Below are 56,932 nucleotides of genomic sequence, written 5' to 3'. Positions count from 1 at the left end.
GGGCACCCGTGTTTTCCGCTCCGGCGGTCCGCACCGGGACCCGGGCACGCTGTTTCCCACGATGACGAGAGTGTCGAATGTCTGTAACCGCATTGGCGGATCCGGCGTTGTACGCCGGGACCATTGATTTCAACATTTCCGGGGTGGTCGACCAGTTCTGGCAGCTGACCGTCGACGGGCTGAGCTACGGCGCGATCTACGCGCTGGTGGCCGTCGGCTACACCCTGGTCTACGGCGTCCTGAGGCTGATCAACTTCGCCCATTCCGAGGTCTTCATGCTCGGCATGTTCGGACAGTATGTCGGACTGGAGTTGCTGGGATTCACCGCCAGTGGGAACGCCTACTCCCAGGGCGTGCTGCTGACGGTCGTCTACCTGCTGGTGGCGATGCTGATCGGCATGGCGGTGTCCGGTGCGACCGCCGTCGGCCTGGAGCGCGTCGCCTACCGGCCGCTGCGCAAGCGCGGCGCGAAACCCCTGATCTTCCTGATCACCGCGATCGGCATGTCGTTCGTGCTGCAGGAGTTCGTGCACTACGTGCTGCCGAAATTCGTGACCGGGCTGGGCGGCACCAATCCGCAGCAGCCGATCAAACTGGTCGAGCCCAAACAGGAGTTCTCCCTGTTCGGAGCCTCGGTGACGAATGTGGCGATCGTGATCGTGCTGGCCGCGGTCGCGTTGGCCGCGCTCACCGAGATCCTGATCAACCGCACGAAGTTCGGCCGTGCCATTCGCGCGGTCGCGCAGGATCCCGACACCGCGACGCTGATGGGCGTCTCGCGGGAGCGGGTCATCATGCTGACCTTCCTCATCGGCGGCCTGCTCGCCGGCGCCGCCGCGACGCTCTACACCTTGAAGGTGCCGCAGGGCATCGTCTTCAACGGCGGATTCATCCTGGGCGTCAAGGCATTCAGCGCCGCGGTGCTCGGTGGTATCGGCAACCTGCGCGGTGCGCTGCTGGGTGGTCTGCTGCTGGGCCTGGCCGAGGATTACGGCCAGATCCTGTTCGGTACCCAGTGGCGTGACGTGGTCGCGTTCGTGGTGCTGGTGGCGGTGCTGATGCTGCGTCCCACGGGCATTCTGGGTGAGAGTCTCGGAAAGGCCCGAGTATGAGTGAGGCTACGAAGGTTCCGGTGACGTCCACTGCGCCGCAACCGCGTCCGCGCGGTGTGGGTGATGCGATTCGCGGCTGGTGGGGCGGATTGTCCCGGCCCGCGCAATGGGCGGTCGGGGTGCCCGCGGTCATCGTGCTCGGGCTGATCGCACTGTTCCCGCCGCCGGGGATCGACACTCCCGGAACGAGTTTCGGCGGGGTGATGGCGCAGTTCGCGATGTACGCGCTGATCGCCATCGGCCTGAACGTGGTGGTCGGGCAGACCGGTCTGCTGGACCTGGGCTACGTCGGCTTCTACGCGGTCGGCGCGTATACGGTCGGCATCCTGACCAGTCCGAACAGCCCGTTCCATTCGAATTCCGGTGTCTTCGATTCGAAATGGGCGTGGCTGGTCTGCGTGCCGCTGGCGATCCTGGCGACCGCGGCCTCGGGCCTGATCCTGGGCACCCCGACGCTGCGGCTGCGCGGTGACTACCTGGCGATCGTGACCCTCGGATTCGGTGAGATCGTGCGTCTGCTCGCCGACAACCTGGGCGGGGTCACCAACGGCAGTCTCGGCCTGGCGGGTATCGCGTATCCGCATCTGGGCGAGTCGAAAACCCATACCGGCGGCTACTTCTCGTCGGGCAACCTCGGCGATCGGAATTCCGGGAATCTGCTGGACCGCGCGAATTCCGGGGTCTGGTGGTTCTGGATCGGCATGCTGCTGGTGGTCGTGGTGCTGATCCTGGTCGGCAACCTGGAGCGCAGCCGCGTCGGCCGTGCCTGGGTCGCGATCCGCGAGGACGAGGACGCCGCGGAGATCATGGGCGTGCCCACCTTCAAGTTCAAGCTGTGGGCGTTCACCATCGGCGCGGCGGTCGGCGGGCTGTCCGGCGCGCTGTACGCCGGTCAGGTGCAGTTCATCAACCCGACCGGATTCAACGTCATCAACTCGATGCTGTTCCTGTGCGCGGTGGTGCTGGGTGGTCAGGGCAACAAGCTCGGCGTGATCGTCGGCGCGTTCCTGATCGTGTACCTGCCGAACCGGTTCATGTCGGTGAACGTCGGCGGACAGTCGTTGGGCGACTTCAAATATCTGTTCTTCGGTCTCACGCTGGTGGTGGTGATGATCTTCCGTCCGCAGGGGCTGTTCCCCGCGCGGCAGAAATTGCTCACCTACTCCCGGCAGGTGTATCGAGCGGTGCGGCGGCCTGGGCAGGCCACCGAGGCGACGGGAGCTGGCGCATGAGTGTTCAGGCGCGGAGGAGGCAGCGGAGCGTAACCACGCAGCGCCCCGCTCATGCGCGAAAGGACATGGCATGAGCGGGCCGGGCGAGGGTGGCGCGCTGTTCGACAACGAGGACATGCGGGCCGGATACGCGCGCGAACCGGAGGTCGGGCAGGCCGGTGTGGTCGACATCGGTGCGGTGATTCCGGACCTGGCCGATACCGAGACCGTCGCGGAAGTCGTTGCGCCGCACCGGGACATCCAGACCGCGGTCGGTGAGCCACTGCTGCGCACCGACGGGTTGACGATGCGGTTCGGTGGTCTGACGGCGCTGGACGCGGTGAGTTTCGAGATCCGTCGCGGCGAGATCCTCGGCCTCATCGGGCCCAACGGCGCGGGCAAGACGACCTGCTTCAACGCCATCACCGGCGTGTACCGGCCCACGGCGGGCACGGTGTACTTCGACGGCAAACCGCTGACCAAGACCAAGCGCAATCAGATCACTCGCCTGGGCATCGCCCGGACCTTCCAGAACATCCGGTTGTTCGGGGAGATGACGGCGCTGGAGAACGTGGTCGTCGGCACCGACGCCCGGCACCACACCTCGGTGCCCGGTGCGGTGTTCCGTTCCCCTCGGCATCGTCGCGAGGAGCGGGACGCGGTCGAACGCGGTATGGCGCTGCTGGAGTTCGTCGGCATCGCGCCGCGCGCGGTGGAGAAGGCGCGCAATCTGTCCTACGGCGATCAGCGTCGGCTGGAGATCGCCCGCGCGCTGGCGACCGAGCCGAAGCTGCTGTGCCTGGACGAGCCTGCCGCGGGATTCAATCCGAGCGAGAAGTCCGCGCTGATGGATCTGATCCGCAAGATCCGCGACGACGGGTTCACCGTGCTGCTGATCGAGCACGATATGCGGCTGGTCATGGGTGTGACCGACCGGATCGTGGTGCTGGAGTTCGGGCGCAAGATCGCCGACGCGCTGCCCGAGCAGATCCGCGAGGATCCGGCCGTGATCGCGGCCTATCTGGGTGTGCCGGACGAGGACGAGGCGGCGGAGATCATCGCCGACGCCGCGGACGAATCCGCGCCGTCGGTGTTCGTGAATCCGGACGCGGCGGCCGATACCGCGGTACTGCCGGTCTACCGGGACGGCGATCCCTACCCGGTCACCGACGACCAGGGGCCCGATGTGGCGTTCCGGCGGCCGGAGACCGCCGCGGTGTCACCGAGCGCGCTCACCACCGAGCACACCGGATTCGGCGGCTCCGAACCGCTGCTGGCGGTCGAGGACATGGTCGTCGGCTACGGCAGAATCCAAGCGCTGCACGGGATTTCGCTCCAGGTCGCACAGGGTGAGCTGGTGACCCTGCTGGGTGCGAACGGCGCCGGTAAGACCACCACCATGCGGGCGCTGTCCGGACTGCTGCCGCTGAGCCGCGGGCGGATCACGTTCGAGGGCAGGGACGTCAGCAGGATGCGGGCGCACGAACGGGTCAACGCGGGACTGATCCAGGCCCCCGAGGGCCGCGGTGTGTTCCCGGGGATGACCGTGCAGGAGAACCTCGACATGGGTTGTCACGCACGGCCGTTCAAGCAGAAGGCGGAATACGCGCAGACGCTCGATCGGGTCTTCGAACTGTTCCCGCGTCTGGCCGAACGCCGCAAGCAGGTGGGCGGCACCATGTCCGGTGGTGAGCAGCAGATGCTCGCGATCGGGCGCGCGCTGATGGCCCGGCCCAAGCTGCTGCTGCTGGACGAGCCGTCGATGGGTCTGGCGCCCATGGTGATCCAGCAGATCTTCCGGATCATCAGCGAGATCAATGCCAACGGCACGACGGTGCTGCTGGTCGAGCAGAACGCGCAGCAGGCGCTGACCCGCTCGCATCGCGCGTACATCCTGGAGACCGGGGAGATCACCATGACCGGTGGCGGCCGCGCGCTGCTGACCGATCCGGCGGTCAAATCGGCGTATCTGGGCGTCGCATAGCTGTATCTTCGGCCTCCGCTCCGCTCCGGCGGGTTCGCGGCCCCCTGAGCCTCGCCGTTCGGCCCCGTGTCGGGTACTCGTTCCTCGCACCCGCCACGCGTCCGAACGGCGAGCCGGGCCGCGAACGCTGTTGTCGGCCCGCTTCGATGCGGTGGGTTCGCGCCGGAGCGCAGCGGAGCCGGAGATGTGGAGGTCCGGCAACTCTTGTCGGTGGCTGTCCCTAGACTCTGTGCCGTGACTTCAGCCACCAGCGATCAGCGCCCGAGCACCGTGCCCGCAGCCTCCGACGGCGAGCGGCCGACCCTGTTGTTGCTGGACGGGCATTCGCTGGCCTATCGCGCGTTCTTCGCCCTGCCCGCGGACAACTTCAAGACGGTCACCGGGCAGACCACCAACGCGGTGTACGGCTTCACCGCCATGCTCATCAACCTGCTGCGCGACGAGAAGCCCACCCATGTCGCGGCCGCGTTCGACGTCAGCCGCAAGACCTTCCGCACCGAGGCGTATCCGGAGTACAAGGCCAACCGCTCGCAGACGCCCGACGAGTTCCGCGGTCAGGTGGAGATCACCAAGGAGGTGCTGGGCGCGCTGGGTATCCCGGTGATGGCGATCGACGGTTACGAGGCCGACGATGTGCTCGCCACCCTGACCACTCAGGCTGTGCCGCAGGGCTTCCGGGTGCTGATCGTCACGGGTGACCGGGATTCGCTGCAACTGGTGAACGACGACGTCACGGTCCTCTACCCGAAGAAGGGCGTCTCCGAGCTCACCCGCTTCACCCCCGAGGCGGTGCAGGAGAAATACGGCCTGACCCCGACCCAGTACCCGGATTTCGCGGCCCTGCGCGGCGACCCGAGCGACAACCTGCCCGGCATCCCGGGCGTGGGGGAGAAGACCGCGGCCAAGTGGGTGCGCGAATACGGCGATCTGAACACGCTGGTGGAGCGCGTCGATCAGGTGAAGGGCAAGGTCGGAGATGCGTTGCGCGCCAACCTGTCCAGTGTGGTGCTCAACCGGCAGCTGACCGAGATGGTCAAGGATGTCGCGCTGCCCTACACCCCCGATCAGCTCGCGCAGCAGCCGTGGGACCGGGACAAGATCCATCAGCTGTTCGACGATCTGGAATTCCGGGTGCTGCGCGACCGGTTGTTCGACACCCTCGCCGCACCCGAGCCCGAGGCCGACGGTGGATTCGAGATCAGCGGTGGAGCGATCGAGCCCGGCGCCGTCACCGACTGGCTGGCCGAGCACGCCGAAACCGGTGTGCGCCACGGTATTTCGGTGGTCGGCACCGGAACCCCGGTGCACGGTGACGTCACCGCGATCGCGATCTCCGCGGCCGACGGTGAGGGCGGCTATTTCGACGCGGTGGCCCTGACCCCCGAGGACGAGGCGGCGCTGGGCGCGTGGCTGGCCGATCCCGCGGTCCCCAAGGTCGTGCACGAGGCCAAGGCGGCCATGCACGCACTGCGCGGGCGGGGCTGGCGGCTGGCCGGGCTGGTCAGCGATACGGCGCTGGCCGCCTATCTGGTCCGTCCGGGCCAGCGCACCTTCAATCTGGACGATCTGTCGCTGCGCTACCTGTCCCGCGAGCTGCGCGTGGAGTCCGACGAGCAACCGCAGCTGTCCCTGCTCGACGAGGAGGGTTCGGTCGACGCCGAACTGGCCCAGACCGAGATCCTGCGCGCCCGCGCGGTGGCCGATCTGGCCGAGGCGCTGGGAGCGGAGCTGGAGCGCATCGAGTCCACCCGGCTGCTCACCGAGATGGAGCTGCCGCTGCTGGGTGTGCTGGCCGAACTCGAGGAGGCGGGTATCGCCGTCGACGTGGCCGAACTCGAGCAACTGCAATCCGAATTCGCCGACCGGGTCGCCGATGCCGCGAGCGCGGCCTACGGGGTGATCGGCAAACAGATCAACCTCGGCTCGCCCAAGCAGTTGCAGGTGGTGCTGTTCGACGAGCTCGAGATGCCCAAGACCAAGCGCACCAAGACCGGCTACACCACCGATGCCGACGCGCTCGAGTCGCTGTTCGAGAAGACCCAGCATCCGTTCCTGGAGCATCTGCTCGCGCACCGCGACGCGACCCGGCTGAAGGTCACCGTCGACGGCCTGCTCAAATCCGTCGCCGACGACGGCCGCATCCACACCACGTTCAATCAGACCGTCGCCGCGACGGGCCGGTTGTCCTCGACCGAGCCCAACCTGCAGAACATCCCGATCCGCACCGACACCGGCCGCCGCATTCGCGACACCTTCGTCGTCGGGCCCGGCTGCGAATCGCTGATGACCGCGGACTACAGCCAGATCGAGATGCGGATCATGGCGCATCTGTCCAAGGACGAGGGTCTGATCGAGGCGTTCAACTCGGGCGAAGATCTGCACAATTTCGTCGCCTCCAAGGCCTTCGACATCCCGATCACCGAGGTGAATCCGGAGCTGCGCCGCCGGATCAAGGCGATGTCCTACGGCCTGGCCTACGGTCTGTCCGCCTACGGCCTGTCCCAGCAGCTGAAGATCAGCGCCGAGGAGGCCAAGGCACAGATGGATGTCTACTTCTCCCGGTTCGGCGCGATTCGCGACTATCTGCACGAGGCGGTCGAACAGGCCCGCAAGGTCGGCTACACCGAGACGCTGTTCGGGCGTCGCCGCTATCTGCCCGATCTGGATTCGAGCAACCGCCAGCGTCGCGAGGCCGCCGAGCGGATGGCCCTGAACGCGCCCATCCAGGGCACCGCGGCCGACATCATCAAGGTCGCCATGATCAATGTGCAGGCCGCGATCAAGGACGCCGGACTGGCCTCGCGCACCCTGTTGCAGATTCACGACGAACTGCTCTTCGAGGTGGCCCCGGGCGAACGCGAACAGCTGGAAGCCCTTGCGCGCGAACATATGTCGAAGGCGATCGAGCTGTCGGTACCGCTCGAGGTCTCGGTGGGTGTCGGGCACAGCTGGGATGCCGCCGCGCACTAGCGCCGGGGGAGAGCGCAAAGAAAAACCGTGGCCGCCGGTCGGATGAGGGGGACGCCCGGCGGCCACGGAGTCGGTTGGCGCATGCTCGCGCCGTGTCCGGATGGGCCCGGTGGGCCCGCCCCGATGTGGTCTTACGAGATCTATCGTGCGTCGCCAGCCTTATGGCCGGATGATAGCGACCTTCGAGAACGCTGAGAACGTCATCGGCGCATCGGCGGCGACGTCGGAACCCGGTGACACAGTGGATCGGATCGGCCCGTCGACTCCCGGAAAATCCCGGCGAACCGGACACGCAAACGAGATTGCCTGATGATTGCCGCCGACCCGTCTCGGATGCTCACGCGCCGATTTTGCCACGTCGATCGGGTTGCTGGGACCATCGTCGAGCGTTGGTACGCCGTTCACGGACGATTGTGACGAAGTTACCCATCGGTTCCGCCCCCATGTAGTTGCTATCGGCGGTAACAGTCCATATTCTCGAAGCCGTGCCGAATCCCGCCGCTAGCCACAGCGCCGCTCGCAATGTCGCCGACCGCGACCGTGCGGCGCTAATGCCGCTGACCGCGGTGGTGGCTGCCGACCTCACCGGTCGGGCTCTAGTGGAGCTCGTAGTTCTCCGCCGTAGCGGGGTCTGATTCGGACCGGCCCCTCGCTGCGGGCCGTAGAACCTTTTTTGTTGCGCTGGTCCCCTCTGTCAATCGGACACGACACGCCTCGGGAAGACCTAGTCACATGACACTGACCATCGACACTGCCTTCATCACCGCTGCCCCTCGCGCCCTGCGCGCCGAGAGCGACGGTCTGACTCCCGCCGAGTTCCACGAGCGGTACTGCGATCTCGCGGGCCCGGTCAAGCTCGGCGACTGGATACCCGCCGGGCATCGACATGCCTCGGCAACCTACACCGCCACACTGGAATTCAACGATCACCTGCGGACCGTGGTGTCCGCGGGCAACCCGGTGGCCGCGCTCACCTCGGCCCTCTACGACGAGGGCTATCCGGTCGAGATCCTGCAGTTCCACCAGCGGCAAACCGCTTCGGGCATAGCGACTTTCGTCCGGTGCGAGTTCAACGGCCGCCGCGGCTGGGGCGCCGCCCTTGCCGACGACAGCGCGGAATCCTCTGTGCGAGCGATGCTTTCGGGCGTCAACTCGTTCACCAACTGATACCGATACGACTCGCCCCCGTCGCGTATTCGCGGCGGGGGCGAGCAGTGTGTAGCGACCGGTGCGGGCCTACTTGCCCTCTTGGGCCGGCTGCTCGGCGATCTGCTTGCGCACCTCGTCCATATCCAGCGCCTTCACCTGGGTGACCAGATCCTCGAGGGCGGCCGGGGGCAGCGCGCCGGGCTGTGCGAACACCAGCACACCCTCGCGGAACGCCATGATCGTCGGGATCGAGCTGATGTTGGCCGCGGCGGCCAGGCTCTGCTCGGCCTCGGTGTCGACCTTGCCGTGCACCACGTCGGGGTGCTTGTCCGAGGACTTGTCGAAGGTGGGTGCGAACTGCTTACACGGTCCGCACCAGTCGGCCCAGAAATCGACGAGTACGACGTCGTTTCCGGTGACGATCTCATCGAAGTTCTGAGCGGTCAATGTCTGGGTGGCCATGGGGTCCTCTCGTGGTTGGTAGCGCCCTGTACAACGCAGAACGCCACGTTAATCTTCCGGGCCCCCGCCTCTCCGGGCCTCAGCGTGTAGTTGGGTGCCTCGGGGTTTCGTGTCGGGGCGGCGGTCGGGAGTGTGGCTGGGCTTTGGGCGTTCCCGGGAAGTTACCCATGTCCTTGCCTGATCAACCCTTGCGAAGCGGCTTACGCCGCAAAGAACTCTGGCGGCGGTAAGACGACTTTTCGTGGATGGTGGCGGGTGCGCTGCGAAGTTGCCTGGACGGCCGAGCGCTGACCCGGATGTGGGGTGGGGTGGCGTGCGGTCGAGGATGGGGTGGTGACTGCGCAGACGGTTCGGTTGGGGTTGATCGACGGGGACGGTATCGGGCCGGAGGTGGTGCGGGCGGCTCGTGAGGTGGCCGACGAGGCGTTGGCGGCGGTGGGAGCGCCGACGGTGGAGTGGGTGCGGCTGCCGATGGGGCAGCGGGCGATCGACGAATTCAACGATCCGCTGCCGCTGGTGACGCTCGACGCGCTGGCGAAACTGGACGGGTGGATTCTCGGTCCGCACGACAATGCTTCGTACGCACCGGAATTCCGCGCGTCCGCGCCGCCGGGCGGGGCGATCCGCAAACGTTTCGAGCTGTTCGCGAACATCCGTCCGGCGCGCGCCTTCCGCGGGGTGCGGGCGGTGACACCGGAGATGGATCTGGTGATCGTCCGGGAGAACACCGAGGGGTTCTACGCCGACCGCAATATGTTCGCCGGTTCGGGGGAGTTCCGCCCGACGCCCGAGGTGGCGATGTCGGTCGGGGTGATCACCCGCGCCGCCTGCGAGCGGATCGCGCACGAGGCCTGCGCGTTGGCCGCGACGCGCGGTAAACATCTGACCATCGTGCACAAGGCCAATGTGCTGCCCATGACGATGGGCCTGTTCCGCGACGTCTGCTACGAGGCGGCCGCGGGCTATCCGGACCTGCGGGTGGACGACGAGCACGTCGACGCGGCCGCCGCCCACCTGGTTCGCGCGCCCGGCGACTACGACGTCCTGGTCACCGAGAACCTGTTCGGCGACATCCTCTCCGACCTGGCCGCCGAGCTCGGCGCCTCACTGGGCACCGCGGCCTCGCTGAACTGTTCACGCACCCAGGCGATGGCCCAGGCCGTGCACGGCGCGGCGCCGGTGCTGGCCGGGCACAATCGCGCGAATCCGGCTGCGCTGCAACTGTCCACGGCAATGTTGTTGCGCTGGTTGGGATCTCATCGCTCGGAACCGACGCTGACGCGGGCGGGCGACCGCATCGACCATGCCGTGGCCGCGACCTTCGAGGCCGGTATCGCCACGGCCGACCTGGGCGGGCTCGCCTCCACCGGAGAATTCACCGAACAGGTTCGCGCGCGCGTACATCGGCGCTGACAAGGTTCGGATTCGGCGTGTATGGGAACTCGTCGGCCGCCGCGAGGATTAACCTTCGGTAACCGACCGGCACAGTCGGTCCGAATCGCATACATTTCGAACGGCGAGCGATGTCGTGTTATCGCTCACCCAAACATGGAGGGCTGCTGTGTCTGTTCGATCCGGAGCTCGCGGGTACATCCTGCGGGCCGCATGTGTTGTCGCCGGTGGTGCGTTGCTGCTGACGGGTTGTACCAAGAACTCCGAGAGCACCACCCCCGCGGTGGCCAAGGTGAAGGTCAGCAAGGTCGACGCCCTGGCCGCGCAGGTGCCGGCGCAGGTGAAGCAGGCGGGCAAGCTCGTGGTCGGGGTCAATATTCCCTACTCGCCCAACGAGTTCCGCGATCCGTCCTCGGACAAGATCGTCGGCTTCGATGTGGATCTGATGGACGCGGTGGCCGCGACCCTCGGGCTGACGGCGGATTATCAGCAGGCCGATTTCGAGAAGATCATTCCCAGCATCCAGGCCGGCACCTACAACGTCGGCATGTCGTCGTTCACCGACAACACCGACCGTGAGAAGTCGGTCGATTTCGTGGACTACTTCTCCGCGGGCAGTCAGTGGGCGCAGCAGAAGGGCGCGTCCATCGACCCGAACAACGCGTGCGGTAAGAAGGTCGCGGTCGAGCGCACCACCGTGCAGCAGACCGACGAACTTCCGGCCAAGAGCAAGGCGTGCACCGACGCGAAGAAGCCCGCGATCAATATCGTCGCCTTCGACGATCAGGCCGCCGCGGCGAACGCGCTGGTCCTGGGCCAGGTCGACGCCTTCTCGGCCGATTCGCCGGTCACCGCCTACGCGGTCAAGCAGAACCAGGACAAGATCGAGACCGACGGCCAGATCTTCTCCTCCGCGCCGTATGGCTGGCCGGTCGCCAAGGGCTCCGCGCTGGGACCGGTCCTGCAGGCCGCGGTGCAGCACCTGATGGACGACGGCGACTACCGCAAGATCTGCGAGAACTGGGGCGTCGAGCAGGGCGCGATCACCAAGTCGGTCATCAACGGGGCCAAGGGCTGATCCGGTGAGTTCACCGGACCCCGACAACGCGCGCACCGCCGGGGCGACCGACGCAGCCACCGAACCCGCGCCGATCAAGGCGGTGCCGCTGCGGCGGCCGGGCCGGTGGGTGGCCGCGATCGTCATCGCGATCCTGTTCGCGCTGTTCGTCTACGGCGCGGCCACCAACGAGGGTTATCAGTGGGGCACCTACCTGTCCTATCTGTTCGACGTGCGGATCACCGAGGGCGCGCTGGTCACCCTGGAGTTGACCGTGCTGGCGATGGTGATCGGCGTGGTGCTGGGCGTCACGCTGGCGGTGATGCGGTTGTCGCCCAATCCCGTCCTGCGCTCGGTGTCGTGGGGGTACCTGTGGATCTTCCGCGGGACGCCGGTCTATGTGCAGTTGCTGTTCTGGGGCCTGTTCCCGTCGCTGTACAAGGTGATCGAGCTCGGAATCCCGTTCGGCGGACCGCATTTCACGCACTGGAACGTGCAGCAGTGGCAGGCGCCCTTCCTGTTCGCGATGATCGGCCTGGGGCTGAACGAATCGGCGTACATGGCCGAGATCGTCCGCGCCGGAATCAATTCCGTGGACGAGGGGCAGCGGGAGGCGTCGTACGCGCTGGGCATGTCGTGGTCGCGGACGATGTGGCGCACCGTGCTGCCGCAGGCGATGCGGGTGATCATCCCGCCGACCGGTAACGAGCTGATCAGCATGCTCAAGACCACCTCGCTGGTGACCGCCATTCCGCTGACCATCGATCTGTACGGCCGGGCGCACGACATCTCGAGCGTCAACTTCAAGCCGGTGCCGCTGCTGCTGGTGGCCGCGACCTGGTATCTGGTGATCACCAGTGTGCTGATGGTCGGGCAGTACTACCTCGAGCGGTACTACTCGCGGGGTGCTTCGCGCCGCTTGACCGGTCGTCAGCTGCGTGCGCTGGCCGCGACGACCAATCTGGGAGAGGTGGCGAAATGAGCTCCGCCGCAACCGATTCCGCCCCCATCGCGGGCGAATCGATGATCAGTGCGCAGCAGGTGTGCAAGAACTTCGGTGCGCTGCAAGTGCTCAAGGGCATTTCGCTGGAGGTCTCGCGCGGGGAGGTGATGTGCCTGATCGGCCCGTCCGGTTCGGGTAAGTCCACCTTCCTGCGCTGCATCAACCACCTCGAACAGGTCAATGCCGGACGGCTCTACGTAGACGGCGAACTGGTCGGCTACCGCGAGAAGGGTGGGCGGCTCTACGAACTGCATCCGCGCGAGGCCGCCCGGCAGCGTCGCGATATCGGCATGGTGTTCCAGCATTTCAACCTGTTTCCGCACCGCACGGCGTTGGAGAACGTCATCGAGGCGCCGACCCAGGTGAAGAAGATCCGCAAGGCCGAGGCCGTCACCCGCGCCGAGGAACTGCTGGATCGAGTCGGCCTGGCGGACAAGGCCGGTTCCTATCCGGCCCAGCTCTCCGGCGGGCAGCAGCAGCGGGTCGCGATCGCGCGGGCGCTGGCGATGGATCCCAAGCTGATGCTGTTCGACGAGCCGACCTCGGCGCTGGATCCCGAACTGGTCGGCGAGGTGCTGGGCGTCATGCGCGAGCTGGCCGCGTCGGGCATGACCATGGTGGTGGTCACCCACGAGATGGGGTTCGCGCGGGAGGTCGCCGATCAGCTGGTGTTCATGGACGGTGGCGTCGTGGTCGAGTCGGGTGAGCCGCGCGGCCTGCTGAGCGATCCGCAGCACGAGCGGACCAAGGCGTTCCTGTCGCGGATTCTGTAGCCGCGCGGCGGACTCAATCCGTGCCTTGATGCCGGGTTGCCAACGCGATACGCAGTTGTCCCAGTAGCACTTTCGCGGCGGGGGCGGCCGGGCGGTCCGCGCGCCAGGTGAGGGCGAGGCGGCCGCGCAGCTCGGGTTCGATCTCGACCATGCGGACGCCCGCGGCCGCCGCCTGCGCGGGGGAGAGGTCGGGCACCACGGCCACGCCCAGACCGCCCGCGGCGAGGCGGAGCAACAGCGGCGGTGCGGCGGCCTCGAATTCGACGCGCGGTTCGAAACCGGCGGCGGCGCAGGCGCGTTCGAGGACGCCGCGAATGCCCGTGCCGCGCGACAGGCAGATCAGCGGCCGCTCGCGCAGCTCCGAAAGGGTTGTCCGGCTGCCGAATTCGTGGTCGTCGGCGGCGACCGCGGCATTGATCCGGGTGTCGAACACGATATCCGCACCCACGCCGGGATCCGGTTCGGCGCCGGTCAGGGCGACCAGCGCGATATCGAGATCGCCGCGCCCGACCGCGGCCATCATGCGTTCGGAGGTGTCCTCGGTCAGGCTGATGCCGACCTGCGGATGATCCCGGTGGAAGGTGGTGAGCACCGCGGCGATATCCACCTCGCCGAGCGCCGCGCCGGAGATCAGCCCGATCCGGACCTGCCCGCGCAGCAGGCCGCTGAACTCGTCCACGGTATGCGAAATCTGCTGTGCCGCTTGCAATGCCGCGCGGGCATGGGGGAGCACCGCGGTGCCGGTCGCGGTCGGGGTGACCGATCGGCCGGAGCGATCCAGCAGTGGCTGACCGACTTCCTTCTCCAACTGCCGGATCTGCGCGGACAGGCCGGGCTGGGTCAGGTGCAAGCGCGCGGCGGCCCGGGTGAAGTTGGCCTCCTCGACCACGGTGACGAAGTAGCGCAGCTGCCGCAGTTCCATAACTGATTATTATGGCTTCGAGAAAAACTATCTGTTGTACTTCTGATTCGGGCGCGGGCAGAGTTCGAGACATGACGACGACGCTTCCCGAAATCACCGGCCCGCTGTTCCGGCCCGGCATGTCCGGATACGACGAGGAGGTCGCGGGCTTCCAGACCGCCTACACCCACCGGCCCGCCCTGGTGGTCGGCGCACTGCACGCCGAGGATGTGCGCAGCGCGGTGGAATTCGCTGCGCGGCACGGATTTCCGGTGGCGGTGCAGGCGACCGGACACGGGCTGTCGGTGGCCGCCGACGGCGGGGTGCTGATCAGTACGCGGCGCATGCGAGAGGTCACCGTCGACGCCGCTGCCCGCACCGCGCGGGTGGGTGCGGGCGTGCAGGCCGAGGCCTTGATCGAGGCGGCTGCGAAGCACGGTCTGGCACCGCTGAACGGTTCCTCCCCTTCGGTCGGGGTAGTCGGCTATCACCTCGGCGGCGGCCTCGGCATTCTGGCCCGGACCTTCGGTTATGCCGCCGACCATGTCCGAGCGATCGAGCTGGTGACCGCGGACGGACGACTGCGTCGGCTCACTCCCGGCGACGAACTGTTCGGCGCGGTCCTGGGCACCGGCGGCAACTTCGGTGTGGTCACCGCGCTCGAACTCGACCTCTTCCCGATCACCACGGTCTACGGCGGCCGATTGATCTTCGACACCGGACTCGTGGAACCGGCCCTCGAGGCGTGGCGGCAGTGGACCTGGGAGTTGCCCGAGGAGCTGACCTCGGCGATCACCATGATGACCATGCCCGACCTCCCGGTGATCCCGGAACCGTTGCGCGGCAGGTACATCGCCACCGTGAACATCGCCTACACCGGATCCGGGCGGGACGGCGAACGTCTCGTCGCGCCGCTGCGCGCGATCGGTCCCCGCCTGACCGACGACCTGCGAATGATGCCCTACACCGACACCCACGCGATCTACAGCGACCCGCCCTTCCCACACGCCTACGCCGCGACCAACGCACTGCTGACGGAGCTGAGTGCCGATGCGGCGCAAGCGTTTCTGGATGCCACGGGTCCGGACAGCGCCGTACCGGTGGTGGCCGGAATCCGGCATCTCGGTGGCGCGCTATGTCGTCCGGGCCCGGCGAACGTCTCCATCGATCACCGCGACGCGGAATATCTCGCCCGCTTCATCACCGGCCCCGAAACCGACGGCACCGCGATCGGCGACCAGCACGACCTGATCGCGAAAGCGTTGTCCCCCTGGAGCATCGGCCACAGCCCCACCTTCCTCTACGGTGCGGGCGACCGCGCCGGCGAAGCCCAGACCCGAGCCGGATACACACCCGCCACCTACGCCCGGCTGGCCGCGCTGAAGTCCGATCTCGACCCGGCCAACCTGTTCCGCTGCAACCGCAATATCCGCCCGGCCTGAATTCTCCTGGACATCCCTGACATCACGGAGCTATCGTAGTGATATCACTTCAATATTGGGAGGATGTCATGGAGTTGCGGCGGGCCTTTCGGCTCAACGGGTTCTTGATGCTGTTGGTGTTGCTGGTCGTGGGGATCGCCGGGCTACTCGGCGGGGTCGCGGCGTCGAGTTCGGCGTCGGAGGGCGGTGGCGCCGGGGCGGGCCTCGGAGCCGTGGTCGGGTACGTCGTCTTCGGCATCGCGGTGCTCGCCCTGACCGGGCTGACGACCGTCGGCCCGAACGAGGCGAAGGTGTTGCAGTTCTTCGGCAAGTACATCGGTTCGGTGAGTGACGCGGGCTTCTTCTGGCTGGTGCCGCTCACGGCCAAACGGCGAATCTCATTGCGGGTGCGCAACTTCGAGACCCAGAAGCTGAAGGTCAACGATTCGGACGGCAATCCGGTCGAGATCGCGGCCGTGGTCGTCTACCGCGTGGTGGACAGTTTCAAGGCCGCCTTCTCGGTCGACGACTACGAGGAATACGTGCGCACCCAGTCCGAAACCGCCGTCCGGCACCTGGCCACCACCCACCCCTACGATGCTGCGCCCGATGCGGTGTCCGCGGGGCTCTCCGTGGTTACGCAGGCTGCCGCCTCCGAGCCCGACGCTCCCACCGGCGACCAGTCCCGCACCAGCCTGCGCAACGGCGCCGAGGTCGCCGAGGAGATGACCGCCGAACTGCGCGAGCGCACCGAGATGGCCGGTATCGAAATCCTCGAGGCCCGGATCACGCACCTGGCCTACGCGCCGGAGATCGCCCAGGCGATGCTGGTGCGTCAGCAGGCCAGTCAGGTGGTCGCGGCGCGCAGCCGCATCGTCGACGGCGCGGTGGGCATGGTCGGCATGGCGTTGCAGCGTCTGTCCGACGAGGGCATGGTCGATCTCGACGAGGAGCGCAAGGCGTCGATGGTGTCGAACCTGCTGGTGGTGCTGTGTGGTGATCGCGCCGCACAGCCCGTGGTCAACACCGGGACCCTGTACTCCTGATGGTCGCGCGCGAGCCCAAGAAGGTGCTGCTGCGGCTCGATCCGGCCGTCCACGAGGCGATCGCCAAGTGGGCGGCCGACGATCTGCGCAGCGTGAACGCCCAGATCGAATACGCGTTGCGCAAGGCCCTCGAACAGGCGGGCCGATCGCCGAAACCACGAGCCGCGCCCGGCCCGGACTGAGCGGGCACGGGTGCCGGAGACGAGGATGGGCCGCGGTCATCGATCGCGGCCCATCGTCCGGTCTGCTCGGAGTTTGCCCTGCCCGGGAGCGAAACAAACTAAACGTAGGTTTTGTCCAGGATTGGTTAAAAACGCGTCACGTATTGAGTACAAAACGCCCCAGGACATGCGTAGACATCACGTGTAGGTAGCGTGGTCGCGTGCCAATCTCGTTCGAAACCGGGGGACTGCAACAGCTCGACCAGAACACCTGGGGGGATCCGAAGACTCGTGACATCATCACGCTGACCTATATCGACGCGACGCCGGACCTGCCCGCGCCACTCGAGGACGAGGACACGCTGCGCCGTCGGCTCACCGAGTTGCAGGCCGAGTTCGGCTGTCTGCTCGAGGCGCACTCCATCACGGTGAACGGTCAGCCCGCGCTGTTGCGGCTGGAGAAGTTTCCGCTGCCGGATCGGGAGTCCGGTCTCGGCTTCACCGCCGGGATCGTGGTGCCCAAGGCCAATTGCAGCGCGATCCTGAAGATCATGTGCCCGGAGAACGGGCGGCCGGGTGCCCGCGAAGCCGCGGTCGTGCCCAAGGTCGGCTTCCCGAACATGTTCCCGCCGCATCCGTACGCGCCCGACGTGCGCGGCAAGCTGCCGTACAACGCCGCCGACGACATGCGCTGGGATTCGATGTTCCCCGGCCATGCCCTCACCCGTGCCCGCGCCTGGATCGTCAATGCCAGCCGCACCGCCAAGATCGACCCCCGCTACGCCGCCCTGCCCGCCTTCACCGGCCCGGCACCGGTCAGCGCGAAGGTCGGCGCCGGAGAGACGAGCGGCAGCGCGAGTTCCAGTTCCAGCACGAGCGTCACCCCGACCACCACGCCCAGCGACAGCGCCGCCACCGAAGCGATGCCCATCGCCTCGGCCCCGGCCTCCCCGGAGACCATGCCGATCCCCAAGGCGTGAAACGGTCGAACCCGTTTTCCCCGGCCGCGATCGCTACTTCTCGGTGACGAAAATTGCTGTGCCGGGGAAGATTTCGCCGCGCAGGGGGCTCCACTGGCCCCACTCGCGGTCGAGCCACTCCGGCCAGTCGGGTTCGATCAGGTCGACCAGCACGAGTCCGGCGGCGACGATCTCGCGGACGCGGTCGCCGACGGTGCGATGGTGTTCGACGTAGGTGGCGTTGTCCTCGTCGTCCACCTCGACGTACGGGGTGCGGTCGAAGTACGGCATGGTGGCGCGCAGGCCGTCCGGGCCCGGATCGTCGGGGAAGATCCAGCGCATCGGGTGATTCACCGAGAACACCCAGCGGCCGCCCGGACGCAGCACCCGGGCCACCTCCCGCATGACGCGGGCGGAGTCGGCGACGAACGGCACCGCGCCGAAGGCCGAACAGGCCAGATCGAACGATTCGTCGGCGAACGGCAACTCCTCGGCGCCGGCCTGCACGAGCGGCACCCGCGGACCCCCGCGCGCCATCGCGGCCAGTCCGCGTTCGAGCATGCCGCGCGAGAGGTCCAGCCCGACCGGATCCGCGCCGTGCGCGGCCAGCCAGCGCGAGCACGGGGCCGAACCGCAGCCGATCTCCAGGATCCGTTTACCGGCGATATCGCCGAGCAGATGCCAGTCGCCCTCGTGCAGACCCTCGGGACACCAGACGAACTCGCCGTCGGGGGAGTCCACGCCGAGGAACTCCGCGTGCGTGTCGTGATACTGCGCGGCATCGGCGTCCCACCAGGCGCGGCTCGCGCGGGCACTGGCCGCGGAGTCGATGCCGGTGCGGCTCACCCCGGTTGTACCGAGCAATGCGTTGGCCTGCGCGTGCCGTTCCTCGGGGGTCTGCGGGCGCGGCGGTTCGGGTTGTTCCCGTTGTGGGTGAGGCTCTTCGGGCGAGAAATCGGGGTGGTCTCGAGGCATGATGGAAGGGTATCGACATACCGGGGGACCCTTGTTTGCTTGGTACAACGCACGTCGCGTACGCTGTTTCCCGCGAGTGTCTTCAGTGCTCGCGTACCGAGTACGTGATCGCTGATGTCACTCGTGAGCTGTGAGTCCAGGTAATGAGTACAGCGTTGTGCTGTGTCGCGGCGATGTGCTGTGCAGGTCCAACGTAGTCCCGTGGCTGTGAGTCAACAGCAAAACCGAAAGTTCCAATGTCCACTACCGACCACAATCCGTCCGGAGCAACCCAACATATGCCCACCACCGTCACCTCGCCGCAGGTAGCCGTCAACGACATCGGCTCCGCCGAGGACTTCCTCGCCGCCATCGACAAGACGATCAAGTACTTCAACGATGGCGACATCGTCGAAGGCACCATCGTCAAGGTCGATCGCGACGAGGTTCTGCTCGACATCGGTTACAAGACCGAAGGCGTCATCCCTTCCCGCGAACTGTCCATCAAACACGATGTCGACCCGAATGAGGTCGTTTCCGTGGGTGATGAGGTCGAGGCCCTCGTTCTCACCAAGGAGGACAAGGAAGGCCGCCTGATCCTGTCGAAGAAGCGCGCGCAGTACGAGCGGGCGTGGGGCACGATCGAGGAGCTCAAGGAGAAGGACGAGGCCGTCAAGGGCACCGTCATCGAGGTCGTGAAGGGCGGTCTGATCCTGGACATCGGCCTGCGCGGCTTCCTGCCGGCGTCGCTGGTCGAGATGCGCCGGGTCCGCGATCTGCAGCCGTACGTCGGCAAGGAGATCGAGGCGAAGATCATCGAGCTGGACAAGAACCGTAACAACGTCGTTCTGTCGCGTCGCGCCTGGCTGGAGCAGACCCAGTCCGAGGTCCGCAGCGAGTTCCTGCACCAGCTGCAGAAGGGCCAGGTCCGCAAGGGCGTCGTGTCCTCGATCGTCAACTTCGGTGCGTTCGTCGATCTCGGCGGCGTCGACGGTCTGGTGCACGTCTCCGAGCTGTCCTGGAAGCACATCGACCACCCGTCCGAGGTTGTCGAGGTCGGCATGGAGGTCACCGTCGAGGTGCTCGACGTCGACCTGGACCGCGAGCGGGTTTCGCTGTCGCTCAAGGCGACTCAGGAAGACCCGTGGCGTCAGTTCGCCCGCACCCACGCCATCGGCCAGATCGTGCCCGGCAAGGTCACCAAGCTGGTTCCGTTCGGTGCGTTCGTGCGCGTCGAAGAGGGCATCGAGGGCCTGGTGCACATCTCCGAGCTGGCCGAGCGCCACGTCGAGGTGCCGGACCAGGTTGTCGCCGTCGGCGACGACGCGATGGTCAAGGTCATCGACATCGACCTGGAGCGTCGCCGGATCTCGCTGTCGCTGAAGCAGGCGAACGAGGACTACCACGCCGAGTTCGACCCGTCGAAGTACGGCATGGCCGACAGCTACGACGAGCAGGGCAACTACATCTTCCCCGAAGGCTTCGACCCCGACACCAACGAGTGGCTCGAGGGCTTCGAGAAGCAGCGCGAGGAGTGGGAGGGTCGCTACGCCGAGGCGGAGCGTCGCCACAAGATGCACACCACGCAGATGGAGAAGATGGCCGCCGACGCCGCCGCCGAGGCCGCGAACGGTGGTTCGTCGAACTACTCCTCCGAGAGCGGTGCGCAGGCGACCACTTCCTCGTCGTCGTCCTCCGCTTCGGAGTCGGCCGGTGGTTCGCTCGCCAGCGACGCGCAGCTCGCCGCGCTGCGCGAGAAGCTGTCCGGCAACGCGTAATTCGCACATCCGACGAAGGCCCCGGTCACTCGACCGGGGCCTTCGCCCGTTTCCGGGGGTGCCCCGGTATTCTCGGCGATGACATGTTCGAGTCCACTCCGGAATCCGCGCCGATCCTGTGGGAGCGCCGGAAGTACGAGGCGATGGCCCGTATCCAGCAGGTCGCGCTGGATCTGTTCGACGAGAACGGTTATCGCGAGGTGACGGTGGAGCGGGTCGCCGCGGCGGCGGACGTCTCACCGAGTTCGATCTACCGGTATTTCGGCACCAAGGAGATGCTGGTCCTCTACGACGAGGCCGATCCGAAACTGCTCGACGCGGTGCGCACGGCGGGCGGGGGCGAGGTGTTCGAGGTTCCATGGCCACGCCGATCGCCTGCCCGATGGTCGCCCCGCCGGAGTGTGCCGTAGGTGCCAGGATGGGGTATCCGGCGACGGGATACGTTGTCCGATAGTGTGATCGACGAGTATTAAAACTGATTCATTTCACAATCCGGAAGGATTCGGGGCGGCATGGGTCTCTTCGACGGCATCAATCGGCGTGACTTCCTGGCCAAGGCGATGGCCGCGGGCGGGGTCGCGGCGCTGGCCTCGCTGGCGAATCCGATCATCGAGCGCGCGTACGCGGCCGATCCGGCCGGGATGGGCGGGCTCGGCGATATCGAGCACTTCGTGCTGCTGATGCAGGAGAACCGCTCGTTCGACCACTACTTCGGCACCATGTCCGGCGTGCGGGGCTTCGGCGACAAGTCCGCGGCCTGGCGGCAGTACGGCTACGCGCCGGGTATCGGCCCGACCGCGGACGGATACATCCTGCCCTTCCGCCTGGACACCAACCGGGGCCCGAGCCTGGACGGCGAGTGCATCAACGATCCGGACCACAGCTGGCCGGGTATGCACGCCTCCTGGAACGGCGGGCGCAACGACCGCTGGATGCCGATGTCGATCGCCAGCGTCGGAGCCGGAAACGGCCCTGCCGCAATGGGGTACCACACCCGCGAGGACATTCCGATCCACCACGAACTGGCCGACGCGTTCACGATCTGCGACCACTACCACTGCTCGGTCCTGGGCCCGACCGACCCGAACCGGCTGTACTGGATGTCCGCGCACATCGACCCCGAGGGCGTCGCCGGTGGGCCGCTCGTCGAGACGCCGACCATCCTGCCGCAGAACGCCTACAGCTGGCGCACCATGCCGGAGAACCTGTCCGCGGCCGGGGTCAGCTGGAAGATGTACAACAACCGCGATATCGGCCCGGTCTCCTCGGTCTTCCTGGACGGCATGCTGAGCTGTTTCAAACAGGCCGCCGACCCGAATTCCGAACTCGCGCGGCGCGGTAAGGCCCCGGTCTATCCGAGCGATTTCGCCGCCGACGTGGCCGCGGACAAACTGCCCTCGGTGTCCTGGGTGATCCCGGCGCTGATGAACTGCGAACATCCCGCGCTGCCACCGGCATTCGGCGCGGTGGGCATCATGCAGGTGCTGGATATCCTCACCTCGAATCCGAAGGTGTGGGAGAAGACCGCGCTGATCGTGAGTTACGACGAGAACGGCGGATTCTTCGATCACGTGACCCCGCCGACCGCACCGCACGGCACACCGGGCGAGTATCTGTCCGTCGATTTGAAGCGAGTCCCGGCGGCCAAGGGCGTCGCGGGTCCGATCGGATTGGGTTACCGCGTACCGTGTCTGGTCATCTCGCCGTACTCGCGCGGCGGGCTGGTCGCCTCGGAGACCTTCGACCACACCTCGCAATTGCGTTTGCTGGAGCGGCGTTTCGGCGTCGACGTACCGAATCTGACGGCCTGGCGTCGCCGCACCGTCGGCGATATGACCTCGGCCTTCGACTTCGCCGCGCGACCGAATTCCACCCGCCCGCGGATCACCGATCCGAATTCCCGGACGGCGGCGGCGATCGCGCAGTGCGGACCGAATATGGCACTCGGCACGACCGATAAGGGCATTCCCTATCCGGTGCCGCCCAATGCGATGCCGACCCAGCAGCCCGGCACCCGGCGACGGCCGAGCGGAGTGGTGTAGTTCGTCAGCCCATGGCAGTCGCAGGCACCCAGCGCACCGCGGCAAAGGCGGTCCGGCGACGCATGGCGGCCCAGCTGTGCCGAGCCGGATTGATCAGCGCGGTGACCCCGGTGCGGCGGTATGCGGCCAATGCGGTCGCGACGGCGGGGATTTCGAGGCAGTGCACCCCGCCGGGCTTGCCCAGTCGGTGGCGACCCGTCTGGATGTTTCGGATGCCCAATGCTTTTCCTTCGCTTGCTCGGCTGCGGCCTGGATCGCCTGCGGCGAAACATTAGCGGAACGAAAGTGTGTGATCGGCGAATTTGATCGACTTGTGTCCTTACGTGTCGGAAATTCTCGGACCACAGGTCGGTATCGGCCGGAAAAAGTCGCGGATTGATATCGCTGCCGTCACGGATTGGAATATCTGCTCGCGGCGATGTGGAATACGTTGCGGATGTGGGTATTCGGCTCGTTTGCGCGGATGTCGCCGCCGAGGGAGCCGGGGCCGGGCGGGTCGGCCCGCGCTCGGAGATGCGAGACTTGTCCGATGTTGCGTATCGGTCTCACCGGAGGCATGGGAGCGGGTAAGTCGACGGTGGCGCGGCTGCTCGTCGAGCGGGGCGCGGTCCTGGTCGACAGCGACGCGATCGCCCGCGAGGTGGTGGCCCCCGGGACCCCGGGCCTGGCCGCGCTGGTCGAGGCGTTCGGAGCCGATATCCTCGCCGCCGACGGCAGTCTGGATCGTCCGGCGTTGGCGGCCAAGGCATTCGCCACCGACGAGGCCCGCGGCACGCTGAATTCGATCACCCATCCGCTGGTCGGGGCCCGCACCACCGAGATCATCGCCGCCGCGCCCGCGGACGGCATCGTGGTGCAGGATGTTCCGCTGCTGGTCGAGAACGGGCTCGGGGCGATGACCAATCTGGTCGTGGTGGTCGAGGCCGCGCTGGAGACCCGCGTGCACCGGCTCGAGGAGTTCCGGGGTATCGCCCGCGAGGACGCGCTCGCACGGATCTCGGCGCAGGCGACCGATGAGCAGCGGCGGGCGGCCGCCGATGTGCTGCTGGACAATTCGGGTGCTCCGGAGGACCTGGCACCGCAGGTGCACGCGCTGTGGGACGAGCGGTTGGTGCCGTTCGAACACAATCTGCGCACCCGGACTCGGGCCGAACGCGGCGCGGTGCGACTGGTCGAGGCGGATCCGTCCTGGCCCGCCCAGGCGCAGCGGATCATCGCGCGGCTCGCGCTGGCCTGCGGTGCGGCCGCGTTGCGCATCGATCACATCGGTTCGACGGCCGTGCCCGGATTTCCCGCGAAGGATGTCATCGATGTCCAGATCACCGTCGCGGACCTGGAGACCGCAGACGGCCTGCGAGATGCGTTGCAGGACGCGGGATTTCCGCGCGGTCCCTATCTGACCGACGATCCGAAGGCCGGGACGGATCCGGCGTCGTGGGCCAAGCGAATTCACCTCAACGCCGATCCGGGCCGCGCCGCCAACATCCACGTGCGGGTCGAGGGCTGGCCCGGTCAGCGGTTCGCACTGATCTTCCGGGACTGGCTGCGTGCCGAACCCGCCGCCCGCGAGGAGTACCTGGCGGTCAAGCGCAAGGCCGAGGCGAACGCGGCCGGTCTGACCGGAACCGCGGCGATCGACGCGTATCTGGAAGTGAAGACCCCGTGGTTCGACGAGATCTATGCCCGCGTCCTGGCCTGGGCCGAGCAGGCGGGCTGAGCGCTACGGCCGCAGCGGCCGCTGCCAGGTCAGCGTGACGCCCTGGGACTGTTCGATCCACTTGTCGAAGTCGTATCCGTGTCGGGCGATCCCGTCGATCGCGGCCGTGGCGACCTCGATCGCCCGCTGCGCGACGGTCGCGTCGAGATAGCCGGCGGCGTGCGCGGCGAGCAGTTCGTCCACGTCGAGCAGTTTCACATCGCGTCCGACGCGCAGCGTCAGATCCAGATAGTGGTCGATCGACCGCCACCGGCCCGGTTCGATCTCGCCGAACTCACCGATATCGACGTACAGATCCTGATCCCGGGTGTTCGTGGGGGTGAAGTGGAAGACGGTGGCGCGCAACGACACCGCGGGCAGGAACCAGGACTCCAGATAGTGGAATTCCCGGTGGTCGGCCGTGCGGGCCATGTACAGCCCCCACGGCTCGACGTCGTACCGATCCACCGTCCGCACGAACCCCTTCGGATCGGTGTTGGTGAGCTCACCGATATCGAAGTACTCGACCTTGGGTCGATGCAGATGAACTGTAATTTCTGCCTCCGCTTCGCTACGGCGGGCCGCGGCCCCTGGAGGGCCGATTCTTCCCTCCCTACGCTCCCCCGCTTCGCTCCTCCGCTCCGGTCGGTCCAGAATCGGCCCGGGCCGCGGCCCTTGGGGTCGGCGTTGTTCTGGGCTGGCGGAACTTGGTGAGAACGAAGTGGCAGGTCGATGTTACAACCAGGTCAGGGTGATGCCCTGGGAACCCAGCCAGCGCTCGACGTGGCGGTCGTGTTCGACGATGCCGGAGACCACCGTGTTGGCGCGTTCGATGATGTGCTGGGCCGCGGTGGCGTCGACGTATCCGGCGTCGTGGGCGGCGAACAGGTCCTCCAGGCCGTGTAGTTCGGGGGTGTGGCCGTTGCGGGAGACGATGTCCAGGTAGTGGTGGGTCGCGCGCCAGCGCTTGGGCTCGATGCGGGCGTACTCGCCGACGTGCACGTGGTAGATCGGATCGCGGTCGTGCGCGTTGTTGGCGTGACTCATGGTGATCCGCACGGCCGGAGCCGGTAGCAGCCAGGTCTCGGTGTAGCGATTCGGCGGTGCGTCGGCCGCGCGCACCAGGTAGAGGCCCCACGGTTCGGCGTGATAACTCTCCACTGCGTGCACGAAGCCGCGCGCGTCGGTCTTGGTGCAGTCCGCGACGTCGAAGTACTCGGTCGGCGGCTTGCGCGCGGCGACCGCGACGGCAGTCGGATGCTGCGACGGGCCGTGCGGATGCACGGAGGAGAGCAGGTTGCGTGCTGCGTTGCGCAATGGGTGGAGACTCGTCATTGCACTGCCCCTATCTGGAACTACCTGGGAAACCGGATCGACAGTACACCTGGATTGCCTGCCGCGAGGGACGGTAAACACACTTCTCGCGCGTCGTGACTGATTCGGCATCGAACGCGAACTCCGTTGCCGCACCGGACATTTCGGACATTCGGTGATCGCCGCCGGGTAGCCCGGGGTGATCGTCGGGCGGGCGGTGCGCGGGTCGAGCGGTGATTCTTGTCGGTGGGTGGTCCTACGCTGTGAATCATGGCTTTCGCATCCGAGCTGCCCGCCGAGGGCAACACACCGCTGGCGCATTCGGAATTCCGGCCCATCGGCGAGATCGAGCGGGCCGACGGGCGGTTCCAGGTGATCAGCGAGCACCGGCCCGCCGGCGATCAACCCGCCGCGATCGAGGAGCTCGATCGCCGGTTGGGCGCTGGCGAGCGCGATGTGGTGCTGCTCGGCGCCACCGGCACCGGTAAATCGGCCACCGCCGCCTGGTTGATCGAGCGCACCCAGCGCCCCACGCTGGTCATGGCGCCGAACAAGACCCTGGCCGCGCAGCTGGCCAACGAACTGCGCGAGATGCTGCCGAACAACGCGGTCGAGTACTTCGTCTCGTACTACGACTACTACCAACCCGAGGCGTACATCGCGCAGACCGACACCTACATCGAGAAGGACAGCTCGATCAACGACGATGTCGAGCGGCTGCGGCATTCGGCGACCTCGAGCCTGCTCTCGCGCCGGGACGTGGTGGTGGTCGCGTCGGTGTCCTGCATCTACGGTCTGGGCACCCCACAGTCTTATCTCGACCGGTCCGTCCAGCTCGAGGTCGGCGGCGAGGTCGATCGGGACAGATTGCTGCGGCTGCTGGTCGATGTGCAGTACACCCGCAACGATATGTCCTTCACCCGCGGTGCGTTCCGGGTGCGCGGCGATACGGTCGAGATCATCCCGTCCTACGAGGAGCTCGCGATCCGCATCGAATTCTTCGGCGACGAGATCGAGGCGCTCTACTATCTGCACCCGCTCACCGGGGATGTGGTGCGGCAGGTGGACATGGTCCGGATCTTCCCGGCCACGCACTATGTGGCCGGTCCGGAGCGGATGGAGCGGGCAGTGGCCGATATCGAGGTCGAACTCGAACATCGCCTGGCCGAATTCGAGCGCCAGGGCAAACTGCTCGAGGCGCAGCGCCTGCGCATGCGCACCCAGTACGACCTGGAGATGATCCGGCAGGTCGGTTTCTGCTCGGGCATCGAGAATTATTCGCGGCATATCGACGGCCGGTCGGCCGGATCGGCCCCGGCCACGCTGATCGACTATTTCCCCGAGGATTTCCTGCTCATCATCGACGAGTCGCACAACACCGTCCCGCAGATCGGCAGCATGTACGAGGGCGATATGTCGCGCAAGCGCAACCTCGTCGAATACGGCTTCCGGCTACCGTCGGCGGTGGACAACCGCCCGCTGACCTGGGAGGAGTTCGCCGATCGCATCGGCCAGACGATCTACATGTCGGCCACCCCAGGCCCGTACGAGCTGGGGCAGACCTCCGGGGAATTCGTCGAGCAGGTCATCCGGCCGACCGGTCTGGTGGATCCGCACGTCGTGGTCAAACCGACCAAGGGGCAGATCGACGATCTGGTGCACGAGATCCGCCTCCGCGCCGAGAAGGACGAACGCGTACTGGTCACCACGCTGACCAAGAAGATGGCCGAGGATCTCACCGATTATCTGCTCGGGCTGGGGGTGCGAGTGCGATATCTGCATTCGGAGATCGACACGCTGCGTCGCGTGGAACTGCTACGGCAGCTGCGCTTGGGCGAATACGACGTGCTGGTCGGCATCAACCTGCTGCGCGAGGGTCTGGACCTGCCCGAGGTGTCGCTGGTGGCGATTCTGGACGCGGACAAGGAAGGTTTCCTGCGCAGCACCACCAGCCTGATCCAGACCATCGGCCGTGCCGCCCGCAACGTCTCGGGCGAGGTGCACATGTACGCCGACAAGATCACCGATTCGATGCGCAACGCCATCGAGGAGACCGAGCGGCGTCGCGCCAAACAGGTCGCCTACAACGAGGAGCGCGGCATCGACCCGAAGCCGCTGCGCAAGAAGATCGCCGACATTCTCGATCAGGTGTATCGCGAGGCCGACGAGACCGAGGTCGAGATCGGCGGTTCGGGCCGCAACGCCAGCCGCGGTCGGCGTGCCCAGGGCGAGCCCGGCCGGGCGGTCAGCGCGGGCGTCTTCGAGGGCCGCGACATCAAGTCCATGCCGCGTGCCGAACTGGCCGATCTGGTCAAGGAGATGACCGATCAGATGATGAACGCCGCACGTGAACTGCAATTCGAACTCGCCGGACGGTTGCGTGACGAGATCGCCGATCTCAAGAAGGAACTGCGCGGAATGGACGCGGCCGGGTTGAAATGAGTACCGTTCCACTGGGTTTCGATTCGGCCCCCGCCGTCGCGGCGGAGCCCGGGGCCCAGGCACACGCGCACGAGTCGGTGCGCACAGGGAAGGTGTGCCTGGGTTCCGGCGTCCGCCGCGACGGTTCGAGGCCGGTGTCACCCGGGTGTGCGGCCTTACGCACTGCCGCGGGTCTTCCGAGACCTTGCACTTCATCGAGGTCACACGACGCTGGTGTGCACCCAGTCTGCGGCGGGCACCTGCACGTCCTTCATCGGAGTCGGCATACCCAGCTGGAAGGTCGAAACGCCGACCTTCGGCTCGGTGTGCGTGGCCTGGCCGTTGGGAAGGTCGTTGCGGCTCAGTACTTCCGCGCCGAAGACCGCGCGGTAGTACTCGATGGCGGAATTGGTATCGGGGACCACCGCGAAACAGTTGATCCGGTGGTATCTCTCGGGGATCGGATTCACGGCGTCCGTCATGAGTACGACTCTGGCCGGGTCCGCCCCGGAGTTCTTGTAAGAACGCGACGCCACGCATTGGCATCGGGGACCGCCAGGAAACAGTTGATCGAGTGGTAGCCCTCGGGGATCGGATTCACGGTGTTCGTCATGGGGACGACTCTGGTCGGTTCCGCGCCGGAGATCTTGTAAGAACGCGACAGCCCGCACGAGCCTCGGGAGCGCATCGGTGAACGTGGTCGGTGAGAATGCGAAAGACCCTGTGCTGGAACGGGTTCCGGTGCCGCCGCCGGAGGTTTCGAAGGGGATCCTGTACGCCCGGGAGCAGGCTCGGCACCGCACGCTGACCAGGGTGGCCGCGGGCCCGGAGATGTCGCCGTTCGTCGAGTGGTACTGGCAGGTGCGGTGGGATCTGCGCGGCTGCCCGCCGTTCGTGGCCGAGGTACTGCCGTTCCCGAGCGTGAATCTGACCTTCGAGCGGACGACCGCGAGTACCGGTGGTTTCGTCAACGGCGTGTGCACCACCAAGTTCACCCGCGAACTGGCGGAGGAGGGCGAAGCCTTCGCGGTGAAATTCCGGCCCGGCGGTTTCGGCGCGTTCACCGGTCTGGACGTGGCCGCGTTCCGGGATACCGCGGTCGGTGTCGTCGAGGTGCTGCCGCAGGCGCACGGCCTGACCGAGCGGGTGCTCGCCGAGCCCACCACCGAACGTCGCCGCGACGTGGTCGAGGATTTCTTCGCCGAACGCGCGCGCACGGCCGTCGTCGACGACAACTACCGGCTGCTGCTGCGCATGATCGCGGCCATGGAGTCCGATCGCGATCTGCTGCGCGTGGATCAGGTCGCCGAGCGTTTCGAGGTGTCGATCCGGACGCTGCAACGCCTGTTCCGGCGCTATGTCGGCGCGAATCCGAAGTGGGTGCTGCGCCGCTACCGACTCCAGGACGGCGCGCAGCTGCTCGCCGACGGCCGCACCGAGGATCTCGCGGCGCTGGCATTGGATCTGGGCTACTTCGATCAGGCCCACTTCTCCCGCGAGTTCGCGCTGGAGGTGGGAATGGCGCCCCTGGAATACGCGCGGGCGGCGGATTGACCACCGCGCGAGACATTTGTCCGCTACGTCGGCCCGTATCCCGCGGTATCGGCCGCGGGGTCGAAACTTTGGTGCAATTCACGATAATTACCCGTGATTTCCGGGCGAACTACCAGCGGCCCGTCCGACGCAGGTAAATGCTGTTCACCGCCGACCCCGGCACCTGCCCGCCCAGTAGTCCCGCGATCGGGCCGCGGCAGCGCTACTGTGATGAGAATCCCAGTGCCGCAAGACCGTTCGCGATTGCGGCGTGCGTCGCCACGGCGGTCGCCGCGGGCCGGATCCGCGCTGGTAGTCGGGGCCCCTGCGAAACCTCCCAGCGAATCTGTGGCATGCGCTACACGGCAGGCCGATGTGATGTGATGCAATTTCGGATTTTTCCGACTCGGTAGCGGTTATGGTCTAGCGCAGTTGCCGCGCGGCGTCCACGGTCGTGGACGTAATGCGTCGGCATCCGACCACTTGCACATTTGGAGGAGAGATGACCACCGCCTACCGGTCCATTGTCGTCGGTACCGATGGCTCGGACTCGTCGTACGTCGCCGTCGAGAAGGCCGCGGCCCTGGCCGGGGCCGCCGGCGCGACCCTGTATGTCGCCTGCGCCTACTACCCGACCGACGATCGCGACGTTGCCGCCGCGACCGATGTGCTGAAGGACGAGGCCTACCAGGTCCGTGGCTCGGCACCCACGAACGAGATCCTGCACGTCGCCCGGGAGAAGGCCCACGCGGCCGGGGCCACGCAGGTGGAGGAGAAGGCGATCGTCGGCGAACCCGTCGAATCGCTGCTGTCCCTGGTGAAGGAGGTCCAGGCCGACCTGCTGGTCGTCGGTAACCGCGGCCTGAACACCCTCGCGGGCCGCCTGCTCGGCTCGGTCCCCTCGGACGTGGCCCGCAAGTCCCGCTCCGACGTCCTGATCGTGCACACCGTGCGGTAGTTCGTCCACGCGACGCAGCGCCGAACGGAACGGTCGTGAGCAGGTTCGATCCTGTTCACGACCGTTCTGCTGTGTTCAGCCCAGTGCGTCGAGGACCTCGGGCAGTTCGCCGGAGTAGACGACCGAGAGGCGCTGGGTGGCTCGGGTCAGGGCCACGTAGAGGTCGTTGAGGCCGCGGGGGGATTCGTCGAGGATGTCCTGGGGGTCGACCAGGATCACACTGTCGAATTCGAGGCCCTTCACCTCCGGGACGGTCAACACCTGGACCACATCGCTCGCCAGCTCGGTGTAGTCGGCGAGGGTGGCGTGCGGGGTCAGGACCACGGTGATGCCGGGGCGGTCGGCTTCGGTGGCCACCAGATCCGCGACCGTGGAAACGGATTCACTGGGGGAGACGTGCAGAGCCCGTGGGGGACAACCCGATTCGCGGACCGAGCGCGGGACGGTGGCGCCGGGGTCGATGGCGGCCAGCACGTCGGCGGCCACGGCCATGATCTCCGCGGGCGTGCGGTAGTTGACGGTCAGTTCGGCGAGCTTCCAGCGTTGGGCCACATAGGGTTCCAGCATCTGCTGCCAGGACGACGCACCCGCCGGATCACCGGTCTGCGCGACGTCACCCACGATGGTGACCCAGCGATTCGGGATGCGCCGCATCACCATTCGCCACGCCATCTCCGAAAGTTCCTGTGCCTCATCGACGATGACGTGCCCGTACGTCCAGGTGCGGTCGCCCGCGGCGCGTTCGGCGGTGGTCTGGTGGGTGCGCACATGCTGCCGCTCGGCCAGTTGTGAGGCGTCGATCAGGTCGTAGGCCATCAGGATCTCCGGATCGAGATCGTCCTCGAGATCCTGTGGGGCCGAACCGGTCAGGATGTCCAGCGCGTCCTGGGCCTCGGCGAGCTGGGTGCGCCAGCGCCGCCGGGAACGTTCGCGTTCCTCCGCGTCGTCGACGCCGAGCAGTTCGGCCAGTTCGTCCAGCAGGGGTGCGTCGGCGGCGCTGAAATTGCCGTCGTCGGGGCGGAACAGCTCCTTGCGATCCTCGGGGGAGAGCGTGTCGGCCGCGCGGGCCAGGCGCGCCGGATCGGCCCACAGCCCGGCCAGCACCTCCTGCGGCGTCAGGATCGGCCACAGTCCGGCGATGGCGCGCTGGATCTCGGTGTCCGCGCGCATCTCGTCGCGGATCTCGGTCAGATCGGCCTGGCTCAGCAGGTTCTGGCCGCCGGTGAGGTCCTTGCCCATGGTCTGGGCGAGCTGATCGGTGAGCGCGTCCACCACCGAGGCCGCGAACACCGGCCGGGCCAGGTTGTGCGGCCGCCGCGAGGAACGCGCCCGGCCGCGCGCCTTGGTGACGATCTTGCGGTCCAGGGTGATCTCGTAGCCGTCGAAGGTCAGCCGGATCGGTTCGGGCGGAGTCTGCTGCCAGTCGCGCACCCCCTTCTTCAACACCTCGATCATCCCCAGCGAACCTTTCAGTTCGCCCGCGCGCAGCGAATCCTCCAGCGTCGCTTGCACTCCCGGGTACAGGTTGCCGACCGTGGACAGCAGCACCCCGGTCTCGCCCAGCGACGGCAGCACCTGGCCGATGTAGTCCAGGAAGGTCGAATTCGGGCCGATGATCAGCACACCGGCCTTGTCCAGCTGTTTGCGGTAGGTGTACAGCAGGTATGCCGCGCGGTGCAGCGCGACGGCCGTCTTACCGGTGCCCGGCCCGCCCTGCACCACCAGCACGCTGCGGTGTTCGGACCGGATGATGGCGTCCTGCTGGCTCTGGATGGTCTCCACGATGTCGGTCATCTGACCGGTGCGCGCCGCGTTCAATGCCGCGAGCAGGGCGCTCTCGCTGCCCACGCCGGTATCGGACTCGATCGCGCCCTCCGCCCGCGCCAGATCCAGGTCCAGGTACTCGTCGGTGATCGTGGTGATCCGGCGGTTGCGGGAACGGATGTGGCGGCGTCTGGTCACCCCGTCCGGCGTGGCGGTGGTGGCCAGATAGAACGGCCGGGCCAGCGGGGCCCGCCAATCCAGCAGCAGGGTGGCGTAGTCGTCGTCCTCGTCGAGGATGCCGAGGCGCCCGATGTAGCGCTGTTCGGCGACACCGTCCACGCCCGCCGAAAGATCGATCCGGCCGAAGCACAGGCCGTGTTCGGCGGCGTCGTACTTGGCCAGGTCCTCGGTGTACAGCTGGGTGAACGATTCGCGCTCACTGCGGGCCTGCGGCGTGCCGCCGGTCTCCAGCAGCACCGTGCGCAGCCGGCGCTGGGCGTATTCGCGCATCGCGTCCAGACGTTCGTAGAGCGTCGTCAGGGCGGTCTGTTCGCGTGCCAGTTCGGCGGCGTGGCCGGTCGCCGGGAGATCCTCGGTGAGGCGGTCGGGCAAGACGGAACTCCTTGTCACCACGTTCGGCCGGGCGAGGCCGCATGCGAAGGGAAAACGGAGTTGTCGAGTCTAGTTGCCGTTGGGGTTGTGCGCCGTAACCCCAGGTGAACGCCAGTTCACGAGGCGTGGGTATTGTTCGGCCGCCGCATCGAACCCGGGCCGTCGTGATGCGCGGCCGGTTTGGCCTGGTACATCGCGACGTCGGCGTCGTGCAGGACGGCCTCGGGCGTGCGGGTGTCGCCCGCGTGCAGCGGCGTGACCCCGATCGAGGCGTCGACGTGGATCCGGTGCCCGCGCGCGATGATCGGTTCGGCCATCGCCTGCCGCAGCCGCGTGACCAGCCCGTCCAGATCCTCCGGCAGCGCCCGCCCGGACAGCAGCACCAGGAATTCGTCACCGCCGATGCGGCCGACCACGTCGTCCTGGCGCAGGCTGCGCTGCAAGCGCTGGGCCACGATCTGGAGCACCGTGTCGCCGATGGCGTGCCCGAGGGTGTCGTTGATGGATTTGAATCCGTCCAGATCGATGAACAGCACCGTCGAGACCGGCAGCTCCTCGCTGGTGCCCAGCGCCCCGGCCAGTCGCGAGAGCACCAGCGACCGATTCGCCAGGCCGGTCAGCGGATCGTGGGTGGCCTGGTACTCCAATTGCCTTCGGCTGGCCCGGAATTCGGTGATGTCGTTGAACGAGGACACCGCGGGTGAATCCGGATCGCCGGGATTGAGCAGCCGGGACGAGCCGGACAGCCAGCGGCGCTGCCCGTCGGGACGGTCCACCCCGAAGACGTACCGGGCGATGGTCTCGCCGGTGGCCAGGGTGCGCGCGACCGGATGCCGGGTCGCCGAGAGCGGTTGCCCGTTGGGGTCCAGCAGCGACAGCGGCAGACCCATGATCGAGGTGCCGACCAGATCCCCGCCCTCGTGCCCGAAGATCCGCAGCGCGGCCGGGTTGATCGATTCGATGCACCCGTTCCGGTCGATCACCACCACGCCCTCCTCCAACTGCGAGACGACCGTGGTGAAGTGCTGTTCGGCGCGGCGCTGCGCGTCCTCGGCCAGGCGTTGTGCGGTCAGATCGTGGATGACCACCTGATGTGCGCGACGCCGTTGCCAGACGGTCAGTACCGAGACGGTCTCCACGTCGACGGTGCCGCCGTCGAGTCGCCGCAGCGTCATCTCGGCGGCTTCGGAGGCGTCGCCGGTGGTGCTCAGGTGGGCGATGCGCGCGAGCATCGGGCCGATGTCCCGCAGCGCGACGAACTGGGTCACCGGGCGGCCGAGGATCTCGGCGACGGACTCCGCGCCGAGTAGCCGGACAATTGCGGGATTCGCGTACACGAGTTTGCCGCCCTCGTGTACGACCACGCCGTCCGGGCTGTGTTCCACCAGTGACCGGTACCGTTGTGCCAGTTGCTCGGCGTCTACCGCGCCGTCGCTGCTCTCATCGCCCATCTCAGTCACGCATACCCCCTGATCAAAGACTATCTATGTCATTTTCAGCATGGGATCATTCTGCTATCGGCGTGTGGAAGATCGCAGCGCCGACGTTGTCGGATCGGTCACAGTTCGAACGCTTTGTCGAGCATGGATCGGACGGCGGTATCTCACAGGGGTTTGCTCAGCGATGGCGGAATGTTCGCTATCCTGCTCGAACCGGTGAAGGAGCGAGGCTATGCCAGGCTGTACCCTGAAGCACCAAGATCATATGACGATTGCCGGAATCGGCATCGTGTCCGGTTACGGCTGGGGTCGTGAGACCTGTTGGCGCGGTTTGCTGAGTGGAAAATCCGCCGCTCGGCTACATCCAGGGTACGGGGCGGGGCATGACGAGCACGCATGGGTGGCCCTGATTCCCGACGGCGGCGACGCGGAGGTCGGCCCGAGCCGCTACGGACGGGCCGTCCAGGACGCGGCGCGGGAGGCGATCGACGACGCGCGGGCCCGCGGCTGGCGGCCCGGCCGCACGGTCGGGATCCTGCATTCGATCGTGCTGGGCGACGTCCGCAACTGGCGGGATTTCTACCTGGCGGACTCCGGACATCGGCGTTCGCGCGGATTCATGTCGCTGCTGCCCTCGACGCCGATCGCGATGCTGGCGCGGGAATTCGGTTTCCACGGCCCGTCGATGGACGTCTCGGCGGCCTGTAGTTCCGCGAACGTCGCCCTGATCACCGCGCAGCTGTGGTTGACCCACGGCATGGCCGACGACGTGCTGTGCGTGACCACCGATCTGTCCGCGACCCCCGAAATACTCGAGCACATGGTCGGCTTGGGCGCGGCGGTGAGCGATGCCGAGCCACTCGCTGCCTGCCGCCCGTTCCAGCAGGGCAGCCGCGGTTTCAGCATGGGGGAGGCGTCCACGGGGTTCGTGCTGACCCGCGAGGCCGAACGGCCGTACGCGCGGGTGCTGGGCGGGGCCATGTCCAACGACGGCTATCACGTGGTGTCGGTCGAACCGTCGCACGAGCAGATCCTGGACTGCGTCGATCGGGCGCTGGCGGTGTCCGGGGTGCGGCCGGATCAGGTCGGGTACTACAACGCGCACGGGCCGGGCACCCGGCAGTGCGACGATGCCGAAACCGAGGTGATGGCAAGGATTTTCGACGATAGTCCGGCGTTGTACTCGATCAAACCGCTGGTCGGGCACTGTCAGGGGGCCGCGGCCGGGGTCGAGGTGGCCGCCGCGGCGCTGGCCTACGAGCGCGGGGTCGTCCCGGCCTCGCCGATCGTCGCGCCCGCGCATCCGCGGCTGCTGGACGGGGCCACCGAGTTCACCGGCGGTATCACCGTCAAGACCTCGCTGGGTATGGGCGGGCACAATTCGGTGATCGTGCTGGACGCCGCCTGACCGGTTTCGCGTCCCCGGGGTGAGGTCACACCGGCGGTTCGCGCGGGGCAAGTAGGCTGGGTCGATCGGTCGCGGGTGTGGCGGGTGTTCGCCGCGGACGACCGAAAATCCCTGGTCCGGCCCCTGGCCAACGGTGCCCGGCGAAACTTGTCGGTGGGTGGTCCTAGCATGGCGGCCGGGGTACCAGTGGACGCCGGAATACGAATGGGAAGGGTCGACCTGTGGCGGATCGCCTGACGGTGCGCGGAGCGCGGGAGCACAATCTCAAAGGGGTCGATATCGACCTGCCGCGCGACAGTCTCATCGTCTTCACGGGATTGTCCGGATCGGGTAAGTCGAGCCTCGCGTTCGACACCATCTTCGCGGAGGGGCAGCGGCGTTATGTCGAGTCGCTGTCGGCGTACGCGCGCCAATTCCTCGGTCAGATGGACAAACCGGATGTGGACTTCATCGAGGGGCTCTCGCCCGCGGTGTCGATCGATCAGAAGTCGACCAACCGCAATCCGCGTTCCACGGTCGGCACCATCACCGAGGTACACGACTATCTGCGTCTGCTCTACGCGCGCGCGGGCACCCCGCACTGCCCGGTCTGCGGTGAACTGATCGCCAAGCAGCCCCCGCAGCAGATCGTGGATCAGGTGCTGGCTATGGAGGAGGGCGTCCGGTTCCAGGTGCTGGCCCCGGTGGTGCGCACCCGCAAGGGCGAATTCGTCGACCTGTTCGATCAGCTGAATTCGCAGGGTTATTCGCGTGTGCGGGTGGACGGGGTGGTGCATCCGCTCACCGAGCCGCCCAAACTGAAGAAGCAGGAGAAGCACGATATCGAGGTGGTCATCGACCGCCTCGCGGTGAAGCCGAGTTCCAAACAACGCCTGACCGATTCGATCGAGACCGCGCTGCGCCTGGCCGACGGCATCGTGGTGCTCGATTTCGTCGACCGGGAGGAGCACGCGCACGATCGCGAGCGCCGTTTCTCCGAGAAGCTCGCCTGCCCCAACGCGCACCCCCTGGATATCGAGGATCTCGAACCGCGTTCGTTCTCGTTCAACTCGCCCTACGGCGCCTGCCCGGATTGCACGGGTCTGGGTATCCGCAAGGAGGTCGATCCGGATCTGGTCGTCCCGGATACCGCGCTGAGTCTGAACGACGGCGCCATCGCGCCCTGGTCGCGCGGTCAGACCGCGGAGTACTTCACCCGGCTGCTGTCGGGGCTGGCCGAGGCCATCGGTTTCTCCATGGACACCCCGTGGCATCAGCTACCCGTGCGGGCGCGCAAGGCGGTGCTGGAGGGCAGTTCCGATCAGGTGCACGTCTCCTACACCAACCGCTACGGCCGCAAGCGGTCGTACTACGCCGATTTCGAAGGCGTGATGCCGTTCCTGCAGCGTCGGCTCGAGAACACCGAGTCCGAGCAGATGAAGGAACACTACGACGGCTATATGCGCGACGTGCCGTGCCCGGTGTGCAACGGCGCTCGGCTGCGGCCCGAAATCCTCGCTGTCACAATGGATTCCGAGGAGGGGCGGCGGTCCATCGCCGAGGTGTCGGACCTGTCCATCCGGGACTGCGCGAAGTTCCTCAACAGCCTGCGGCTGGGTGAGCGCGAGGCCGCGATCGCCGGGCAGGTGCTCAAGGAGATCCAGGCGCGGCTGGGCTTCCTGCTCGATGTCGGGCTGGAATATCTGACGCTCTCGCGGGCCGCGGCGACCCTGTCCGGCGGTGAGGCGCAACGCATCCGGCTGGCCACCCAGATCGGTTCGGGTCTGGTCGGCGTGCTGTACGTGCTGGACGAGCCCTCGATCGGTCTGCATCAGCGCGACAACCGCCGCCTCATCGAAACCCTCACGCGGCTACGCGATCTCGGCAACACCCTGATCGTCGTCGAGCACGACGAGGACACCATCCACGCCTCGGACTGGGTGGTCGACATCGGCCCGCTGGCCGGTGAGCACGGCGGTCAGGTGGTGTACAGCGGCCCGTATCCCGGCCTGCTGAGCGATGCGAATTCGCTGACCGGCGCGTACCTCTCGGGCCGGGAGCAGATCGATGTGCCGCTGGTGCGTCGCCCGGTGAACCGGAAGAAGCAGCTCACCGTCGTCGGCGCCACCGAGCACAACCTGCGCGGTATCGAGGTGAATTTCCCGCTGGGCGTGCTGACCTCGGTGACGGGCGTCTCCGGATCCGGTAAGTCCACCCTGGTGAACGACATCCTGGCGACGGTGCTGGCCAACAAGCTCAACGGCGCTCGCCAGGTGCCGGGCCGGCACACCCGCGTCAACGGGCTCGATCATCTGGACAAGCTGGTCCAGGTCGATCAGTCCCCGATAGGCCGCACCCCGCGCTCGAATCCGGCGACCTACACCGGTGTCTTCGACAAGATCCGCACGCTGTTCGCGGCAACCACCGAGGCGAAGGTGCGCGGCTATCAGCCGGGCCGATTCTCGTTCAATGTCAAGGGCGGCCGCTGCGAGGCGTGTTCGGGCGACGGCACGCTCAAGATCGAGATGAACTTCCTGCCCGATGTGTACGTCCCGTGCGAGGTTTGCCACGGCGCGCGCTACAACCGGGAGACGCTCGAGGTGCACTACAAGGGCAAGACCATCGCCGAGGTGCTCGATATGCCGATCGAGGAGGCCGCGGAATTCTTCGAGCCGGTCACCTCGATCCACCGATATCTGAAGACGCTGGTCGATGTCGGGCTGGGTTATGTCCGTCTGGGCCAGAGTGCGCCGACGTTGTCCGGCGGTGAGGCACAGCGGGTGAAACTGTCCGCCGAATTGCAGAAACGTTCCACCGGCCGCACCATCTACATTCTGGACGAGCCGACCACGGGCCTGCACTTCGAGGACATCCGCAAACTGTTGAAGGTGATCAACGGCCTGGTCGACAAGGGCAATTCCGTCATCGTCATCGAACACAACCTGGATGTCATCAAGACCTCCGACTGGGTGATCGATATGGGACCCGAGGGCGGTTCGGGCGGTGGCACGGTCGTCGCCGAGGGCACGCCGGAAGAGATCGCCACCGTGTCGGAGAGTTACACCGGGCAGTTCCTGAAGGAGACGCTGGCGATTCCGGCGGCGAAAGCGCCCGCCCGCAAGACGGCGGCGAAAAAGACTGCCGCGGTGAAGAAGTCGTCGACCGCGGCCAAGAAGGCGGCGAAGCCCGTGGACGCCGATCCCAAGAAGGCGGCCGCGGCCCGGCGCAGGGCGGCCGCGTTGCGCTGATCACCGGCAGAACCCGGGGCGGTCACGTCGGGCCGCCCCGGGCGCGAATTCCTACCAGGGACTCCAGCTGTCGGCGGACCCGCTCCCGGCGCCGGCGGCGCCCAGATGCCGCCGTGCCTGGCGGCGCTTGAAGAACACTTCCTCCACCGACATCGTCGGGGCGGCCTCGGTGATCGCCGTCAACCGCGCGTCGAGGTGGTGTTCGTGGATGTGCCACTGCAAACCGGCGCGTCGTTCGGCCGACAACCCGGCCCAGGCCGTGCCGAACCGCTGCTGCACGGCCGGATCGGCGACCGCGATGAGTTGCAGCAGCATCGGCCAGCCGTCGGATTCGGTGGCCCGCATCGGCAGATCCACCACATTCGCGTCCGGCATCTCGGCCAGCAGCCGCACGGTGCGCTGCTGGATCTCGGTGCTGGTGCGCGCGGCCAGTGCGAAGAAACCGCGCCAGTAGTTCGGTTCGGTGCGGCCGTTGAGCGCGGCCACGATCGCGGCCATCACGCCCTGTTCGGCGAACACCGGATTCCCGGCCATCCGGCCCAGCGCCTGGCGGCTCAGATTGCCGGTGAAGGTCAGGATGTCCGGGACCGAGCCGATCCGGATCGCATTGGTGATCAGGGTGCCGATGGCCGGTGGCGAGCCGACCGAGAACAGCACCTCGCCCACGGCGCGGATGATCTCCGGTTCGCACCGCGCGAAGATCGACAATCCGGCGCGTTGCAGATCCGGCGGCCCCGCCAGCACGGTGCGCACCAGCCGCGGAATTCGCTGCGACGGACCGGAAAGCAGTTGCCGCACAACGGCATTGACCGCCGTGGCGGAGTAGGCGTACGCGGACGCGTGGATCAGGCCCTCGTCATCGCGCGCGCCCAGTTCCAGCGCCTCGATCAACGTCGGGGTGGCGTAGTCCAGGAACGGCCCGACGGTGATGTAGTCGTGGCGGCGCAGGATCTCGTTGACGACCTGGACCAGCGGTTGCGGCGGCACGCCGTCCGCCAGATGCCCGACGGTCACCGGATCGATGTAGGGCACGCAGTCCGCGGCATACGAGGTGCCCAGCAGCGAGACGGTCTCCGCGGCCTTCTTCGGATGGTCCGCGCCGACGGCTCCCGCGGCGCGCCCGGTCATGGCGGGCGGCACGATTCGCTGGATCAACGGCATCGACACGCTCAGCGGAATGAACGGCACGAGTCGGCTGATGCGGCGGAAGGTCTCGGCGTGCTCGTCGAAGATGGTGCGGGACATGCGCTCCTGGAGTTCGTGCAACCGGTCCGGGCCGAGCTTTTCCAGATGCGCGAGCCGCTCCGGCGGTACGTGCAGGGTGCGGGCCAGCAGAATGATCTGAGCGCGAGTTACCAGACTGGTCATTGTGCGGTCATGTCTCCGAACATGATTCGCTTGGTCACCCCGCGGAACGGTTTGGGCAGCACCCCGACCATATCGTCGATCGCCGAGTTCAATGCGGCGGTCTCGACCTGACGCGCGTTGCGGAACAGGCTCAGCAGATCGGCTGCCTCCTGCTCGGACAGCATATCCAAGGCCGCGACGTGGCCGTCCAATTCCGCCGCGAGATCGGTTCTGGCACTCATGATTCTCCTGATTTACGCGTTGGGCTCGGGATTACCCACGTACGCGCACACGAATCATAAGAGTGCCAACCACTTTCATTGCCGGAAATGCTCTCGTGCGGGGTGATAGTGGTCACTGTCCGTGTCAGTGGACCGGACCGGTGTACTTCTCGCCGGGGCCGTTGCCGGGTTCGTCGGGGTGCGCGGAGGATTCGCGGAACGCGCGTTGCAGCGATTGCAGTCCGTCGCGCAGGGGACCGGCGTGCGGGCCCAGATATTCCACCGAGGCGGTGATCAGGCCGGCCAGCGCGGTGATCACCCGGCGGGCCTCGTCCAGATCGCGGCGGGGGCTGTTGTCCGGATCCGGATCGGCCAGGCCGAGCTTCTCCGCGGCCGAACTCATCAGCATGACCGCGGCCCGGCTGATCACCTCGACGGCGGGGATGTCGGCCAGTTCGCGGATGTCCGGTTCATCCGCGGCGGTGGTGGGCTCGCTCATGCCGGGTAGCATCGCATTTCGGCCGGTTGCGCAGGTCACGGGGATGCCGATTGGGAGTCTCGGGTACCGCGATGTTAGGCTGTACGGCGACGACCGCCCTGGGCTCAGAGCCCGGGGCAGTAAGTGGAGCCCGACTCCCACCGCCTGCCGGCCGACACGCCAGGCATAGCGGTCCGGTCACTCATCATGATGGATGAGTTTTCGTGCGCTGGTTCACCCGGTACACGACCGATGCGCGAGTGTGCGCATCGATGGCCGGTCGACATCGGGCCCCGTGACGGCGAAATACCGTGGCGGGGCTTTCGTGTTGGATATGGGGTTGCCATTACAGCGCGGTCGTTGGACGACACCGCTTGACCTAGGAGGCCCCATCAGCACTGAGACCCGCATCAACGATCGCATCCGCGTACCCGAGGTCCGCCTCATCGGACCGGGTGGTGAGCAGGTTGGGATCGTGCGTGTTGAAGATGCACTGCGCGTCGCCATGGAGGCGGATCTCGACCTGGTCGAGGTCGCGCCGGACGCGCGTCCGCCGGTGTGCAAGATCATGGACTACGGCAAGTTCAAGTACGAGACCGCGCAGAAGGCGCGCGAGTCCCGGAAGAACCAGGTCCAGACAGTGATCAAGGAGCAGAAGCTCCGACCGAAGATCGACGACCACGATTACGCGACCAAGCGCGGTCACGTGATGCGCTTCCTGGAGGCCGGGTCGAAGGTCAAGGTCACCATCATGTTCCGTGGTCGCGAGCAGTCGCGGCCCGAGCTCGGGTTCCGGTTGTTGCAGCGACTGGCTGCCGACGTGGCGGATCTGGGTTTCGTGGAGACTTCGGCCAAGCAGGACGGCCGGAATATGACGATGGTCCTCGCGCCGCACAAGGGCGCGAAGACGCGGGCCAAGGCGCAGCAGACGGTTTCCGCGCAGTCGAATGCTGCCCAGCAGCGTCCGGCAGCGCCGGAGACCGCGGCGGCCGCACCCGAGGCGCAAGCGGCGAACCCGCAGTAGAACCGATACAGCTCCGGTGGCAGCGTTAGTTTCCGCTGCCACCGGCACGAGACAGAACTGAGGAATCCATGCCGAAGATGAAGAGCCACAGCGGCGCCTCGAAGCGATTCAAGGTGTCCGGTCGCGGCAAGCTGCTGCGCCAGCAGGCCAACCGGCGCCACCTGCTCGAGCACAAGTCCAGCCGCCGGACTCGTCGTCTGGATGGCACGGAGGCCGTCGCGCCCGCCGACGTCCGTCGCGTCAAGAAGCTGCTCGGTATCTGAGTCAGCCTCGCGATCCGTTTTCTCGGACGCCAACAACCGACCACCTCCGGGCGCGGCGAGCGCCCCACGATTCAACAAGGACTGACCAGTGGCACGCGTCAAAAGGGCCGTCAACGCTCAGAAGAAGCGCCGTTCCGTTCTCGAGGCCTCCAAGGGTTACCGCGGGCAGCGCTCGCGGCTGTACCGCAAGGCCAAGGAACAGCAGCTGCACTCGCTCACCTACGCCTACCGCGACCGTCGCGCGCGCAAGGGTGACTTCCGCAAGCTGTGGATCGCGCGCATCAATGCGGCGGCACGCCTGAACGACATCACCTACAACCGCTTCATCCAGGGCCTCAAGGCCGCGGGTGTCGAGGTCGACCGCAAGATCCTGGCCGAGCTGGCCGTCTCCGACGCCGAGGCCTTCGCCGGCCTGGTGGCGGTGGCCAAGGCCGCGCTGCCCGAGGACGTCAACGCCCCCGCCGCCTGATTCGGCAACCGGCACTTGACCACTCAGCATCGGGAACGACCCGTGGACGCGCTCTCCGAGCGCAATCCGCGGGTCGTTTCCGCTGTCAAGCTGCATCGCGGCGCGCATCGCCGCAGGACCGGGCTGTTCCTTGCCGAGGGCGCGAATTCGGTTGCGGCGGCGTTGGATACGGGCCGGGTCGAGGAGTTGTTCTTTTCTCCCCGGGCCGCCGAACGCGAACACGAACTGGTCGCGGGAGCCGCCGCCACGGGTGTGCGCACGACGCTGGTGAGCGAGCGCGCCGCGGAGCATCTCGGTGAGACGGTGACCCCACCCGGCCTGGTCGCGATCTGCCGTCAGGTGGATGTTCCGCTGGCGCAGGTGCTTTCGCCGCCAAGCCCGGCCCGGGTTTCCGGCACGGATGTGCAGGGCCCCGAAGTGGTATTGCGCGAGGCCCACATCGGCGAGGGAGCGGTGGGCGGCGTGGCGGTGCGAGCGGGCGGGAACCGTGCCGGTGTGCAACAGCAGCCGCTGATGCTCGCGGTCCCGGTTGGTATCTCTGATCCGGGCAATGCCGGGACGTTGATTCGGGTGGCCGATGCGGTCGGCGCGAACGCTGTTGTCCTGGCCGGAGATTCGGTCGATCCGCACAACGGCAAATGCGTCCGGGCCTGCGCGGGAAGCCTTTTCCATGTCCCGATCGCCCGCGAACGCGACATCGACACGGTCTTGGCTGGTCTCGCCGCCTCCGGCATCAAGGTCCTGGCGACGACGGCACGCGGCGAGGTCGACCTGGACGACGCCGACGAGCTCCTGTCCGGTCCGGTCGCCTGGCTCTTCGGCAACGAAGCCCACGGCTTGGCCCCCGAGATCGCCGCCCGCGCCGACCATCGCATCCGCATCCCCATCCACGGCCGCGCCGAAAGCCTGAACCTCGCTGCCGCGGCGGCAATCTGCCTCTACGCGGGCGCACGAATCCAACACCGCTGACTCGTCGGGTGATCCACTGCGTCGGCGGACCGTTTCGTGACGGGTCTGCGGTGCGGATCGGGTGGTTGTTTCGGGGCTTTGTGCGCGGGTGTGAATTCTGTTCGCTGGTGGGATTGCGGGGGAGTCGGGGGAAGTAGTTGGTGGCCTAGGGTGTGGGGGGTGCGATTGCGACGGCTGGTGGGTTCGGGGCTGATTGTTGGGTTCGCTGTGGTGGGGGGTGTGGGGTGCACTGTGTCGGGGGCGGGGGCGACGTCGCAGTGTCGGGTTGATGGGTGTGTGATCACGTTCGATCGGGGAGTCAGTGCCAAGGCGAGTGTGTTGGGGGTGGAGGCGAAACTTGTTGCGGTGAACGGGGATACGGTTGTCTTGTCGGTGGCGGGGCAGGAGGTTTCGGTGCCTGTCGGGGAGACTCGGACCACTTCGGGGATGGGGGTGACCGTGCAGCAGGTTACCGAGGAGAAGGTGGTGGTTCGGGTGTCCAGCGGGATCGGTAACGGGAATTAGAGGTGCGCGGAAACCGGCCGGCCCGAGGGGGATCGGAGCGACCGGATCGGGGCGTGGTCAGTTCTCGAAGTAGTAGGGCTGGGCGAGGTCCTCGAGCAGGGTGGGGTGGGTGGGTTCCCAGCCGAGCAGTTCGCGGGCGGGGCCGCTGTCGCCGGTGAGGCTGGTGCCCCACATGGGGGCCAGCCAGCCGAAGTGGTCGGCGGCGTTTTCGTGGGGGATGGATGCGGTGGGGATGCCGAGCTTGTGGGCGATGGCTTCGGCGATGTCGCGGGTGGGGACGCCCGGTTCGGCGAGGGCGTGCAGGACGGTTCCGGCGGGGGCCTTGTCCACCGCGAGGCGGGCCAGGTGGGCGGCGTCGAGGCGGTGGGTTGCGGGCCAGGTGTGCGCGCCGTCGTCGATGTAGCCGGAAACGCCTTTCTCCCTGGCGGTTTCGACGAGGCGGCGGATGAAGCCGTGGTCGCCCTCGCCGTGCACGGTGGTGGGCAGGCCGAGTATCGCCGAGCGCACACCCCGGTCGGCCAGTTGGATGGTCGCGGCGGCGGTGGCCTGGCGGATCATCGGGCCGGTGGCCGCGCCGGGCTTGCCGGTGTCCAGGGGGACGAGTCCGGAAGCGATGAGCAGTAGCCGGTCCGAACCCGCGAGGACGTCGCCGAACAGATCGACCACCTCGCGGTCGATGCGCTGGTTCTCCTCGAATCGCGTGAAGTCGTGGATGAAAGCCAGATGGACGACGCCGTCGGCGGCCGCGGCAGCTGCGCGCAGGCTGTCGTGATCGTGCAGATCACCCCGCTGCACCTCGGCTCCCGCGGCAGTCAGGGCCGCGGCCGAGGCATCCGATCGGGCGAGGCCGACGATCTCGTGACCTGCGGCGATGAGTTCGGGAACGACGGCGGATCCGACCCAGCCGGATGCACCGGTGACGAACAGACGCATGAAACGAATACCTCCTGTGGTGACCGTGCGGGCGTCCGTGACGCCCTCCGGTACTGATGTCAGTTGATGACATCACTGTAGCAGTGATGTCAGTTGCTGTCATCATGTGAGGTCAGTGGATGACATCGCTTATCCTGAACGGATGGCTCGATGGGAACCGGATGGGCGCGGCCGCCTGGCGCAGGCGGCGCTGGATCTGTATCTGGAACGTGGCTTCGATCAGACGACGGTCGCGGAGATCGCCGAACGGGCCGGACTCACCGAACGCACCTTCTTCCGGCACTACGGAGACAAACGCGAGGTGCTGTTCGGCGGGCAGGAGGCGCTGCATGAACTCATCTCGACAACCATCGCCGAACAATCCGATTCGACCGCACCGATGGTGGCGATGGGCGCCGCGCTGACGGCGTTCGCCGAATTGCTCACCCAGCGAAGGGATTTCGCCCGGCAGCGGCAGATCGTGATCGACGCCAATCCCTCGCTCCAGGAACGCGAGCTGATCAAGCTCACCTCGCTCGCGGCGACCGCCGCCGGTACTCTGCGCGATCGAGGCGTCACCGAACCCGCCGCGAGCCTGGCCGCCGAGGCGGGGGTGGCGGCGTTCCGGATCGCGTTCGCCCGTTGGATCCAGGCCGACGACCGGGGGCTGCCCGAATTTCTGACCGAGGCGTTGCGGGTGCTCGAAACGGTAACGGCCGGAAGATGATCGAGACTCCGGGCGTCGGAGGTCCGGACGATACCGTGCTGATGTGATACACGGTGGTGCCGGCTCAGGCGCGGCGGGCGTTGCGGGCGGTACCGCGGTGGGCGGTGACGGTGGTGGGGTCCTCGGGCCAGGAGTGTTTGGGGTAGCGGCCGCGTAGGTCGGCGCGGACCTGCGGCCAGCCGGTTTGCCAGAAGGATGCCAGATCGGCGGTCACCGCGACCGGGCGTTGCGCGGGGGAGAGCAGGTGCAGCAGGATCGGTGCTCGTCCGTCGGCGAGGCGGGGCGTGTCCGTCCAGCCGAAGACCTCCTGCACCTTCACCGCCAGGACCGGGGGATCGGCGGCGTAGTCCAAGCGTAAGTTGCTGCCGGAGGGGACCTGGATGCGGTCGGGGGCAAGTTCGTCCAGGCGTGCGGCCTCGGGCCAGGGGAGCAGGCGGCGTAGGGCTTGGACGGTGTCGATGCGTTCGAGGTCGGCGCGGCGGCGGGCGGTCGCGAGTTCGGGGCCGAGCCAGGCGTCGAGGGCGGCGAGCAGGGCTTCGTCGTCGACGCGCGGCCAAGGGGCGCCGAGGGTGCGATGCAGGAAGTCCAGGCGGTTCCGCAGGTCCGTCGAGTCCGAATTCCAGTGCAGCAGGCCGAGTCCGGTCGATTGCAGACCGGAATGTATTGCCGCGCTGAGCAGCTGCGGATCCGGATCGCGAAGAGGGCGCTCCGACAAGGTGATCGCGCCGAGTCGCTCGATTCGCCGGGCGACAACCTCGCCGTCGATCCAGACCACCTCGTCGGCGCGGGTGCACAGATTCGGTGCGGCTTCGCGGGCGAGTTGCTCGTCGGCGACGGCGGCCGCGCGGATGCGTCCCTCGACACGGCCCGGGTCCCGTGTCGCCACCGCGACCGCCAGCCACTCCGCGTCGCCGAGGCCGGAACCGGGCGGCAGTGTCACGGCCGTGCCGTTCGCCATGAGATAGCTCGCAGACCCCGCAGTGCGACGTCGTGCCAGACGTTCCGGATGGGCCAGGGCGATGATGAGCGCGGGATCATCGGGCTTCGCGGCCTTACCGGACGATCTGTCTTCCGCGCGGGTCTGCCCGTTGATCTCACCCGCGAGCCTGGTCAGTCGCTCGACCTCACGCCGCCAGCGGTCTGGACGGTCGCGACGCAGAGTGCGCAAGCCGACGACGAGATCTATTGCGGGCGTGAGTGTTCCATCGTCCAACAGGGTGACAACCTCGGCCGCGGTCCGCGCGCCGACCTCGTTCGCGCCGTCCAGCAACGCGCGGGCCAGTCGTGGATGCAGCCCCACCCGGGACAGCCGCCGCCCGCGATCGGTCACCGCACCGGAATCGTCCACAGCGCCCAACGCGCGCAACACTTCTCGACCCGCGGCCAGTCCGCCGGGCGGCGGATCGTCCCACCAGGCCAGCCCATGCCCGTCGGGGGTGCCCCAGCAGGCCAGCTCGAGCGCCAGGCGCGTCAGATCGGCCGTGCGGATCTCCGGGTCGGGATAGGCGGGCAGGGTGGAGTGTTCGTGTTCGGGCCAGCATCGCCACGCCCGGCCCGGTCCCTGCCGCCCGGCGCGCCCGGCGCGTTGTTCGGCGACCGCCGCCGAAACCCGAACCGTCGCAAGGCCGGACATGCCGCGCGCGCGATCGATCCGGGGGACGCGGGCGAGTCCGGAATCCACCACCGCGCGCACGCCCGGCACCGTCAGGCTGGATTCGGCCACGGCCGTGGACAGCACCACGCGGCGACGCGGGCCGGGACGGAGTGCGGCATCCTGTCCGGCGGCCGTGAGTCTGCCGTGCAGGGCGAGGACGTCGATATCGGGCAGATCCGACAGCAGTTGGGCGGTGCGGCGGATCTCGGCGGCACCGGGCAGGAAGACCAGCACGTCACCGGGTGTGCCGTCGAGTGCGGCCCGGGTCGCGCGGGCCACCTGGGCCTCGGTGCGTTCGCGCGGCAGGGCGGGAAGGTAGGTGAGATCGACCGGGTAGGCCCGCGCCTGGACCTCGAGTACGGGTGCGGGTCCGTCGTTACCGAGCAGTGTCGCGAGTCGATCCGTGGCCACGGTGGCCGATGTGGCCAACACCCGCAGATCCGGCAGCAGCCCGGCCCGCGCGTCGAGTAGCAGCGCCAACAGCAGATCCGCGTCCAGATGACGTTCGTGGCATTCGTCCAGCACGACCACGTCCACCCCGGCCAGTTCGGGATCGCTCTGCAACCGCCGCACCAGCAACCCGGAAGTGACCACCTCGATCCGGGTATCCGCACTCACCCGCCGATCACCGCGCACCGAATAGCCGACGGTCCGGCCCACGGTTTCGCCCAGCAGCGCGGCCATCCGAGCGGCCGCGGCCCGGGTGGCGAGCCGCCGCGGTTCGGCGACCACGACGCGACCGGGCGTCGCCGCGGCCAGCGCGAGCGGGACCAGCGTCGTCTTTCCGGTACCCGGCGGGGCGACCAGAACCGCGGTCTCGTGCCGCGCCAGCGTCGCGACGATGCGATCCAGCGCCTCGCGGACCGGCAGATCGGGAAGTTCGGGCAATTCCATCGTCGTTCAGTCTGCCGGGCCGGTGAACTCCATCGCGCTCGGCGTCTCCCGGAGTTCGGGTCAGTAGTCGATATCGTCCAGTAGCGGGTGGCCGACCGAGTCGCGGGCGACCCAGCCTGCGAAACGCCTGATGACACTGGACGCGCCGGTGCTCGGCCGAGTAGTCACGGGTGGACCGTATCGGGCGGGTCGCGCGCGCGTGCTCGCGGCGCGGAAAGTCGGGTGAACCGGGGCGGGCGCATCGCCTACGATTCGACCAGCAACAATGTCAGTGCAGACCCATGTGAGTACAGACCCGAAACCCAGGGGAGAGACGAACCATCGTGGCCGAGGACAACGCACGAGCCGACCAGGATCCGGCAGCGCAGGCGGAACTGAGCGAGGAATCGCTGAGCGCCGCGGCCGAGGCGGCGGAGAAGGCATTTGCCGCGGCCGCGGATCTGGACGCGCTCGCGGCCGCGAAGACCGAGCACATGAGCGGTAAGTCGGCGATCTCGCTGGCGCAGCGCTCGCTGGGCGGCCTACCCAAGCAGGACAAGGCCGATGCCGGGAAGCGCGTGAACGTCGCGCGGACGCGGGTGAGCGAGGCGTTCGAGGCGCGCCGGGCCGAACTGCTGGCCGAGCGCGACGCCGCGGTGCTGGTCGCCGAGGCCATCGACGTGACGCTCCCGGCCCGCCGCGAGCCGGTCGGCGCGCGGCATCCGATCACCGTCATCTCCGAGCAGGTCGCCGATGTGTTCGTCGGCATGGGCTGGGAGGTCGCCGAGGGGCCGGAGGTGGAGACCGAGCACTTCAACTTCGACGCGCTGAACTTCCTGCCCGATCACCCCGCGCGCACGATGCAGGACACTTTTCACGTCGCGCGCTTCACTTGGGCGCCCGAGGCGGGGCCTGCGGGGTTACGCTCCGCTGCCGCCTCCGGCCCTGACGCCTCGGACGCAGCGGGTTCGCGTCAGGTGCTGCGCACGCACACCTCCCCGGTCCAGGTGCGGTCGCTGCTCTCGCGCGAGCTGCCCATCTACGTGGTGTGCCCCGGTCGCACCTTCCGTACCGACGAACTCGACGCGACGCACACCCCGGTGTTCTCCCAGGTCGAGGGCCTGGCCGTGGACAAGGGCCTGACCATGGCGCATCTGCGCGGCACGCTGGACGCGTTCGCGCGGGCGCTGTTCGGCCCCGAGACGCGAACTCGTATGCGGCCCAACTACTTCCCCTTCACCGAACCCTCGGCCGAGGTGGACGTGTGGTTCCCGGACAAGAAGGGCGGCGCGGGCTGGGTCGAGTGGGGTGGCTGCGGCATGGTCAACCCGAAGGTGTTGATCGCCAGCGGTATCGACCCCGAGGTGTACACCGGCTTCGCCTTCGGTATGGGTCTCGAGCGAACCCTCCAGTTCCGCAACGGAATTCCGGATATGCGCGACATCGTCGAGGGCGACGTGCGATTCACGCTGCCGTTCGGCGTCCAGTCCTGACCGTCGCGGCCCGCGACATCCGCACACCACCCGCACCCGCGAGCGGCGGGCACACGAGAAAGCGAAAAGACCAGTGCGAGTAGCGCAGTCCTGGCTGACGGAAATCCTGCAGCGTGCCACCCCCGAGTGGTCGGTGACGCCGGAGGAACTGGACGCGGGCTTCGTCCGGGTCGGTCTCGAGGTCGAGGAACTCGACGAACTCCAGCGGGTCACCGGTGATATCGAACATCCGCTGGTGGTCGGCCGCGTCGCCGAGATCACCGAGCTGACCGAGTTCAAGAAGCCGATCCGGTTCTGCAAGGTCGACGTGGGCAACCCGGAGTTGCAGGAGATCGTCTGCGGCGCACGGAATTTCGCGGTCGGTGACCTGGTCGTGGTGGTGCTGCCCGGCGGTGTGCTGCCCGGCGGGTTCACGATCAGCTCGCGCAAGACCTACGGCCACGTGTCCAACGGCATGATCTGCTCGGTCGCCGAACTCGGTATCGGCAAGGATCATTCGGGCATCCTGGTGCTCGAGCCGGGGACCGCCGAACCGGGCACCGACGCGAACGAGTTGCTGGGCCTGGACGATACGGTGATCGAACTCAACATCACCCCCGACCGCGGCTACTGCTTCTCGGTGCGCGGCCTGGCCCGCGAACTGGCCTGCGGTTTCGATCTGGAGTACGCCGATCCGGCGGTGCGCACCCTGCCCGACGACGAGGCCGACGCGTGGTCGATCCGGGTCGAATCCGATTCCGGCTGTACACGTTTCGCGGCGCGACGGGTCACCGGCATCGATCCGGCGGCGGTGAGCCCGTGGTGGTTGCAGCGGCGGCTGCTGCTGGCCGGGGTACGGCCGATCTCGCCCGCGGTCGATGTGACCAACTACGTGATGCTCGAACTCGGGCAGCCGCTGCACGCCTTCGACGCCGCGAAAGTCACCGGGCCGCTGGTGGTTCGGCGCGCGAACAAGGGTGAGACGCTGCGCACCCTGGACGAGACCGAGCGGGTCCTGGACGCCGCGGACACCGTGATCGCCGACGATTCGGGCGTGCTGTCGCTGGCCGGGATCATGGGCGGCGCGTCCACCGAGGTGAGCCCGGAATCCACCGACATCCTGCTCGAGGCCGCCACCTGGAATCCGCTCGCGGTCTACCGCACCGCGCGGCGGCACAAGCTGACGTCCGAGGCGGGCCGCCGCTACGAGCGTGTGGTCGATCCCGAGGTGAATGTCGCCGCGCTCGATCGGGCGGCGTCGCTGCTGGCCGAGATCACCGGTGGCACAGTCGAATCCGCGTTGACCGACGTGCGCCTGCCGGTGCCGGCGGTGGCGCCGATCCGGATGGATCTGGACCTGCCCGACCGCATCGCCGGGGTGAACTACCCGAACGGCACCGCCGCGCGGCGGCTGGCGCAGATCGGGTGCGGCGTCGACGTCGATGTCAGCGAGAGCGGACACGGTCAGCTCGTGGTGACCCCGCCGAGCTGGCGTCCGGATCTGGCCCAGCCCGCCGACCTGGTCGAGGAGGTGCTGCGGCTGGAGGGGCTCGAGCAGATCCCCTCGGTGCTGCCGACCGCGCCCGCGGGCCGGGGATTCACGCCCGCGCAACGTCGTCGGCGGGCGGTCAGCCGAGCGCTGGCGTTCTCGGGATGTGTCGAGGCGCCGGTGCCGATCTTCATGCCGTCCGGGGCGTTCGACGTGTGGGGGCTGCCCACCGACGACGTGCGCCGCGGCGCCATGCGGGTGCTCAATCCGCTGGACGTCGAGCGGGCCGAGTTGGCCACGACGCTGCTGCCCGGACTACTGGAAGTGGCCGCGCGCAACATTTCTCGCGGTGCGCGGGATCTGGCGATCTACGGCATCGAACAGGTGGTGCTGCCCGGACCGAAGACCGGTCCGGTCGCGGAACTGCCGGTGGATCGGCGGCCGACCGACGAGCAGATCGCGACGTTGATCGAATCGCTGCCCGCGCAGCCGGTGCACATCGCGGCGGTGCTCACCGGACGCCGGGAACCGCGTGGTCCGTGGGGTGCCGGGCGGGCGGTGGAGGCGGCGGATGCCTTCGCGCTCGCCGACGCGGTCGCCGACGCCGCCGGGGTGCGGATCGAGCGTCGGGCGGCGGCGTATCTGCCGTTCCATCCGGGGCGTTGCGCGGAGCTGGTCGTGGACGGCGCGGTCGTGGGGCATGCGGGCGAGTTGCATCCCGCGGTGCTCGAACGTGCCGGTCTGCCGCCGCGCACCTGTGCGCTGGAACTGGATCTGGACGCGCTGCCGTTGCGCGAAACCCGGCCCGCGCCGAGGATTTCGCCGTTCCCGGCGGTATTGCAGGACGTGTCGGTGAGCGTCGAACGTTCGATCCCTGCCGACACGCTGGAATCGGCGTTGCGCGCGGGTGCGGGTGAGCTGCTCGAGGACATCGCCCTGTTCGACGTCTACGAGGGCGCGCAGGCCGGTGAGGGTCGCAAATCCCTCACCTACGCGCTGCGTTTCCGCGCCGCCGACCGGACGTTGACCGAGGACGAGGCCAGCGCCGCGCGGGATGCCGCGGTCGAGGCCGCCGCCGAATCCGTCGGAGCGGTGCTGCGCGCCTGATTCGAGGCCGGGTGCGAGGTAGGTTTCTCGGGGACACGGGCAAATCTCGCGTGCCCTGTGACACCCGGTACGTGGCGGTTAAGCTCGGCCGATGAGTGTGTCCCGGAATCTCGTGCGTCGTGGTGTGCTGGCCGCCGCGTTGGTGCTGGTCGCGGCCGGTTGCGGGCAGCAGGGGCAGTCGGCGGCCCCGTCGCCTGCGCGGGCCGTGCCGGTGTCCGGTGCGACGCCGACGACGCACACGGTCGGACAGCCGGTGAACTACGACGGCGGGAATGCCGGGCTTCCGGCGGGGGTGCCCGTGCCGCCCGCCGGGACCGATCAGCTGGTGACGGTGCTGGTGGCGGGGCCCGGTAGTACGAGCGGCTCGTTGCAGGCGTGGCAGCGGTCGGGGGCCGGGTGGACGAGTGCCCTTGCGCCCGTGCAGGTTCGGGTCGGTACCCAGGGTGTCGGGCAGACGCGAGAGGGGATGAACCGGACGCCGCTGGGCACCTTCGGGTTGCCGTCGGCCTTCGGGCGGCAGGCGAATCCGGGGACGCGGATGCCGTATCGGCAGATCGGCGCCAGCGACTGGTGGGTCAGCGATACGAACAGCGCGCAGTACAACACCTATCAGCACTGCGCGCCCGGGACCTGCCCGTTCGACGAGGGGGCCGGTGAGAACCTGGGCCGGGTCGGCACCAGCTACGACTACGCGATCGTCATCGGCTACAACACCGCACCGGTGCGCCGGGGCGCGGGTTCGGCCTTCTTCGTCCACGTGGACGCCGGGATCCCATCGCAGGGATGTGTGGAGACACCGCGTAATTCGGTAGTGGCACTGTTGAAATGGCTCGATCCGAGTCGTCGTCCGAACATCACCATCGGATATCGTTGAATCGTTCACAGCTGCGGAAGGGAGGGATATGAGACATCCTGCGACGCGAATTCTCAATGCTCTGACCTTCCTGCCCGAGCGGGAGATCACGGTGACGCCCGCGCGGTTCGGGCTCGAGTACGAGGATCTGTATTTCACCGCCGCGGACGGCACGCTCGTCAACGGGTGGTTCGTGCGGGCGGCGAATCCGTTGGGGCACATCCTGTTCGCGCACGGTAACGCGGGCAATATCGGTGATCGGTCGCCGGTGCTGGCGTTGCTGGCGGCGGCCGGATTCGATGTGCTGGTGTTCGACTATCGCGGATTCGGCCGTAGCGCGGGGCATCCCGACGAGCACGGGATGTATCTGGATGCCCGGGCCGCGCGCGACGCGCTGCTCGCCCGGCCGGGTGTGGACCCGAATCGTGTTGTGTACCTGGGTAAATCGCTCGGCGGCGGCGTGATGACGGAGTTGGCCTCGTGCTATCCGCCCGCCGCGCTGGTGCTGATGTCCACCTTCACCAGCCTGCGGGACGCGGCGGGCGTGGTCTACCCCTACATCCCGAGACTCGTTGTCCCCGATGCCTTTCCGAGCCTGCGCCGGATCCGGTCGCTGCGCGCGCCGGTACTGGTCATGCACGGTGACGAGGACGAGTTGCTGCCGGTGCGGATGGGACACGAATTGTACGCGGCCGCACCGGAACCCAAGCGGCTGCACATCTATCCCGGGGCCGGGCACAACGATCTGATCGTGATTCCCGGGTGGGCGCGGACGGTCGCGGACTGGGTGCGTACGGTACTTGCCGAGCGGGCCGTGGCCGATCCGCCGTCAGCCTGAGCGCACGCCGGGTGGCGCATCGGCTGGAAGTACGTAGCCTGGGGATATGTCGTGCCGAGCGGGTGTGAGGTGGGAGTTGTGACCGATCCGGTGGAGGATCTGGCGGCGTTGCTCGCGGCGCTGCCGGACGAGGATGTGCTGAGCGTGGTGCTCGCCGCGAGCGTCGGGCGGCCCGGCCTGGATCGGCTGCATCTGGTGGCGGCGGAACTGTCCGCCGAGAGCGGTCATATGAGCTGGGATCCGGATGTGAATTCGCCCACCGATCCGCCCACGATACCGGGTATGCCCGCCGTGCCGACCTCGTATGACCAGGGGCCTTCGGTTCCGGCCGCGCCCTTCGCCCCGACGTCCGTTCCCGATATCGGCGGTTACTCCGATTCCGGTGTCCCTACTTTCGAGTCAGTTCGCGATAAGGTCGAGCGACGCTTCGGCAACGCGCAGGGTATGGGTGAGCTCGATCAGCAGACCCCGGCGGGCCGCAGCGCGCAGGAACAGTGGCAGGCGCGGTCGAAATCCGCGCGAGAACGCCTGGACGAGATCCGGAAGTCGTTGCACCGCAACGATCCCGGCTGATCGGGCGGGCCAGCGAACGAACCAGGGGAGCCGATGGCCCAGCCGCGCGAGATCGCCGAGCGTCTGCTCGACGCACAAGTGGAATTCCTGCTCGCGGAGGTGACCGGCGACCGGTTCACCGAGGTGATCGGCCGCGATGTGGCCGCGGTGCTCGAGGTCGCCGACACCGTCGTCTTCCGGGACGTGGTCACCGTCGAGGACGCCAAGCAGACGTTGCGCGTGGTCGTGGACCGGATCGGCGGGGGTCCGGCGATCGGGGATTCGGTGGGCGTGTTCGCCGACGCGATCTACGACAACATCGCCCGCAACGGGGATTACACCCTGGGTGACGTGGTGGATCGCGAACCCGTGGAAGCGTTGCTGGAGAAGATCTTCGGCATGCATCAGGCGCAGGAGCGGCTGCTCGATCGCCTCACCGAGAGTCCGCTGGTGGCGACGGTCGCGTCCAAGTTCGTGGATCGGCTGATCGACGACTTCATGGAGTCCAATCGGCAGATGGCCTCGAAGATTCCGGGTGTGGGATCGCTGGTCTCGTTCGGCGCCTCGGCCGCGAAGTCGGCGCGCAAGGCCGCCGAGAAGGCCGCGGATGGTACGTTCATCGGCGAAATGGCCGGTAAGGGAGCGCTTTTCGCGCTCAAGCGGACCAACAACGCGATCCGCGAGATGCTGCGGGACGCGCCGGTGCACGGCGCGGCCATGGAGTTCTGGGATCTGCACGCGGGTGAGCCGGTCAGCGGCCTGCGCGACTATCTGAGCCAGCAGGACGTGCGCGAACTCGCCCAGATCGTGCACGGGATCGCGCTGACGACGCGGGAGAAGGAGTATTTCGGCCTGCTCCTGGACGAATGTGTCGAGGTGTTCTTCACCAAGTACGGCGATCACACGCTCGCCGGGCTGCTCCCGGAGCTGGGGTTGTCGGAGGAGGATATTCGCACCGAGATCCTGCGCTACGGTCCGGCGGTGGTCGAGTCGGCGAAGCGAAACGGCGTGCTGGCCGGGCTGATTCGCGAACGTCTCGAGCCGTTCTACACCTCGGACGTGGTACTCGGGATTCTCGGCGAACTCACGGCCTGAGCTGGCCGGTGATCGCGAACGCGTCGATCTCCACCAGCATCTCCTTGCGCGGCAGACCGGTGAAAACCGTTGTGCGGCAGGGTAGTACCTCGCCGGAGGTGTACTCCCGGACGAACGCGCCGTACGCGTCGTTCATGGCGGCGAAGTTCGCCTGATCGGTGAGGTAGACCCGCAGCATCACCACGTCGTCGAAGCTCGCCCCGGACGCCTCCACGATCGCCCTGACGTTCTGGAGGGTGCGGGTGGTCTGCGCGGCGACGTCGTCGGGGTACAGGTATTCGCCGGTGGCCGGGTCGACCGGGCCCTGACCCGAGACCTGGACGAACGGACCCTTGCGCACGCCCTGGGAGAAGGTGTGCGCGGGGGCGGGTGCGTCGGTGGTGCGGACGGCGGTCTTCTCGCTCATGAGGTGCCTTTCGGGCGTTCGGAGGGGCGGGGGCGCCAGCCGAGTTCGGCGGAGACGGCCTCGGCGGTGGCGCGGATGCGGGGCAGCAGGGCGAGTACCTGCGCGTGGTCCAGCAGCACGTCCGGCACCGAGACCGACAGCGCGGCCACGACCGCCCCGGTGCCGTCGCGCACCGGGACCGCGACGCAGTTCACGAAACTCTCGTGTTCCTCGTGATCCTCGGCAAAGCCTTGTGCCGCAACGTGATCCAGCTCGGTCAGATACTGCTCGGGGGTGCGGATGGTGCGTTCGGTGAACGGGTGGTAGTCGATCCGTTCGGCGATGGCGCGCCACTGCGTGCACGGGTGCGCGGCGACCAGGACCTTGCCGACGGCCGTGCAGTGCAGCGGCGCCGGGCGGCCGACCCGCGAGTACATTCGCATGCTCTGGGTGGCGTCGAGTTTGTCGATGTAGATCGCCTCGCCGGACTCGTAGGTCGCCAGGTGCACCGTCTGCCCGGTATCGGCATTGAGCGCCTCGAGGTGCGGGCGGCCCAGGGTGCGCACGTCGCGACGTTCGAGGGCGTGATTGGCCAGTTCGAACAGTCGCGAGCCGAGGGTGTAGCGGTGGGTGGCGTCATGGGTGACGAAGCGGTCGGCCTCCATGGTTTGCAGCAGCCGCAGCACCGTGGATTTGTGCACCTCGAGCCGGGCGGCGAGCTGATCCAGCGTCTTGGGGTCGTCGCCGAGTTCGGTCAGGATGGTGAGGGCGCGTTGCAGGCTCTGGCTCATGACGCCTCGGCCACGCCGGGTGGGTACCGCAGCGCGGCCCAGGCCGAAGGTGTTGCGGCGGCACATGATTCGAGGGTCGGCACGGGCGGGAGTTCCGCGACGTCGCTGGTGCCGGTGAGGGCGGCGGCCGCGCAGAGGTGGCCGTAGCGCAGCAGTTGTTCG

The 56,932-nt window shown here is 67.6% G+C and carries 52 protein-coding genes and 2 pseudogenes (1 of these 54 running past the window's edge); 36 read left to right on the top strand and 18 right to left on the bottom strand.

The annotated features are described in order from the left end of the window. The first annotated feature begins 77 nt into the window (after positions 1-77). From NRB20_RS21145 to NRB20_RS39640, 7 genes and pseudogenes are all read left to right on the top strand, one after another. Complete coding sequence (locus tag NRB20_RS21145; protein ID WP_153411888.1) at positions 78-1,112, top strand: branched-chain amino acid ABC transporter permease; 1,035 nt, start codon at positions 78-80, stop codon at positions 1,110-1,112. Then, on the top strand, positions 1,109-2,344 hold the full coding sequence (locus NRB20_RS21140) for a branched-chain amino acid ABC transporter permease (protein ID WP_153411887.1): 1,236 nt from the start codon (positions 1,109-1,111) through the stop codon (positions 2,342-2,344). The genes NRB20_RS21145 and NRB20_RS21140 overlap by 4 nt, the downstream gene beginning before the upstream one ends. Before the next feature lie 115 nt (positions 2,345-2,459). Continuing rightward, positions 2,460-3,371 (top strand): annotated as a pseudogene (locus NRB20_RS38270) (ABC transporter ATP-binding protein); the annotation flags it as partial. Positions 3,372-3,611: 240 nt separating this feature from the next. Next, on the top strand, positions 3,612-4,307 hold the full coding sequence (locus NRB20_RS38265) for an ABC transporter ATP-binding protein (protein WP_227833744.1): 696 nt from the start codon (positions 3,612-3,614) through the stop codon (positions 4,305-4,307). A gap of 234 nt (positions 4,308-4,541) precedes the next feature. Beyond that, positions 4,542-7,277 carry a DNA polymerase I gene (gene polA / locus NRB20_RS21130; RefSeq protein WP_319945208.1) on the top strand — a complete coding sequence of 912 codons (2,736 nt, stop codon included), beginning with the start codon at positions 4,542-4,544 and terminating at the stop codon, positions 7,275-7,277. A 732-nt stretch (positions 7,278-8,009) separates the two neighbouring features. Then, the gene (locus tag NRB20_RS21125; RefSeq protein WP_153411885.1) at positions 8,010-8,444 is read left to right on the top strand and encodes an alpha-isopropylmalate synthase regulatory domain-containing protein; all 435 of its coding nucleotides are present in this window, start codon (positions 8,010-8,012) and stop codon (positions 8,442-8,444) included. Continuing rightward, positions 8,398-8,499, top strand: a pseudogene (locus NRB20_RS39640) (hypothetical protein); the annotation flags it as partial. The gene NRB20_RS21125 and the pseudogene NRB20_RS39640, both read left to right, overlap by 47 nt. Before the next feature lie 14 nt (positions 8,500-8,513). Here the strand turns inward: NRB20_RS39640 and trxA are convergent. Beyond that, positions 8,514-8,888: a thioredoxin gene (trxA, locus tag NRB20_RS21120; protein WP_153411884.1), complete on the bottom strand. Its 375-nt coding sequence runs from the start codon at positions 8,886-8,888 to the stop codon at positions 8,514-8,516. Positions 8,889-9,221: 333 nt separating this feature from the next. Between trxA and NRB20_RS21115 the strand changes: the two genes are divergently transcribed. From NRB20_RS21115 to NRB20_RS21100, 4 genes are all read left to right on the top strand, one after another. After that, positions 9,222-10,301 (top strand): isocitrate/isopropylmalate dehydrogenase family protein, encoded by a 1,080-nt coding sequence (locus NRB20_RS21115; RefSeq protein ID WP_319945207.1) that lies wholly within the window; start codon positions 9,222-9,224, stop codon positions 10,299-10,301. A gap of 148 nt (positions 10,302-10,449) precedes the next feature. Beyond that, positions 10,450-11,358, top strand: a complete 909-nt coding sequence (locus tag NRB20_RS21110; RefSeq protein ID WP_319945206.1) for an ABC transporter substrate-binding protein — start codon at positions 10,450-10,452, stop codon at positions 11,356-11,358. 4 nt (positions 11,359-11,362) lie between these two features. Further along, positions 11,363-12,319 carry an amino acid ABC transporter permease gene (locus NRB20_RS21105; protein ID WP_319945205.1) on the top strand — a complete coding sequence of 319 codons (957 nt, stop codon included), beginning with the start codon at positions 11,363-11,365 and terminating at the stop codon, positions 12,317-12,319. A gap of 41 nt (positions 12,320-12,360) precedes the next feature. Further along, entirely contained in the window at positions 12,361-13,113 is a 753-nt protein-coding gene (locus tag NRB20_RS21100; RefSeq protein ID WP_153412061.1) for an amino acid ABC transporter ATP-binding protein, read from the top strand. 13 nt (positions 13,114-13,126) lie between these two features. Here NRB20_RS21100 and NRB20_RS21095 read toward each other — a convergent pair whose 3' ends face one another. Next, on the bottom strand, positions 13,127-14,035 hold the full coding sequence (locus tag NRB20_RS21095) for a LysR family transcriptional regulator (RefSeq protein ID WP_153411883.1): 909 nt from the start codon (positions 14,033-14,035) through the stop codon (positions 13,127-13,129). A gap of 71 nt (positions 14,036-14,106) precedes the next feature. Between NRB20_RS21095 and NRB20_RS21090 the strand changes: the two genes are divergently transcribed. The 4 genes from NRB20_RS21090 (at position 14,107) to NRB20_RS21075 (ending at position 17,622) form a co-directional block, all read left to right on the top strand. Next, entirely contained in the window at positions 14,107-15,456 is a 1,350-nt protein-coding gene (locus NRB20_RS21090; protein ID WP_153411882.1) for an FAD-binding oxidoreductase, read from the top strand. Positions 15,457-15,524: 68 nt separating this feature from the next. Beyond that, positions 15,525-16,481: an SPFH domain-containing protein gene (locus NRB20_RS21085; RefSeq protein ID WP_153411881.1), complete on the top strand. Its 957-nt coding sequence runs from the start codon at positions 15,525-15,527 to the stop codon at positions 16,479-16,481. Next, positions 16,481-16,663 (top strand): hypothetical protein, encoded by a 183-nt coding sequence (locus tag NRB20_RS21080; protein WP_153411880.1) that lies wholly within the window; start codon positions 16,481-16,483, stop codon positions 16,661-16,663. Before NRB20_RS21085 ends, NRB20_RS21080 begins: the two co-directional genes overlap by 1 nt. 200 nt (positions 16,664-16,863) lie before the next feature. Continuing rightward, entirely contained in the window at positions 16,864-17,622 is a 759-nt protein-coding gene (locus NRB20_RS21075; protein WP_194289951.1) for a hypothetical protein, read from the top strand. Positions 17,623-17,655: 33 nt separating this feature from the next. Here the strand turns inward: NRB20_RS21075 and NRB20_RS21070 are convergent, their stop codons facing one another. Then, positions 17,656-18,576, bottom strand: coding sequence for a class I SAM-dependent methyltransferase (locus NRB20_RS21070; protein WP_153411879.1), 921 nt, complete (start codon positions 18,574-18,576; stop codon positions 17,656-17,658). Between the two features lie 278 nt (positions 18,577-18,854). Here NRB20_RS21070 and rpsA point away from each other — a divergent pair, with 278 nt between their 5' ends. The 3 genes from rpsA (at position 18,855) to NRB20_RS21055 (ending at position 22,375) form a co-directional block, all read left to right on the top strand. Then, complete coding sequence (rpsA, locus tag NRB20_RS21065) at positions 18,855-20,333, top strand: 30S ribosomal protein S1 (RefSeq protein WP_153411878.1); 1,479 nt, start codon at positions 18,855-18,857, stop codon at positions 20,331-20,333. 83 nt (positions 20,334-20,416) lie between these two features. Next, positions 20,417-20,743, top strand: a complete 327-nt coding sequence (locus NRB20_RS21060) for a TetR/AcrR family transcriptional regulator (protein ID WP_227833726.1) — start codon at positions 20,417-20,419, stop codon at positions 20,741-20,743. Positions 20,744-20,845: 102 nt separating this feature from the next. Next, positions 20,846-22,375: an alkaline phosphatase family protein gene (locus NRB20_RS21055; protein ID WP_153411877.1), complete on the top strand. Its 1,530-nt coding sequence runs from the start codon at positions 20,846-20,848 to the stop codon at positions 22,373-22,375. Positions 22,376-22,379: 4 nt separating this feature from the next. Here the strand turns inward: NRB20_RS21055 and NRB20_RS21050 are convergent, their stop codons facing one another. Next, positions 22,380-22,595 carry a hypothetical protein gene (locus NRB20_RS21050; protein WP_153411876.1) on the bottom strand — a complete coding sequence of 72 codons (216 nt, stop codon included), beginning with the start codon at positions 22,593-22,595 and terminating at the stop codon, positions 22,380-22,382. A gap of 309 nt (positions 22,596-22,904) precedes the next feature. Here NRB20_RS21050 and coaE point away from each other — a divergent pair, with 309 nt between their 5' ends. Beyond that, positions 22,905-24,092 (top strand): dephospho-CoA kinase, encoded by a 1,188-nt coding sequence (gene coaE, locus NRB20_RS21045; RefSeq protein ID WP_153411875.1) that lies wholly within the window; start codon positions 22,905-22,907, stop codon positions 24,090-24,092. A gap of 3 nt (positions 24,093-24,095) precedes the next feature. Here coaE and NRB20_RS21040 read toward each other — a convergent pair whose 3' ends face one another. Next, positions 24,096-24,548, bottom strand: coding sequence for a DUF402 domain-containing protein (locus tag NRB20_RS21040; protein ID WP_319945204.1), 453 nt, complete (start codon positions 24,546-24,548; stop codon positions 24,096-24,098). 258 nt (positions 24,549-24,806) lie between these two features. Continuing rightward, positions 24,807-25,406 carry a hypothetical protein gene (locus tag NRB20_RS21035; protein WP_227833725.1) on the bottom strand — a complete coding sequence of 200 codons (600 nt, stop codon included), beginning with the start codon at positions 25,404-25,406 and terminating at the stop codon, positions 24,807-24,809. A 249-nt stretch (positions 25,407-25,655) separates the two neighbouring features. Between NRB20_RS21035 and uvrB the strand changes: the two genes are divergently transcribed. Next, entirely contained in the window at positions 25,656-27,827 is a 2,172-nt protein-coding gene (gene uvrB, locus NRB20_RS21030; RefSeq protein WP_153411873.1) for an excinuclease ABC subunit UvrB, read from the top strand. 200 nt (positions 27,828-28,027) lie between these two features. Here the strand turns inward: uvrB and NRB20_RS21025 are convergent, their stop codons facing one another. Next, positions 28,028-28,288 carry a VOC family protein gene (locus NRB20_RS21025; protein ID WP_153411872.1) on the bottom strand — a complete coding sequence of 87 codons (261 nt, stop codon included), beginning with the start codon at positions 28,286-28,288 and terminating at the stop codon, positions 28,028-28,030. Positions 28,289-28,496: 208 nt separating this feature from the next. On the opposite strand from NRB20_RS21025, the gene NRB20_RS21020 reads away from it, so the two are divergent. Continuing rightward, positions 28,497-29,360: an AraC family transcriptional regulator gene (locus NRB20_RS21020; protein ID WP_319945203.1), complete on the top strand. Its 864-nt coding sequence runs from the start codon at positions 28,497-28,499 to the stop codon at positions 29,358-29,360. Between the two features lie 481 nt (positions 29,361-29,841). Continuing rightward, on the top strand, positions 29,842-30,297 hold the full coding sequence (locus NRB20_RS21015) for a universal stress protein (protein ID WP_153411871.1): 456 nt from the start codon (positions 29,842-29,844) through the stop codon (positions 30,295-30,297). Between the two features lie 75 nt (positions 30,298-30,372). Here the strand turns inward: NRB20_RS21015 and NRB20_RS21010 are convergent, their stop codons facing one another. Next, entirely contained in the window at positions 30,373-32,673 is a 2,301-nt protein-coding gene (locus NRB20_RS21010) for a HelD family protein (protein WP_227833724.1), read from the bottom strand. A 116-nt stretch (positions 32,674-32,789) separates the two neighbouring features. Continuing rightward, positions 32,790-34,124, bottom strand: coding sequence for a diguanylate cyclase domain-containing protein (locus NRB20_RS21005; protein WP_153412056.1), 1,335 nt, complete (start codon positions 34,122-34,124; stop codon positions 32,790-32,792). Positions 34,125-34,377: 253 nt separating this feature from the next. On the opposite strand from NRB20_RS21005, the gene NRB20_RS21000 reads away from it, so the two are divergent. Together NRB20_RS21000 and uvrA are read left to right on the top strand one after the other, a co-directional pair. Continuing rightward, positions 34,378-35,520, top strand: a complete 1,143-nt coding sequence (locus NRB20_RS21000) for a beta-ketoacyl synthase N-terminal-like domain-containing protein (protein ID WP_153411870.1) — start codon at positions 34,378-34,380, stop codon at positions 35,518-35,520. 221 nt (positions 35,521-35,741) lie between these two features. After that, complete coding sequence (uvrA, locus tag NRB20_RS20995) at positions 35,742-38,747, top strand: excinuclease ABC subunit UvrA (protein ID WP_319945202.1); 3,006 nt, start codon at positions 35,742-35,744, stop codon at positions 38,745-38,747. A gap of 51 nt (positions 38,748-38,798) precedes the next feature. On the opposite strand, the gene NRB20_RS20990 is transcribed toward uvrA, so the two are convergent. The 3 genes from NRB20_RS20990 to NRB20_RS20980 form a co-directional block, all read right to left on the bottom strand. Next, the gene (locus tag NRB20_RS20990; RefSeq protein WP_153411869.1) at positions 38,799-40,115 is read right to left on the bottom strand and encodes a hypothetical protein; all 1,317 of its coding nucleotides are present in this window, start codon (positions 40,113-40,115) and stop codon (positions 38,799-38,801) included. Continuing rightward, positions 40,112-40,336: a hypothetical protein gene (locus NRB20_RS20985; RefSeq protein WP_153411868.1), complete on the bottom strand. Its 225-nt coding sequence runs from the start codon at positions 40,334-40,336 to the stop codon at positions 40,112-40,114. Before NRB20_RS20985 ends, NRB20_RS20990 begins: the two co-directional genes overlap by 4 nt. A gap of 124 nt (positions 40,337-40,460) precedes the next feature. Continuing rightward, positions 40,461-40,814, bottom strand: a complete 354-nt coding sequence (locus tag NRB20_RS20980; protein WP_153411867.1) for a DUF1844 domain-containing protein — start codon at positions 40,812-40,814, stop codon at positions 40,461-40,463. 313 nt (positions 40,815-41,127) lie between these two features. On the opposite strand from NRB20_RS20980, the gene infC reads away from it, so the two are divergent. The 5 genes from infC (at position 41,128) to NRB20_RS20955 (ending at position 44,022) form a co-directional block, all read left to right on the top strand. Then, positions 41,128-41,817: a translation initiation factor IF-3 gene (gene infC / locus NRB20_RS20975; protein ID WP_153412054.1), complete on the top strand. Its 690-nt coding sequence runs from the start codon at positions 41,128-41,130 to the stop codon at positions 41,815-41,817. A gap of 68 nt (positions 41,818-41,885) precedes the next feature. Continuing rightward, positions 41,886-42,080, top strand: a complete 195-nt coding sequence (gene rpmI, locus NRB20_RS20970; protein ID WP_040821367.1) for a 50S ribosomal protein L35 — start codon at positions 41,886-41,888, stop codon at positions 42,078-42,080. Between the two features lie 88 nt (positions 42,081-42,168). Continuing rightward, complete coding sequence (gene rplT, locus NRB20_RS20965; RefSeq protein WP_025348785.1) at positions 42,169-42,549, top strand: 50S ribosomal protein L20; 381 nt, start codon at positions 42,169-42,171, stop codon at positions 42,547-42,549. A 42-nt stretch (positions 42,550-42,591) separates the two neighbouring features. Continuing rightward, positions 42,592-43,518, top strand: coding sequence for a TrmH family RNA methyltransferase (locus NRB20_RS20960; protein WP_319945201.1), 927 nt, complete (start codon positions 42,592-42,594; stop codon positions 43,516-43,518). A gap of 276 nt (positions 43,519-43,794) precedes the next feature. Then, positions 43,795-44,022 carry a hypothetical protein gene (locus NRB20_RS20955; protein ID WP_227833723.1) on the top strand — a complete coding sequence of 76 codons (228 nt, stop codon included), beginning with the start codon at positions 43,795-43,797 and terminating at the stop codon, positions 44,020-44,022. 57 nt (positions 44,023-44,079) lie between these two features. On the opposite strand, the gene NRB20_RS20950 is transcribed toward NRB20_RS20955, so the two are convergent. Continuing rightward, the gene (locus tag NRB20_RS20950; protein WP_153411865.1) at positions 44,080-44,955 is read right to left on the bottom strand and encodes an SDR family oxidoreductase; all 876 of its coding nucleotides are present in this window, start codon (positions 44,953-44,955) and stop codon (positions 44,080-44,082) included. Positions 44,956-45,097: 142 nt separating this feature from the next. Between NRB20_RS20950 and NRB20_RS20945 the strand changes: the two genes are divergently transcribed. Beyond that, a complete protein-coding gene (locus tag NRB20_RS20945) occupies positions 45,098-45,661 on the top strand; it encodes a TetR family transcriptional regulator (RefSeq protein WP_153411864.1) in 564 nt (187 codons plus the stop codon). A gap of 64 nt (positions 45,662-45,725) precedes the next feature. On the opposite strand, the gene hrpB is transcribed toward NRB20_RS20945, so the two are convergent. Further along, on the bottom strand, positions 45,726-48,209 hold the full coding sequence (gene hrpB / locus NRB20_RS20940) for an ATP-dependent helicase HrpB (protein ID WP_194289949.1): 2,484 nt from the start codon (positions 48,207-48,209) through the stop codon (positions 45,726-45,728). Between the two features lie 60 nt (positions 48,210-48,269). Then, positions 48,270-48,377 (bottom strand): DUF7677 family protein, encoded by a 108-nt coding sequence (locus NRB20_RS39775; RefSeq protein ID WP_454786546.1) that lies wholly within the window; start codon positions 48,375-48,377, stop codon positions 48,270-48,272. 155 nt (positions 48,378-48,532) lie between these two features. On the opposite strand from NRB20_RS39775, the gene pheS reads away from it, so the two are divergent. The 6 genes from pheS (at position 48,533) to NRB20_RS20910 (ending at position 55,594) form a co-directional block, all read left to right on the top strand. After that, on the top strand, positions 48,533-49,681 hold the full coding sequence (pheS, locus tag NRB20_RS20935) for a phenylalanine--tRNA ligase subunit alpha (protein WP_319945200.1): 1,149 nt from the start codon (positions 48,533-48,535) through the stop codon (positions 49,679-49,681). 73 nt (positions 49,682-49,754) lie between these two features. Continuing rightward, a complete protein-coding gene (gene pheT, locus NRB20_RS20930; RefSeq protein WP_319945199.1) occupies positions 49,755-52,256 on the top strand; it encodes a phenylalanine--tRNA ligase subunit beta in 2,502 nt (833 codons plus the stop codon). Between the two features lie 91 nt (positions 52,257-52,347). Next, positions 52,348-53,130 (top strand): L,D-transpeptidase family protein, encoded by a 783-nt coding sequence (locus tag NRB20_RS20925; protein ID WP_194289948.1) that lies wholly within the window; start codon positions 52,348-52,350, stop codon positions 53,128-53,130. Between the two features lie 28 nt (positions 53,131-53,158). Next, a complete protein-coding gene (locus NRB20_RS20920) occupies positions 53,159-53,947 on the top strand; it encodes an alpha/beta hydrolase (RefSeq protein WP_153411863.1) in 789 nt (262 codons plus the stop codon). Positions 53,948-54,025: 78 nt separating this feature from the next. Further along, positions 54,026-54,520, top strand: a complete 495-nt coding sequence (locus NRB20_RS20915) for a PspA/IM30 family protein (RefSeq protein ID WP_319945198.1) — start codon at positions 54,026-54,028, stop codon at positions 54,518-54,520. Between the two features lie 33 nt (positions 54,521-54,553). Then, positions 54,554-55,594 (top strand): hypothetical protein, encoded by a 1,041-nt coding sequence (locus tag NRB20_RS20910; RefSeq protein ID WP_153411862.1) that lies wholly within the window; start codon positions 54,554-54,556, stop codon positions 55,592-55,594. Here NRB20_RS20910 and NRB20_RS20905 read toward each other — a convergent pair. The 3 genes in view from NRB20_RS20905 to NRB20_RS20895 are tightly spaced (each overlapping or abutting the next) and all read right to left on the bottom strand, a layout consistent with a single transcriptional unit that may run on beyond the window. Beyond that, positions 55,584-56,000: a RidA family protein gene (locus tag NRB20_RS20905; RefSeq protein ID WP_153411861.1), complete on the bottom strand. Its 417-nt coding sequence runs from the start codon at positions 55,998-56,000 to the stop codon at positions 55,584-55,586. The two genes, NRB20_RS20910 and NRB20_RS20905, sit on opposite strands and share 11 nt — an antisense overlap. Beyond that, positions 55,997-56,770 (bottom strand): IclR family transcriptional regulator, encoded by a 774-nt coding sequence (locus tag NRB20_RS20900; RefSeq protein ID WP_153411860.1) that lies wholly within the window; start codon positions 56,768-56,770, stop codon positions 55,997-55,999. The genes NRB20_RS20905 and NRB20_RS20900 overlap by 4 nt, the downstream gene beginning before the upstream one ends. Then, positions 56,767-56,932 carry the 3' portion of a sugar kinase gene (locus tag NRB20_RS20895; protein WP_153411859.1) on the bottom strand. The gene runs 896 nt beyond the window's last position, so the window shows 166 of its 1,062 coding nt (coding positions 897-1,062); its start codon lies off the right edge, out of view; the stop codon is at positions 56,767-56,769. Before NRB20_RS20895 ends, NRB20_RS20900 begins: the two co-directional genes overlap by 4 nt.

The sequence above is a fragment of the Nocardia macrotermitis genome, assembly GCF_009604405.1.
In the GTDB taxonomy this organism is placed as follows: Bacteria; Actinomycetota; Actinomycetes; order Mycobacteriales; family Mycobacteriaceae; genus Nocardia; species Nocardia macrotermitis.
The sequence above is the reverse complement of the archived record's forward strand: the minus strand, read 5'-3'. Positions and strand labels throughout refer to the sequence as shown.

What these genes read in the sequence shown, in the direction of transcription:
- uvrB (WP_153411873.1), top strand. Translation starts at nt 25,656, where the DNA reads ATGGCTTTCGCATCCGAGCTGCCCGCCGAGGGCAACACACCGCTGGCG.
- coaE (WP_153411875.1), top strand. Translation starts at nt 22,905, where the DNA reads ATGTTGCGTATCGGTCTCACCGGAGGCATGGGAGCGGGTAAGTCGACG.
- NRB20_RS21100 (WP_153412061.1), top strand. Translation starts at nt 12,361, where the DNA reads ATGATCAGTGCGCAGCAGGTGTGCAAGAACTTCGGTGCGCTGCAAGTG.
- NRB20_RS21070 (WP_153411879.1), bottom strand. Translation starts at nt 18,576, where the DNA reads ATGCCTCGAGACCACCCCGATTTCTCGCCCGAAGAGCCTCACCCACAA.
- NRB20_RS21145 (WP_153411888.1), top strand. Translation starts at nt 78, where the DNA reads ATGTCTGTAACCGCATTGGCGGATCCGGCGTTGTACGCCGGGACCATT.
- NRB20_RS20910 (WP_153411862.1), top strand. Translation starts at nt 54,554, where the DNA reads ATGGCCCAGCCGCGCGAGATCGCCGAGCGTCTGCTCGACGCACAAGTG.
- trxA (WP_153411884.1), bottom strand. Translation starts at nt 8,888, where the DNA reads ATGGCCACCCAGACATTGACCGCTCAGAACTTCGATGAGATCGTCACC.
- rpmI (WP_040821367.1), top strand. Translation starts at nt 41,886, where the DNA reads ATGCCGAAGATGAAGAGCCACAGCGGCGCCTCGAAGCGATTCAAGGTG.
- NRB20_RS20920 (WP_153411863.1), top strand. Translation starts at nt 53,159, where the DNA reads ATGAGACATCCTGCGACGCGAATTCTCAATGCTCTGACCTTCCTGCCC.
- NRB20_RS20905 (WP_153411861.1), bottom strand. Translation starts at nt 56,000, where the DNA reads ATGAGCGAGAAGACCGCCGTCCGCACCACCGACGCACCCGCCCCCGCG.
- NRB20_RS21140 (WP_153411887.1), top strand. Translation starts at nt 1,109, where the DNA reads ATGAGTGAGGCTACGAAGGTTCCGGTGACGTCCACTGCGCCGCAACCG.
- infC (WP_153412054.1), top strand. Translation starts at nt 41,128, where the DNA reads ATGGGGTTGCCATTACAGCGCGGTCGTTGGACGACACCGCTTGACCTA.
- NRB20_RS21060 (WP_227833726.1), top strand. Translation starts at nt 20,417, where the DNA reads ATGTTCGAGTCCACTCCGGAATCCGCGCCGATCCTGTGGGAGCGCCGG.
- hrpB (WP_194289949.1), bottom strand. Translation starts at nt 48,209, where the DNA reads ATGGAATTGCCCGAACTTCCCGATCTGCCGGTCCGCGAGGCGCTGGAT.
- NRB20_RS21080 (WP_153411880.1), top strand. Translation starts at nt 16,481, where the DNA reads ATGGTCGCGCGCGAGCCCAAGAAGGTGCTGCTGCGGCTCGATCCGGCC.
- NRB20_RS21005 (WP_153412056.1), bottom strand. Translation starts at nt 34,124, where the DNA reads ATGGGCGATGAGAGCAGCGACGGCGCGGTAGACGCCGAGCAACTGGCA.
- NRB20_RS21095 (WP_153411883.1), bottom strand. Translation starts at nt 14,035, where the DNA reads ATGGAACTGCGGCAGCTGCGCTACTTCGTCACCGTGGTCGAGGAGGCC.
- NRB20_RS21085 (WP_153411881.1), top strand. Translation starts at nt 15,525, where the DNA reads ATGGAGTTGCGGCGGGCCTTTCGGCTCAACGGGTTCTTGATGCTGTTG.
- NRB20_RS21090 (WP_153411882.1), top strand. Translation starts at nt 14,107, where the DNA reads ATGACGACGACGCTTCCCGAAATCACCGGCCCGCTGTTCCGGCCCGGC.
- NRB20_RS21000 (WP_153411870.1), top strand. Translation starts at nt 34,378, where the DNA reads ATGACGATTGCCGGAATCGGCATCGTGTCCGGTTACGGCTGGGGTCGT.
- NRB20_RS20925 (WP_194289948.1), top strand. Translation starts at nt 52,348, where the DNA reads ATGAGTGTGTCCCGGAATCTCGTGCGTCGTGGTGTGCTGGCCGCCGCG.
- NRB20_RS20900 (WP_153411860.1), bottom strand. Translation starts at nt 56,770, where the DNA reads ATGAGCCAGAGCCTGCAACGCGCCCTCACCATCCTGACCGAACTCGGC.
- NRB20_RS21015 (WP_153411871.1), top strand. Translation starts at nt 29,842, where the DNA reads ATGACCACCGCCTACCGGTCCATTGTCGTCGGTACCGATGGCTCGGAC.
- NRB20_RS21025 (WP_153411872.1), bottom strand. Translation starts at nt 28,288, where the DNA reads ATGACGGACGCCGTGAATCCGATCCCCGAGAGATACCACCGGATCAAC.
- NRB20_RS21055 (WP_153411877.1), top strand. Translation starts at nt 20,846, where the DNA reads ATGGGTCTCTTCGACGGCATCAATCGGCGTGACTTCCTGGCCAAGGCG.
- NRB20_RS20985 (WP_153411868.1), bottom strand. Translation starts at nt 40,336, where the DNA reads ATGAGTGCCAGAACCGATCTCGCGGCGGAATTGGACGGCCACGTCGCG.
- NRB20_RS21125 (WP_153411885.1), top strand. Translation starts at nt 8,010, where the DNA reads ATGACACTGACCATCGACACTGCCTTCATCACCGCTGCCCCTCGCGCC.
- NRB20_RS20990 (WP_153411869.1), bottom strand. Translation starts at nt 40,115, where the DNA reads ATGACCAGTCTGGTAACTCGCGCTCAGATCATTCTGCTGGCCCGCACC.
- NRB20_RS20980 (WP_153411867.1), bottom strand. Translation starts at nt 40,814, where the DNA reads ATGAGCGAGCCCACCACCGCCGCGGATGAACCGGACATCCGCGAACTG.
- NRB20_RS21035 (WP_227833725.1), bottom strand. Translation starts at nt 25,406, where the DNA reads ATGACGAGTCTCCACCCATTGCGCAACGCAGCACGCAACCTGCTCTCC.
- NRB20_RS20950 (WP_153411865.1), bottom strand. Translation starts at nt 44,955, where the DNA reads ATGCGTCTGTTCGTCACCGGTGCATCCGGCTGGGTCGGATCCGCCGTC.
- NRB20_RS38265 (WP_227833744.1), top strand. Translation starts at nt 3,612, where the DNA reads ATGGTCGTCGGCTACGGCAGAATCCAAGCGCTGCACGGGATTTCGCTC.
- NRB20_RS20945 (WP_153411864.1), top strand. Translation starts at nt 45,098, where the DNA reads ATGGCTCGATGGGAACCGGATGGGCGCGGCCGCCTGGCGCAGGCGGCG.
- rpsA (WP_153411878.1), top strand. Translation starts at nt 18,855, where the DNA reads ATGCCCACCACCGTCACCTCGCCGCAGGTAGCCGTCAACGACATCGGC.